This window comes from Mesorhizobium sp. WSM4808, assembly GCF_055811675.1.
The window spans coordinates 1-57671 of the sequence record NZ_JBVVQX010000004.1 but is presented as its reverse complement, the minus strand read 5'-3'; the positions used below and the strand labels follow the sequence as shown (position 1 = coordinate 57671).

At 63.5% G+C, this 57671-nt stretch carries 51 protein-coding genes and 1 tRNA gene (1 of these 52 running past the window's edge); 22 read left to right on the top strand and 30 right to left on the bottom strand.

The window, feature by feature from the left end; genetic code table 11:
- The 4 genes from AC0L2U_RS08010 to AC0L2U_RS07995 form a co-directional block, all read left to right on the top strand.
- Positions 1–407: the 3' portion of an SDR family NAD(P)-dependent oxidoreductase gene (locus AC0L2U_RS08010; protein WP_127328828.1), read on the top strand. Its footprint begins 346 nt before the window's first position; 407 of the gene's 753 nt are visible here — the last part of the coding sequence; its start codon lies beyond the left edge, outside the window; the stop codon is at positions 405–407.
- Between the two features lie 210 nt (positions 408–617).
- Complete coding sequence (locus AC0L2U_RS08005; protein WP_127266934.1) at positions 618–1967, top strand: glucoamylase family protein; 1350 nt, start codon at positions 618–620, stop codon at positions 1965–1967.
- Positions 1957–3489, top strand: coding sequence for a mercuric reductase (locus AC0L2U_RS08000; protein ID WP_473601719.1), 1533 nt, complete (start codon positions 1957–1959; stop codon positions 3487–3489). The genes AC0L2U_RS08005 and AC0L2U_RS08000 overlap by 11 nt, the downstream gene beginning before the upstream one ends.
- A gap of 326 nt (positions 3490–3815) precedes the next feature.
- Positions 3816–4886 (top strand): glycosyltransferase family 4 protein, encoded by a 1071-nt coding sequence (locus AC0L2U_RS07995; protein WP_473601718.1) that lies wholly within the window; start codon positions 3816–3818, stop codon positions 4884–4886.
- 97 nt (positions 4887–4983) lie between these two features.
- Here AC0L2U_RS07995 and AC0L2U_RS07990 read toward each other — a convergent pair whose 3' ends face one another.
- The 3 genes from AC0L2U_RS07990 to AC0L2U_RS07980 all read right to left on the bottom strand — a co-directional run bounded on the left by AC0L2U_RS07990 (position 4984) and on the right by AC0L2U_RS07980 (position 8303).
- Positions 4984–5961: a hypothetical protein gene (locus AC0L2U_RS07990; protein WP_127266937.1), complete on the bottom strand. Its 978-nt coding sequence runs from the start codon at positions 5959–5961 to the stop codon at positions 4984–4986.
- A 234-nt stretch (positions 5962–6195) separates the two neighbouring features.
- Positions 6196–6771, bottom strand: a complete 576-nt coding sequence (locus AC0L2U_RS07985) for a DUF1349 domain-containing protein (protein ID WP_473601717.1) — start codon at positions 6769–6771, stop codon at positions 6196–6198.
- Positions 6772–6863: 92 nt separating this feature from the next.
- Positions 6864–8303: an aldehyde dehydrogenase family protein gene (locus AC0L2U_RS07980; RefSeq protein WP_292336407.1), complete on the bottom strand. Its 1440-nt coding sequence runs from the start codon at positions 8301–8303 to the stop codon at positions 6864–6866.
- A 268-nt stretch (positions 8304–8571) separates the two neighbouring features.
- Here AC0L2U_RS07980 and AC0L2U_RS07975 point away from each other — a divergent pair, with 268 nt between their 5' ends.
- From AC0L2U_RS07975 to AC0L2U_RS07950, 6 genes are all read left to right on the top strand, one after another.
- Positions 8572–9231 (top strand): TetR/AcrR family transcriptional regulator, encoded by a 660-nt coding sequence (locus tag AC0L2U_RS07975; RefSeq protein WP_024501867.1) that lies wholly within the window; start codon positions 8572–8574, stop codon positions 9229–9231.
- A gap of 211 nt (positions 9232–9442) precedes the next feature.
- Positions 9443–11854 (top strand): GcvT family protein, encoded by a 2412-nt coding sequence (locus tag AC0L2U_RS07970; RefSeq protein ID WP_473601716.1) that lies wholly within the window; start codon positions 9443–9445, stop codon positions 11852–11854.
- 82 nt (positions 11855–11936) lie between these two features.
- Positions 11937–13190: a sarcosine oxidase subunit beta gene (locus AC0L2U_RS07965; protein WP_473601715.1), complete on the top strand. Its 1254-nt coding sequence runs from the start codon at positions 11937–11939 to the stop codon at positions 13188–13190.
- A gap of 20 nt (positions 13191–13210) precedes the next feature.
- Positions 13211–13477 (top strand): sarcosine oxidase subunit delta, encoded by a 267-nt coding sequence (locus AC0L2U_RS07960; RefSeq protein ID WP_292336410.1) that lies wholly within the window; start codon positions 13211–13213, stop codon positions 13475–13477.
- Positions 13474–16356, top strand: coding sequence for a sarcosine oxidase subunit alpha family protein (locus tag AC0L2U_RS07955; protein WP_473601713.1), 2883 nt, complete (start codon positions 13474–13476; stop codon positions 16354–16356). The genes AC0L2U_RS07960 and AC0L2U_RS07955 overlap by 4 nt, the downstream gene beginning before the upstream one ends.
- Positions 16349–16888, top strand: coding sequence for a hypothetical protein (locus tag AC0L2U_RS07950; RefSeq protein WP_473601711.1), 540 nt, complete (start codon positions 16349–16351; stop codon positions 16886–16888). The genes AC0L2U_RS07955 and AC0L2U_RS07950 overlap by 8 nt, the downstream gene beginning before the upstream one ends.
- Positions 16889–16899: 11 nt before the next feature.
- Here AC0L2U_RS07950 and AC0L2U_RS07945 read toward each other — a convergent pair whose 3' ends face one another.
- From AC0L2U_RS07945 to AC0L2U_RS07875, 15 genes are all read right to left on the bottom strand, one after another.
- On the bottom strand, positions 16900–17385 hold the full coding sequence (locus AC0L2U_RS07945; RefSeq protein ID WP_023811545.1) for a hypothetical protein: 486 nt from the start codon (positions 17383–17385) through the stop codon (positions 16900–16902).
- Positions 17386–17498: 113 nt separating this feature from the next.
- Positions 17499–18059, bottom strand: a complete 561-nt coding sequence (gene msuE / locus AC0L2U_RS07940; protein ID WP_473601710.1) for an FMN reductase — start codon at positions 18057–18059, stop codon at positions 17499–17501.
- A gap of 63 nt (positions 18060–18122) precedes the next feature.
- Positions 18123–19370 carry an SfnB family sulfur acquisition oxidoreductase gene (locus AC0L2U_RS07935; protein ID WP_127395876.1) on the bottom strand — a complete coding sequence of 416 codons (1248 nt, stop codon included), beginning with the start codon at positions 19368–19370 and terminating at the stop codon, positions 18123–18125.
- 24 nt (positions 19371–19394) lie between these two features.
- Complete coding sequence (locus AC0L2U_RS07930; RefSeq protein ID WP_473601709.1) at positions 19395–20201, bottom strand: ABC transporter ATP-binding protein; 807 nt, start codon at positions 20199–20201, stop codon at positions 19395–19397.
- An 81-nt stretch (positions 20202–20282) separates the two neighbouring features.
- Positions 20283–21620: an ABC transporter substrate-binding protein gene (locus AC0L2U_RS07925; RefSeq protein WP_127395875.1), complete on the bottom strand. Its 1338-nt coding sequence runs from the start codon at positions 21618–21620 to the stop codon at positions 20283–20285.
- A gap of 82 nt (positions 21621–21702) precedes the next feature.
- Positions 21703–22743 (bottom strand): branched-chain amino acid ABC transporter permease, encoded by a 1041-nt coding sequence (locus AC0L2U_RS07920; protein WP_127395874.1) that lies wholly within the window; start codon positions 22741–22743, stop codon positions 21703–21705.
- 3 nt (positions 22744–22746) lie between these two features.
- The gene (locus AC0L2U_RS07915) at positions 22747–23646 is read right to left on the bottom strand and encodes a branched-chain amino acid ABC transporter permease (protein WP_127395873.1); all 900 of its coding nucleotides are present in this window, start codon (positions 23644–23646) and stop codon (positions 22747–22749) included.
- A complete protein-coding gene (locus AC0L2U_RS07910) occupies positions 23643–24578 on the bottom strand; it encodes an ABC transporter ATP-binding protein (RefSeq protein ID WP_127395872.1) in 936 nt (311 codons plus the stop codon). The genes AC0L2U_RS07915 and AC0L2U_RS07910 overlap by 4 nt, the downstream gene beginning before the upstream one ends.
- 124 nt (positions 24579–24702) lie before the next feature.
- Positions 24703–25806 (bottom strand): dimethylsulfone monooxygenase SfnG, encoded by a 1104-nt coding sequence (gene sfnG, locus AC0L2U_RS07905; protein WP_128287597.1) that lies wholly within the window; start codon positions 25804–25806, stop codon positions 24703–24705.
- A 166-nt stretch (positions 25807–25972) separates the two neighbouring features.
- Positions 25973–27433, bottom strand: a complete 1461-nt coding sequence (locus tag AC0L2U_RS07900) for an FAD/NAD(P)-binding protein (RefSeq protein ID WP_292695602.1) — start codon at positions 27431–27433, stop codon at positions 25973–25975.
- A complete protein-coding gene (gene ssuD / locus AC0L2U_RS07895) occupies positions 27430–28602 on the bottom strand; it encodes an FMNH2-dependent alkanesulfonate monooxygenase (RefSeq protein ID WP_128287598.1) in 1173 nt (390 codons plus the stop codon). The genes AC0L2U_RS07900 and ssuD overlap by 4 nt, the downstream gene beginning before the upstream one ends.
- Positions 28603–28840: 238 nt before the next feature.
- Positions 28841–29779: a sugar ABC transporter substrate-binding protein gene (locus tag AC0L2U_RS07890; protein ID WP_127269514.1), complete on the bottom strand. Its 939-nt coding sequence runs from the start codon at positions 29777–29779 to the stop codon at positions 28841–28843.
- A 14-nt stretch (positions 29780–29793) separates the two neighbouring features.
- Positions 29794–30789, bottom strand: coding sequence for an ABC transporter permease (locus AC0L2U_RS07885; protein ID WP_128287599.1), 996 nt, complete (start codon positions 30787–30789; stop codon positions 29794–29796).
- Positions 30789–31787 carry an ABC transporter permease gene (locus AC0L2U_RS07880; RefSeq protein ID WP_245466373.1) on the bottom strand — a complete coding sequence of 333 codons (999 nt, stop codon included), beginning with the start codon at positions 31785–31787 and terminating at the stop codon, positions 30789–30791. The genes AC0L2U_RS07885 and AC0L2U_RS07880 overlap by 1 nt, the downstream gene beginning before the upstream one ends.
- Positions 31784–33286 (bottom strand): sugar ABC transporter ATP-binding protein, encoded by a 1503-nt coding sequence (locus AC0L2U_RS07875; protein ID WP_128287600.1) that lies wholly within the window; start codon positions 33284–33286, stop codon positions 31784–31786. Before AC0L2U_RS07875 ends, AC0L2U_RS07880 begins: the two co-directional genes overlap by 4 nt.
- 337 nt (positions 33287–33623) lie before the next feature.
- Here AC0L2U_RS07875 and AC0L2U_RS07870 point away from each other — a divergent pair, with 337 nt between their 5' ends.
- The 4 genes from AC0L2U_RS07870 to AC0L2U_RS07855 all read left to right on the top strand — a co-directional run bounded on the left by AC0L2U_RS07870 (position 33624) and on the right by AC0L2U_RS07855 (position 37210).
- On the top strand, positions 33624–34298 hold the full coding sequence (locus tag AC0L2U_RS07870) for a GntR family transcriptional regulator (protein WP_128287601.1): 675 nt from the start codon (positions 33624–33626) through the stop codon (positions 34296–34298).
- Positions 34299–34318: 20 nt separating this feature from the next.
- Positions 34319–34648, top strand: a complete 330-nt coding sequence (locus AC0L2U_RS07865; RefSeq protein ID WP_473601707.1) for an L-rhamnose mutarotase — start codon at positions 34319–34321, stop codon at positions 34646–34648.
- A 235-nt stretch (positions 34649–34883) separates the two neighbouring features.
- On the top strand, positions 34884–36395 hold the full coding sequence (locus AC0L2U_RS07860; protein ID WP_128363814.1) for a UxaA family hydrolase: 1512 nt from the start codon (positions 34884–34886) through the stop codon (positions 36393–36395).
- 68 nt (positions 36396–36463) lie between these two features.
- Positions 36464–37210: an SDR family NAD(P)-dependent oxidoreductase gene (locus AC0L2U_RS07855; protein WP_128363813.1), complete on the top strand. Its 747-nt coding sequence runs from the start codon at positions 36464–36466 to the stop codon at positions 37208–37210.
- 14 nt (positions 37211–37224) lie between these two features.
- On the opposite strand, the gene AC0L2U_RS07850 is transcribed toward AC0L2U_RS07855, so the two are convergent.
- The 6 genes from AC0L2U_RS07850 to AC0L2U_RS07825 all read right to left on the bottom strand — a co-directional run bounded on the left by AC0L2U_RS07850 (position 37225) and on the right by AC0L2U_RS07825 (position 44191).
- On the bottom strand, positions 37225–38130 hold the full coding sequence (locus tag AC0L2U_RS07850) for a dihydrodipicolinate synthase family protein (protein ID WP_473601706.1): 906 nt from the start codon (positions 38128–38130) through the stop codon (positions 37225–37227).
- Positions 38131–38141: 11 nt separating this feature from the next.
- Entirely contained in the window at positions 38142–39854 is a 1713-nt protein-coding gene (araD, locus tag AC0L2U_RS07845; protein WP_128363811.1) for an L-arabinonate dehydratase, read from the bottom strand.
- Between the two features lie 14 nt (positions 39855–39868).
- Positions 39869–40648, bottom strand: a complete 780-nt coding sequence (locus AC0L2U_RS07840; protein WP_127395339.1) for an SDR family oxidoreductase — start codon at positions 40646–40648, stop codon at positions 39869–39871.
- A gap of 15 nt (positions 40649–40663) precedes the next feature.
- Positions 40664–41614 carry an L-arabinose ABC transporter permease AraH gene (gene araH / locus AC0L2U_RS07835; RefSeq protein ID WP_027039818.1) on the bottom strand — a complete coding sequence of 317 codons (951 nt, stop codon included), beginning with the start codon at positions 41612–41614 and terminating at the stop codon, positions 40664–40666.
- 10 nt (positions 41615–41624) lie between these two features.
- Positions 41625–43136: an L-arabinose ABC transporter ATP-binding protein AraG gene (gene araG, locus AC0L2U_RS07830; RefSeq protein WP_127395338.1), complete on the bottom strand. Its 1512-nt coding sequence runs from the start codon at positions 43134–43136 to the stop codon at positions 41625–41627.
- Positions 43137–43201: 65 nt separating this feature from the next.
- Positions 43202–44191 (bottom strand): arabinose ABC transporter substrate-binding protein, encoded by a 990-nt coding sequence (locus tag AC0L2U_RS07825; RefSeq protein WP_027039820.1) that lies wholly within the window; start codon positions 44189–44191, stop codon positions 43202–43204.
- A 200-nt stretch (positions 44192–44391) separates the two neighbouring features.
- Between AC0L2U_RS07825 and AC0L2U_RS07820 the strand changes: the two genes are divergently transcribed.
- Together AC0L2U_RS07820 and dgoD are read left to right on the top strand one after the other, a co-directional pair.
- Complete coding sequence (locus AC0L2U_RS07820; RefSeq protein WP_473601705.1) at positions 44392–45138, top strand: FadR/GntR family transcriptional regulator; 747 nt, start codon at positions 44392–44394, stop codon at positions 45136–45138.
- 8 nt (positions 45139–45146) lie between these two features.
- Positions 45147–46295: a galactonate dehydratase gene (dgoD, locus tag AC0L2U_RS07815; RefSeq protein ID WP_127267760.1), complete on the top strand. Its 1149-nt coding sequence runs from the start codon at positions 45147–45149 to the stop codon at positions 46293–46295.
- A gap of 190 nt (positions 46296–46485) precedes the next feature.
- Here dgoD and AC0L2U_RS07810 read toward each other — a convergent pair.
- Both AC0L2U_RS07810 and AC0L2U_RS07805 read right to left on the bottom strand, forming a co-directional pair.
- Positions 46486–46561, bottom strand: a tRNA-Ala gene (locus AC0L2U_RS07810).
- A gap of 172 nt (positions 46562–46733) precedes the next feature.
- Positions 46734–47123: a TIGR02300 family protein gene (locus tag AC0L2U_RS07805; RefSeq protein WP_013528180.1), complete on the bottom strand. Its 390-nt coding sequence runs from the start codon at positions 47121–47123 to the stop codon at positions 46734–46736.
- Positions 47124–47329: 206 nt separating this feature from the next.
- Between AC0L2U_RS07805 and aroA the strand changes: the two genes are divergently transcribed.
- From aroA to rpsA, 4 genes are all read left to right on the top strand, one after another.
- A complete protein-coding gene (aroA, locus tag AC0L2U_RS07800; protein WP_127395335.1) occupies positions 47330–48688 on the top strand; it encodes a 3-phosphoshikimate 1-carboxyvinyltransferase in 1359 nt (452 codons plus the stop codon).
- A gap of 3 nt (positions 48689–48691) precedes the next feature.
- Positions 48692–48925 (top strand): hypothetical protein, encoded by a 234-nt coding sequence (locus AC0L2U_RS07795; protein ID WP_128364102.1) that lies wholly within the window; start codon positions 48692–48694, stop codon positions 48923–48925.
- An 88-nt stretch (positions 48926–49013) separates the two neighbouring features.
- The gene (cmk, locus tag AC0L2U_RS07790) at positions 49014–49664 is read left to right on the top strand and encodes a (d)CMP kinase (RefSeq protein WP_128364103.1); all 651 of its coding nucleotides are present in this window, start codon (positions 49014–49016) and stop codon (positions 49662–49664) included.
- A gap of 208 nt (positions 49665–49872) precedes the next feature.
- Complete coding sequence (gene rpsA, locus AC0L2U_RS07785; RefSeq protein ID WP_013528183.1) at positions 49873–51570, top strand: 30S ribosomal protein S1; 1698 nt, start codon at positions 49873–49875, stop codon at positions 51568–51570.
- Between the two features lie 104 nt (positions 51571–51674).
- Here rpsA and AC0L2U_RS07780 read toward each other — a convergent pair whose 3' ends face one another.
- From AC0L2U_RS07780 to AC0L2U_RS07765, 4 genes are all read right to left on the bottom strand, one after another.
- Positions 51675–52382 (bottom strand): SDR family NAD(P)-dependent oxidoreductase, encoded by a 708-nt coding sequence (locus AC0L2U_RS07780; RefSeq protein ID WP_236383291.1) that lies wholly within the window; start codon positions 52380–52382, stop codon positions 51675–51677.
- 185 nt (positions 52383–52567) lie between these two features.
- Positions 52568–54145 (bottom strand): 5-guanidino-2-oxopentanoate decarboxylase, encoded by a 1578-nt coding sequence (locus AC0L2U_RS07775; protein WP_292631151.1) that lies wholly within the window; start codon positions 54143–54145, stop codon positions 52568–52570.
- Positions 54142–54789, bottom strand: coding sequence for a TetR family transcriptional regulator C-terminal domain-containing protein (locus AC0L2U_RS07770; protein WP_236383290.1), 648 nt, complete (start codon positions 54787–54789; stop codon positions 54142–54144). Before AC0L2U_RS07770 ends, AC0L2U_RS07775 begins: the two co-directional genes overlap by 4 nt.
- Positions 54786–55658 carry a dimethylarginine dimethylaminohydrolase family protein gene (locus tag AC0L2U_RS07765; protein ID WP_473601704.1) on the bottom strand — a complete coding sequence of 291 codons (873 nt, stop codon included), beginning with the start codon at positions 55656–55658 and terminating at the stop codon, positions 54786–54788. Before AC0L2U_RS07765 ends, AC0L2U_RS07770 begins: the two co-directional genes overlap by 4 nt.
- Positions 55659–55871: 213 nt before the next feature.
- On the opposite strand from AC0L2U_RS07765, the gene AC0L2U_RS07760 reads away from it, so the two are divergent.
- Both AC0L2U_RS07760 and AC0L2U_RS07755 read left to right on the top strand, forming a co-directional pair.
- The gene (locus tag AC0L2U_RS07760) at positions 55872–56687 is read left to right on the top strand and encodes an ABC transporter ATP-binding protein (protein WP_473601703.1); all 816 of its coding nucleotides are present in this window, start codon (positions 55872–55874) and stop codon (positions 56685–56687) included.
- Between the two features lie 54 nt (positions 56688–56741).
- Positions 56742–57542, top strand: coding sequence for a transporter substrate-binding domain-containing protein (locus AC0L2U_RS07755; protein WP_023811511.1), 801 nt, complete (start codon positions 56742–56744; stop codon positions 57540–57542).
- The last annotated feature ends 129 nt before the right edge of the window (positions 57543–57671 follow it).

Sequence of the window (57671 nt, the reverse complement as noted above, 5' to 3'; positions counted from 1 at the left end):
ACATCAACGGCGTCTTCTACTGCAACAAGGCGCTCGTGCCGCACATGCTCGAGCGCAACTATGGCCGCATCGTCAACATCGCCTCGATCGCCGGCAAGGAAGGCAATCCCAACGCTTCGGCCTACAGCACCTCGAAGGCCGCGGTGATCGGCCTGACCAAGTCGCTCGGCAAGGAACTGGCCAAGACCAAGGTGACGGTCAATTGCGTCACACCGGCGGCCGTGCGCACCGCTATCTTCAAGCAGATGAGCCAGGAGCACATCGACTTCATGCTGTCCAAGATACCGATGGCGCGCTTCGGCGAGGTCGAAGAGGTGGCGGCGCTGATCTGCTGGATTGCCTCGGAAGAGTGTTCGTTCACGACCGCCGCCGTATTTGACGTTTCCGGCGGCCGCGCCACCTACTGAGGCAGGACGCATCTCAATTCCGCGTGACGACGCAACGAACGGGAGGGTAGGGGCGTATAGTCCCAGGCGTCGAATCGACGTTGACGCAACAAAGCTACGGGAAAGCTATGACGCGGCATGACAGTTCAGCATGCGTGATGACCTGCCGGTGCGGGGCAACTGGTTGGCGGTTGACGGACGCTGCAACCATCCGGCGGGAGCTTGTTTCCTTTGCTTAGAGCCGAGCCTGCCGCGCTGTCCGACGACGAGCTTCTGGACCGCTATCAGCGCGCCGCCTTCGACTATTTCCTCGAGAACGTGAACCCCGAAAACGGATTGGTCGCCGACACGTCGCGGCCGAATTCGCCGGCCAGCATCGCTGTCGTCGGCTTCGCGCTGTCCAGTTATCCGATCGGCGTCGAGCGCGGCTGGATGGCGCGCGATGCCGCCGCGAAGCTGACGCTGGCCGCTCTGCGCTTCTTCTCGGCCAGCCCGCAAGGCCATAGCGACGACGTCACCGGCCACAAGGGTTTCTACTACCATTTCCTCGATATGCGGACCGGCCTGCGCGTCTGGCGCTGCGAACTGTCGATGGTGGATACGGCGTTGCTGATATCGGGCATGCTGGTGGCGGGCGCCTATTTCTCCGGTGACGATGACGAGGAAGCAGAAATCCGCCAACTGGCCGAGGCGCTCTACCGGCGCGTCGATTGGCGGTGGGCACAAGGCTCAAGCCCGACCTTGCGACAAGGCTGGAAGCCGAAGAGCGGCTTTCTCCACTATGGCTGGGAGGGCTACAACGAAGCCACGATCCTCTACATCCTGTCGATGGCTTCGCCCGACAGCCCGACCTCGGACAACAGCTACGAGGGCTGGACGGCGACCTATCAGTGGGAAAACATCTACGGCTACGACGTGCTGTATGGCGGTCCGCTGTTCATGCACCAGTTCTCGCATGCCTGGATCGATTTCGCCGGCATCCGCGACGCCTTCATGCGCGAGAAGAACTCGGACTATTTCGAAAACAGCCGCCGCTCGACCTATCTGCACCGCGACTATGCACGCCACAACCCTTACGGCTATGGCGGCTACGACGAGAACCTTTGGGGTCTTTCGGCGGGCGACGGGCCAGGCGGTTTTCGCACCAGCGTGGAGCGACAGCGCCGGCGGTTTTCCGGCTATGCCGCGCGCGGCGCGCCGTTCGGGCCCGATGACGGGACGATCGCGCCTTGGTCCTATCCGGCATCACTGCCTTTCGCCCCGGAGATCTGCTTGGCGGCGTTGCGCCATCTCGGTGACCGCTACCCCGAGGTGATCGGTAATTTCCGACTGCCGAGCGGTTTCAACCCGACATTGGCGAACCGGCGTAAGTTCGGGAGGCACGGCTGGGTGTCGGAAGGCCACTATGGGCTGGATCAAGGCATCGTGGTGATGATGATCGAGAACCATCGGTCAGGGTTGATCTGGAGACTGATGCGGTCAAATCAACACATCCGCAACGGCCTGCGCAAGGCCGGGTTCAATGGCGGCTGGCTGTCTCAGCCAGCAAGCCCGGCGTCGGGTGGCGGCGATGTCGCGTGACCGGACCAGGGCTACCGCCTTTCCTGTCGATCACAACGACATCGAGCTGATCAAGGGCGCCCATCCGCCGCACTGGAAGAACCCGCAGCCGGACGATCCCTACAATATCGTGGTCATCGGTGCCGGGCCGGCTGGGCTGACCGCCGCCTACGAAGCGGCCGGCCTCGGCGCAAAGGTCGCGCTCATCGAGCGCAACCTGATCGGCGGAACTTGCGTCAATGTCGGTTGCATCCCGTCGAAGTCGATCATCCGCACCGCAAGGCTTTATGCCGACATGCGCGATGCCGAGAATTTCGGCGGCGACATGCCGGACCGTCTTCACGTCAACTTTCAGCGCGCCATGACGCGGATGCGGCAGATCCGGCAGCGGATCAGCCGCGCCGATGCCGCCGATAGCCTGATTTCCGAAGGCATCGACCTTTATTTCGGCGAAGCGCGGTTTTCCGGAAGGGACACTGTCACGGTCGCCGGACAAATCTTGCGTTTCAGAAAGGCGCTGATCGCGACAGGCGCGCGCCCGAGGCTGCCGACGATCCCGGGGCTTGCCGACGCCGGCTATCTCAGCAACGAGACCATGTTCGATCTCACGGAGTGCCCGAAGCGGCTTCTGGTCATCGGCGGCGGACCGCTCGGTTGCGAGGCGGCGCAGGCCTTCTGCCTGCTGGGCGCGAAGGTCATCCAGGCGCAGCGCGAACCGATGTTCCTGCCCGGTGAGGAACGCGATGCCGCCCAGATCCTTTCGGATGCGCTGGCGCGCGAAGGTGTCGAGGTTCGCCTCAACACCGAGGTGGTGGCGATACGAACGGAAGGCGGCAAGAAGCTCGCCGACCTGGTGTGCGACGACATCACGACGACGATTTCCGTCGATGAGATCATCACTGGCATCGGCCGATCGCCCAATGTCGACGGCCTCGACCTGGAAAACGCCGGGGTGGCCTACGATGCCGACGGTATCAAGGTGGACGACTGTCTCCGCACCACAAATCCGCGCATCTATGCGGCGGGCGATGTCTGCCTCGCCTACAAATTCACCCACACCGCCGAGGCGACAGCCCGCATGGTCGTGCGCAATGCCCTGTTTCGGGGACGCAGGAAACTGAGCGAACTGGTCATTCCGTGGTGCACCTATACCGATCCGGAGATCGCCCATGTCGGCCTCTATCCGGCGGAGGCGCGCCAGAACGGCATCCCGGTCAAGACCTATACAGTGCTGATGCACGACGTCGCCCGTGCGGTCATGGACGGCGAGGAAGAGGGTTTTGTCAAAATCCACGTCAGGGAGGGCTCCGACCGCATCCTGGGCGCCACGGTCGTCGCCAGTCATGCCGGCGAGATGATCAATGCGGTGTCGCTGGCGATCAAATCGGGCATCGGATTGCGTGCGTTGGCCGACGTCATCCATCCATTCCCGACGCAGGCGCAAGGCATCAAGATGGCCGGCGACGCCTATCGGCGGACAAGGCTCACCTCATCGTGGAAGCATCTGGCGGGCCGCTGGTTGGCGTGGTCAAGGCGATGGTGACAGCAGCCTGCCGCAACTGGTGCATCTGACAATCAGCGACGATGCGGCGCTTGACGAAAGCCTCGTTCGGCTGAACAAGTCGAAGCCGATTGTTATGGTTTGGGGCCGTCGCGCATGCCGTCTGGAATGAAGCCTACGGCGCAAAGCCCAGAGTGCCCGCTTTGAAACCCGCGGGCGCACAACCGCTCGACGCTGTCTCCGCGGCGAAAGCCGGGCGACGTGTGCTGGTTGTGTCCCACGATCCAGCCTTTCCGCCGATCTCCGGCGCGGATCTGCGGAACTACCGCAATGCTGAGTCTGCTGCGCAATTCGGCCCGGTCTGCCTGGTGTCTGTGCTGCCGCAGGCGACGGAAACAACCGATCCGTCGATCCGCACCGAAGCCTTGTCGATCAAGGGAGAGGCCCGCTCCGCCTCGATCGGGTGGTGGCGTATAAGGGCGGAGCGTCGCATCTCGCGCGTCGCCTTGACGCGGCTGGAGACACTGGTTCGGGACTTCCGCCCGGACACGGTGGTGATCGAGGGTATCGGCCTGTTCAAGCTGCTGCGGCCTTTGCGGGCACTGACGAAACAGCTCATCCTCGACATGCACAATGTCGAGTCCGACCTGGCGGGACAGCTGCGGCACGTCGATGCGAAGCGGGCTGCGGTGGCGACGATCAGCGAGGGCCTTGGCATCAGGCGTCTCGAGAGAAAGGCGCTTGCCCTTGTCGACAGGGTCTGGGTCTGCTCGAGCCAGGATCGAGAGCGGCTGATGGCGCTTTCCCGGCATAAGCTGCCGATCGATGTCGTTCCAAACGGAATTCCGCACGCCGGGCACAGCCCCGAAACGCTGCCCGCCGAGCCCGTATCCGACGAAAGCTTTCCGGTGATCCTGTTCGTCGGCCATCTCGGATATCCGCCAAACGTCGATGCCGTCCACAGATTAGCCGGCTCCATACTTCCGCGCATCCGACTGGCCTTGCCGACCGCGACACTGATTCTCGCCGGGCGCAACCCGACAACGGCCGTGCAAGCGCTGGCAGGATTGCCTGGCGTGGAGCTCGTCGAAGACCCCGGAGACATGGCGCCGCTTCTGTCGAGAGCGCATCTCACCATCATCCCGCTTGCGGCAGGCGGCGGCACCCGCATCAAGATTCTGGAGGCGATGGCGTGGGGCGTGCCGGTGATCGCCACGCCTCTGGCTGCCGAGGGCCTGGACCTGGTCGACGGGGAGGAACTGCTGCTGTCGGATACCGATGAAGGACTTGCCGAGACGGCTGTCGGACTTTGCCTGGACGCGGACCGCAGGGCACGGCAGCGCATCTGCGCGCATCAAGCGGTTTGGGCAAGGTTCGGCCCAGAAGCCATCCGCAATGCCGTCCGCGGCGGGCTGGGGCTGGACGAGGCTGGCACATGATCCCTCCCTCCACCAGATATGGAGGAGCGACGTCGCTCCACATCGCTTGCAGGAGCTCCGCTTCGCACCGCGTCCAACCGGAATTTCGTGGCCTGCCCTATCGGGATGCGTGCTGAAGCTCTTGCCGAATGGGGCCGAGATAGGTTTGCGGATGCAAACGTCGCCAAACATGGTCCCGGTCGGTCAGATGCGCGACCTGCTCTATCCAGCGTCTCGGCGCATCGGGGTCCCTCACCTCATGCCAGTCGTCGACGATAATGACAGGCAGGCCCTGGTAGAGCGGGTCGAGCGGCGAGGTCCTGGTGACGACGATGCAGCCGAGATAAAACAGCTCCCATGTCCTATGGCAGTCCAAGCCATTGCCTTCGGTGGACAGCACAAGCGGGTATTGCGAGTACAGTTGCCAGATCGAGCGTTGCGAGACGCGTTTCGTCAGGAAATCGACGTGCGGACATCCGCCCAGGGCATCAAGCAGTTCCCGGCGCTGCCTCGAGCCATTGCTGATGCTGAAATCAGAGAACAGCCTGGGCGGACGGCGGTCCACATGATCCTGCCGGGCGCGTATGATTTCCAGTTGCTTCACAAGCCCTGCCGGCGTGGCAAGAGACCTAGGCGTGTGAAGATCGAGCCCGATCGGGAAAGGCTTCACCCTGGGGTGAGTGCCATCACAATTCTGGCTGTACCAGGAGACCAGGAAAGGGTTGGCGAGAAGCTGGTCGACGGTGTCCTTCGCCAGATCCGACGGCACCGAAGCATCCCCATCGGTCGTCAGCAGCGTGAATGGTGCCGTAATCGTCGGCAGCACGATCCTGACAAACGTGTCGAGGTCGCAGGTTTGCGCATCCCTGGACAAGGTGCTCAGGCGCAGCCAGACGATGCCATGCGCGCCGCTGTAATGTTGGCGGAAAAATGCCTCGCTCTGCGTAGATGCAGTTGGCGCGTTGCGATACCAGCGCGGCCCGGCGAAATCGCAGAAATGCCCGATGCCCTGCGACCACAGTACGGGCGGAACGCCAAGAAACCTTAGCGCCCTGGAGTAGACGGCTCTTTTGACAGCCCTTCGAAACCTGCCCATCGGCAACTCCTAGCGCGGATGCCAATAGCGTTGCAACGTCCTGCCTTGCACCGCCTTGAGCCGAACCAGGGGCCAAAAATTTCGAACCGTCTGGCGGCATCGCAACTGGCTGACGATCTCGCCGGCTGCAGTGCCGCGGCCAACCCCCCGGCTCGGCCGGAGGCACACGGCGGTCTACAGACTTGGTTGTGGCAAAGGTCGAAGTGCTTGCGGTTCAGCGCAAGACCGCAGGTCTCAATCGTGCAATTCCCGCGATATCGGCGGACCGAGGGAGAAATCCGAGAACGTTACCTCAAAGCCTTCGCGTTGCGGCGAACAGCACATCATGCCGATATCGACCGTCTTCGAGGTCGGGAAATAGGCAAGCCGCACAGGCTTCCACTGGCTCTCGGAAGCGTCGAGGTACTGGACGCGGATCGCCTCGGCGTGACGGGTCAACCGGATCCTGACGCCGTTCGGATCGGCATGAATGGCGACCAGCGACCAGTCTGACGTGTCGTTGGTGACGACGACGGAGAAATAGGCAAGGCCGTCGGTGTACTCGATACCGGCCTTGATCCAGTGCGTTTCGCTGAGCCGGACCATCAGCCCGGCCTGATCATAGAGGACCTCGTAGTCGCCCTTGACCGTGACTTCGGCGCTGAAATCGCCCTCGACAGGCCGGTGCAGGAAGTGGCCGTTGTCGCGCCAGAAACCGTAGAAGGTCTCGCGCCAGAAATCGGTCTCCTTGCCGGTGCGCACACGAACGCTATCGCCCTCGATGGCGTGGTGCGGCGGCGGGTTAAGCCAGGTCAGATCTTGCACTGTCATCCTTTCGCGCCGCTCCAATCCAGATGTGCATGGCGGTGTTGCCGGCATGGTCGGCAGTGACCGATCAGTCAGGCTGATCGGTCGACGGCCGATCAGCCTGCGAACGTATAGGCCGTCTTCACCGTGGTGTAGAACTCCGCCGCATAGTGGCCCTGCTCGCGCGGCCCATAGCTCGAGCCCTTGCGGCCGCCGAAGGGAACATGGAAATCGACACCCGCCGTCGGCAGGTTGACCATCACCATTCCGGCCTCCGAATTGCGCTTGAAGTGCGTGGCATGCTTGAGGCTCGAGGTGCAGATGCCGGAGGTCAAGCCGAAGGGCGTGTCGTTGGCGACGGAAAGCGCCTCGTCATAGTCCTTGACGCGAATGACGCTGGCGACAGGTCCGAAAATCTCCTCGCGCGAACTGCGCATGGCATTGGTGGCCTCGGTGAGCAATGCCGGCTGCAGGTAGAAGCCTGGCGTCTTGCGGTCGAGCCGCTCGCCGCCGAAGGCGAGCGTGGCACCTTCCCTGACGCCGATGGCGATATAGTCCTCGTCCTGCTTCAGCTGCGTCGCGTCGACGACAGGACCGATCTGGGTCTGCGCGTCGAGCGCATCGCCGATGACCAGTTTGCTCATGCGGTCCTTGAGGGCATCGACGAAACGGTCGTGAATGCCGTCCGCCACAATCAGCCTGGATGACGCGGTGCAGCGCTGGCCGGTCGAGAAGAAGGCGCCATTGAGTGCGCAATCGACGGCGATCGCAAGATCGGCATCGTCGAGCACGACCAGAGGGTTCTTGCCGCCCATTTCAAGCTGGAACTTGCGCATGTGTTCGATGCTTGCCGCGGCAACGCGCTTGCCGGTACCGACCGAGCCGGTGAAGCTGATGGCGTTGACGTCGGGACTGTCGAGCATCGCCTGACCGACGACCGAACCCTTGCCCATGACGAGATTGAGCACGCCCTTTGGCAGGCCGGCGCGATGCAGGATGTCGACAATGGTCCAGGCGCTCTCGGGAACCAGCTCCGCCGGCTTGAAGACGACGGTGTTGCCGTGGGTTAATGCCGGAGCGATCTTCCAGGCCGGAATGGCGATCGGAAAATTCCACGGCGTGATGATGCCGACCACGCCGACCGCCTCGCGCGTCATCTCGACGCCGACGCCCGGTCGCACGCTCGGCACGACCTCTCCGGTCAAACGCAACGTTTCGCCGGCAAAGAAATCGAATATCTGGGCGGCGCGAATGGTCTCGCCGATGCCTTCTGCCAGCGTCTTGCCTTCCTCACGCGCGAGATTGCGGCCAATCTCGTCCTTGCGCGCCAGAATCTCGTCGGAGGCCTTTTTCAACACCGCGTGACGCGCCAGCGGACCGGAGCGGGACCAAGCCGGGAACGCTGCCTTGGCCGCGGCGATCGCCTGCTGGGCCTGTTCGACACCCGCCGAGGCATAGTCGCCGACGATGTCGCCGGTATCCGAGGGGTTGATGTTGCGCGAACCGGCCTCGCCGACCCATTCGCCATCGATGAGGTTCTTTCGAAACAGCGTCATATCGTGTGTTCCTGCTTGTTGGCCGTGCGGGCATCTGTCTGAACTGGTATTTGCCAGACAATTGCCTCGCGGGAAAGCAAACAGTGAACCAGCAGCCGCGACAAAAATCCCCCGGCCTGCGCCGCGCGGATGGCGGGCGACGGCAACGCCCATCGAGCCTCGATGCAGCCGACAGGCCCGATGCATCGTTCGGCTTGGCCCGATTTACTCTGTACACATATGTCCATAGCCTTGATTTGCCTGAGACAGCGTGTCATGCGTCGTGTCGATGGCAGCTCTCGAAACGACGATTCAGCGCGCCGGCGCCACCGGCAACATCAAGGCCACTCGCGAAGACTGGCTGAAACTTGCTCTTGAAACGTTGATCTCCGACGGTGTCGAACGCGTCCGCGTGCTGACGCTTGGACAGAAGCTCGATGTGTCGCGTTCCAGCTTCTACTGGTATTTCAAGAGCCGGCAGGATCTGCTCGACCAGCTGCTGGATTACTGGCGGCAGACCAACACCAAATTCATCGTCGAACGGGCCAGGCGGCCTTCCGCGACCGTCATTCGCGGGGTGATGAGCATTTTCGAATGCTGGGTAGACGAAAGGCTGTTCGATCCGCAGCTGGATTTCGCGATCAGGGCCTGGGCCCGCCGCTCGCCCGCCATCAGGCGCGCGCTCGACGAGGCCGACGAGGAGCGTGTCAACGCCATCCGCGACATGTTCATGCGTCATGGCTACGACGAGGAGGATGCCTTCGTGCGGGCTCGCGTGCTGTACTTCATGCAGATCGGCTATTACTCGCTTGAGCTCAACGAGCCGATGAGCAGCCGCCTGCCTCACGTCGCCGGTTATCTGCGCAGCTTCACCGGCCAGGAGCCCCCGGCGGAGGATGTCGAGGACTTTTCGCGCTATGTCGAGAAGACGCTTTCGCGCAACCGATAGTACGGCCCGCCCGGCCGCCGCGGCTGACGATTTCGCTTAGCGCATCGCCCCAATAGCAAGCACGTTTGCTGCCGATGCAGCAGAGGAGCCCCCTCTGCTGCATCGGCGCAGAGCGGAGTCATGGGCCGCTCATTCTATCGCCTTTCCAAGCTCTAGACACATATGTACAATACCAGTAGGGTACGCCACTGACTGGGTGGAGTGCGACAGGATGAAATCCCAATACAGGGCGATCGTCATCGGCGGCGGCGTGGTTGGAGCCTCGGTGCTCTATCACCTGGCGAAGTTCGGCTGGAACGACGTCGCGCTGATCGAACGCGAGGTACTGACAGCGGGATCGAGCTGGCATGCGGCCGGCGGGTTCCATGCGCTGAACGCCGATCCCAACATCGCCGCCCTGCAGGCCTACACGATCGACCTGCTCTCCGAAGTCGAGAAGGAATCGGGCCAGAGCATCGGCATGCACATGACCGGCGGCATCTCGGTCGCCTCGGCGCCGGAGCGCTGGGAATGGTTGAAGGCCTCTTACCGTATCTTCCAGACCATGGGCATCGACGATGTCCACCTCGTCGGTGTCGATGAGATCAAGCAGCGCTGCCCGATCCTCAACACCGACGGCATGCTGGGTGGGCTTTATGCCGCGCGCGAAGGCCATATCGATCCTTCGGGCGTCGTGCATGCGTATGCAAAGGCCGCCAGGTTGCGCGGCGCCGACATCATCGAGCACAACCGGGTGCTGGCACTCAACCGCCGTGCCGATGGCAACTGGGATGTGGTCACCGAGAAGGGCACGGTCATCGCCGAGCACGTCGTCAATGCCGGCGGTCTGTGGGCCAAGCAGGTCGGCCGGATGGCCGGCATCGACATGCCGGTGTCGCCGATGGAGCACCATTATCTCGTCACCGAGGCGCTGCCCGAAATCCAGGCGCTGGACAAGGAATTGCCGCTGATCGTCGACCTCGAAGGCTTCACCTACATGCGCCAGGAGCAGAAGGGCCTTCTGCTGGGTATCTATGAGGTCAACCACAAGCACTGGAACATGGACGGGGCGCCCTGGGACTACGGCATCGAATTGATCCAGGAAGACACCGACCGCATCGCCGACGAACTGGCGCTCGGCTTCAGCCGTTACCCCTGCCTGGAGACAGCCGGCATCAAACGCTGGGTGAACGGCGCCTTCACCTTCTCGCCGGACGGCAATCCGCTGGTCGGCCCGGTGCGCGGCGTGCCCAATTACTGGGTGGCGTGCGGCGTCATGGCGGGTTTCCTGCAAGGCGGCGGCGTCGGCAAGTCGCTGGCCGAATGGATGATCCATGGCGAGCCGGAAGCCGATGTCTACGGCATGGACATCGCCCGCTATGGCGACTTCGCCTCCAACCGCGAATACATCAGGCAGACCACCGGGCAGTTCTATTCGCGCCGTTTCGTCATGAGCTATCCCAACGAGCAACTGCCTGCGGGACGGGCCTTGAAGACGACCGGCGCGCATGACGCCATGGACGCCGCCGGGGCGCGCTGGGGCAATTCCTGGGGCATGGAAGTGCCGCTCTATTTCGCGCCGCAAGGTTTCGTCGAGACACCGACGCTGAAGCGCTCCAACGCCTTCGACATTGTCGCACAGGAATGCCGCAAGGTGCGCGAAGGTGTCGGCCTGCTCGATATATCAGCCTTCTCGCGCTACGAGATCACCGGCCCGCAGGCCGAGGCTTGGCTCGACCGGCTGCTTGCTTGCGCGCTGCCCAAGCCGGGACGCGCCAAGCTCGCGCCGATGCTGGGTGAAAACGGCAAACTCAAGGGCGATCTCACCGTCTTCAACTGGGGCGATGGCTCCTGGTGGATCATGGGATCCTACTATCTGCGCCAGTGGCATATGCGCTGGTTCGAGCAACATATGAGCGATGGCGTCACCGTTCGCGACATCTCGGACGCCGTCGTTGGTTTCTCGCTCGCCGGTCCCAATGCGCGAAGGTTGCTTGAGCGCCTCACACATCAGGACGTTTCGCACGAGGCCTTTGGCTTTCTCGCCTGCAGGACGCTCGATGTCGGACTGGTTCGCGCCAAGGTCGGGCGACTGTCGGTCATCGGCGAACTCGGCTACGAGATCCATTGCCAGGCCAATGAACACGCGGGGCTGCGCCGTGCGCTGCTGTCGGCAGGCAAGGATCTTGATGTGACCGAATATGGCTTCGGCGCGGTCAATTCGCTGCGGCTCGAAAAGAGCTTTGGCATCTGGTCACGCGAGTTCACGCAGGACTATACGCCTGATGAGACCGGCATGGACCGCTGGGTCGCCTTCGACAAGGGCGATTTCATCGGCCGCGAGGCGGCCCTGAAGGAACGGCAAGTCGAATCCCGGCGCACGCTGGTGACGCTCGAAATCGACGCGGCGGATGCCGATGCCAGCGGCTACGAACCCATCTGGAACAAAGGCAGGCTCGCCGGCTTCGTCACTTCGGGCGGCTACGGTCACACGGTCGGCAAGAGCCTCGCCATGGCGCTGGTCGAGCGCGAAGCGGCCGATATCGATACGCCGTTGACAACCCACATCGTCGGCGTCGAAAGAGATGCGCGCGTCATCGCTTCGTCGCCATATGATCCACTGGGCAAGGCGATGCGGGCATGACCGATCGAACCGATGACGTCGGTGCGAAAGACCATTCGATGATCCACATTTCTTTCCGAACATCAGGCCTGTCCGGCACGTCATGACCACACGCTATTCCGCCCTGTCGCTGTTCAAGGAGGGCCTGGCTGGCCAGACCGGCTGGCAACCGGCCTGGCGATCGCCCGAGCCGAAGCCGTCCTACGACGCCATCGTCATCGGCGGCGGCGGCCATGGGCTGGCGACGGCCTATTACCTGGCAAAGAATCACAACATCACCAGGGTGGCCGTGCTGGAAAAAGGCTGGATCGGCGGCGGCAACACAGGGCGCAACACCACTGTGGTACGCTCCAACTACTATTATCCCGAAAGTGTCGAACTCTACGGGCTGGCGCACCAGCTCTATGAGGGATTGTCGAAAGACCTGAACTACAACGTCATGCTGTCGCAGCGCGGCATGGTCAATCTGTGCCACTCGACTGCCGAGATGGAGATCGGGGCGCGCACCGTCAACGCCATGCAGATCAACGGCATCGATGCGGAGTTGTTTTCACCTGACGATGTGCGCCGGGTAGCGCCGATCTATAATTTCTCAGCCAATGCACGCTTCCCGGTGTTCGGCGGCATCTGGCAAGGCAGGGCCGGCACGGCGCGCCATGACGCCGTCGCCTGGGGCTATGCGCGGGCGGCGAGCCGGCTCGGCGTCGACATCATCCAGAACTGCGAGATCACCGATTTCATCATCGAGGGCGGCCGCTGTCGCGGCGTCCAGACTTCGCGTGGCGCGATCCGAGCCGAGCGCATCGGCATGGCGGTAGCCGGGCATTCTTCGGTGCTAGCGGCCAAGGCCGGCTTCCGGCTGCCGATCAATTCCTATGCGCTGCAGGCCTGCGTGTCCGAGCCGGTCAAGCCGATCCTCGACACGGTGGTGCTGTCGCCCGGCTGCGGCGTCTATGTCAGCCAGTCGGACAAGGGCGAGATCGTCATCGGCGGCGGCCTCGACCGCATTCCTTCCTATGCGCAGCGCGGCAATCTGCCGACGCTGGAGGGGGTGATCGCCGGCCTTTTGGAGATGTTCCCGATCTTCGGCCAGCTCAAGCTGATGCGGCAATGGGCTGGGATCGTCGATGTCGTGCCGGATTCCTCGCCGATCATCGGCGAATCGCCGCTGCCCGGCCTGTTCCTCAATTGCGGCTGGGGCACGGGCGGCTTCAAGGCCATTCCCGCAGGCGGCACGCTGCTGGCAAACCTGCTGGCATCAGGCAAGCACAACGACATCAGCCGCCCGTTCGACCTCGATCGCTTCGCCAGCGGGCGGTTGATCGACGAAGCGGCCGGCTCCGGCATCGCGCACTGAGACAAAGACCAGAGGCAATCATGCAACTCTTTCCTTGCCCGTTCTGCGGCCCGCGTGACGAGACCGAGTTCCACTATGGCGGCGATGCAGGCAACATCAGGCCGGATGGCGCCGACGTGCCGATCGATCGCTGGGCAAACTACCTCTATCTGCGCACCAACCCGAAAGGTACGGCGCGCGAGATCTGGGTTCACATGAACTGCGGCGAGTTTTTCATCATGGAACGCGACACCGTCACGCACAAGGTGCTGTCCTCGGCCGCTCTCGGCGGGGAGCATGCCGCGTGACCGCCTCACGTCTTGCCACCGGCGGCAGCGCCATCGACCGCTCGCGCCCGATCCGCTTCAGCTTCGACGGAACCATCGTGCAGGGCTTTGCCGGCGACACCATCGCCGCGGCGCTGCTGGCGGGTGACGTCGCGGTCGTCGGCCGCAGCTTCAAATACCACCGGCCGCGCGGCATATGGGGCGCCGGCGTCGAGGAGCCCAACGCGCTAGTCGACATCGGCGGCTCGCGGGCGACGCCCAACACGCGCGCCACGACCGAGCCGGCGCGCGACGGACTGGTGGCGAAAAGCGTCAACGCCACGCCCAGCGCACTGGCCGACCGCAACGCCTTCCTGGACCGTTTTGCGCGCTTCATCCCGGCCGCGTTCTACTACAAGACCTTCATGTGGCCGGACTGGCACAGGTTCGAGCCGCGCATCCGTGCCATGGCGGGGCTGGGCACGGTCGATGCTGACTGGACCTCGCCCGGCATGGCCGACCAGATCAACCATCATTGCGACGTGCTGGTGGTGGGCGCGGGACCGGCAGGGCTGGCGGCGGCAAGACTGGCGGCCGGCGCTGGTCTGACCGTCACACTGGTCGACGACCAGCAGAGCCCCGGCGGATCGCTTGGCTATCGTGCCGGTGAGATCGATGGCAAGCCGGCGGCCGTATGGGTCAAGGAGACGATTGCCGAGCTTGCCGCTGGCGGTCACCTCATCCTGCCTTCGACCACCGCCTTAGGCATTTACGACCACAATCTGGTCGGGCTGAACCAGCGTCATTTCGACGGCCGGCCGGATACGCTGTGGCGGGTCAGGCCGCGCCAGATCGTGCTGGCGACCGGCGCCATCGAACGGCCGCTGCCTTTCGCCAACAACGATCTGCCGGGCATCATGTCGGCGGATGCGGCGTTCGCCTATCTGAGGCGCCACGCTGTGCTGGTCGGCCGCCGCATCATCGTCGCCACCAACAATGACAGCGCCTATGAGGTGGCGGGGGCGCTTGCCGAGGCCGGCGCCGAAGTCAGGCTTGTCGACATCCGGCGCAACGGCACGCCTGCCGCGCCGGCCAATGCCCGGTTGATCAAAGGGCGTTCTCTCGCATCCGCCAGCGGCAAGCTGCGCGTCGACGGCGTGACGCTCGACGACGGCACGAGGTTCGATGCCGATTGCGTCCTGGTCTCCGGCGGGTGGACGCCGACCATCCATCTCTTCGGCCAGGCCAAGGGCAAGCTCGCCTGGAGCGATGCGCGCGCCGCCTTCCTGCCAGGCGATCCGGTCGACGGCATCGCCGTGATCGGCGCCGCAGCCGGCGCGGTCTCCTTGTCGGAGGTGTTTGCTGGCGCCGGCCCCGCCTTTGCACCCCTCGGCCAGACGAAGGCTCCCCTACCGCGCAGCACCGGACCGGAGGCGACGGGAGGCATTCTCCCGGCATGGCCGATTCCGGGCTCGAAAGGCCGTATCTGGATCGATTACCAGAACGACGTGACGGTGAAGGACGTCGAACTGGCAGCGCGCGAAAACTTCGTCTCGGTCGAACATCTGAAGCGCTACACCACGCTCGGCATGGCGACCGACCAGGGCAAGACCTCCAACCTGCCCGGGCTGGCGCTGATGGCCGGGATCACCGGCCGCACGGTGCCGGAGGTCGGCACCACCACCTATCGGCCGCCATTCACGCCGGTGCCGCTGGCAAGCTTTGCCGGTGCGCGCGTCGGCGAATTGATGGCGCCGGTGCGCCGGCTGCCCCTAGAGAATGTGCACCGCGCCAATGGCGCTGTCTTCCAGGAATATGGCGGCTGGCTGCGCCCGGCCCACTATGGCGGCTACGCGGACGCGGAGCGTTCGATCGCGGACGAGGCGCTACGCGCCCGTCAGTCGGTCGCGCTGTTCGACGGCTCGACGCTCGGCAAGATCGAGGTGATCGGACCGCAGGCGGCCGCGTTCGTCGATTTCCTCTATTACAACACCATGTCGACGCTGAAGCCCGGCCGCTGCCGCTACGGCTTCATGCTGTCGGAGAACGGCGTGGTCTTCGACGACGGCGTTCTGGTGCGGCTGGGCGAGCATCGCTTTGTCGTCTCGTGCTCGTCCTCGCATGTCGCTGCCGTTCACGCCCGGCTGGAGGAATGGCGACAGGACCGCTTCGGACGCGGCGCCGTCTACATCCACAACGCCACATCGGACATGGCGACGCTGACCGTCTCGGGGCCAAACTCCCGAAAACTGCTCGAAGCGCTTGGCCTCGGTCTTTCGCTCGGCGATGCCGACCTGCCGCATATGGCGATCGCTCATGGAAGCTATGCAGGCGACGACGTCCGCATTGCCCGCGTCAGCTTCACCGGCGACAGGAGCTATGAGATTTCGATCCGGGCCGATCGCGCCGAGCCGTTATGGGCGCATCTGCGCAAGGCGGGCCAGGCGTTCGACGCCGTCGTCATCGGCCTGGAGGCGCTGATGATCCTGCGCGCCGAGAAAGGCTTTATCGTCATTGGCAAGGACACTGACGGCACCACCCTGCCGCATGATCTCGGCGTCGACGGCCCGCGCGTCAAGCGCCAGACCGAGTTCGTCGGCCGCCGCTCGCTGTTCACCGAAGAGGCCTCGCGTGACAACCGCATGCAGCTTGTCGGATTGGCGGTGCCGCAAGGCGAAGCGCCGCTGCCTACCGGAGCGCATGGCATCAAACGGAGCGACGGCAGATTGCGCAGCCAAGGCTTTGTCACCTCGAGCTACCACAGCCCGACGCTCGGCCGCCCGGTTGCGCTTGGCCTGATCGAGCGCGGTGCGACGCGGCATGGCGAGACGATAGACATCCAGCATCTCGGCAAGATCAGCAAGGCGACGATTACCGCCCCTTGCGCCTTCGACCCGGCAGGAGACCGGCTGCATGCGTGATCTCGCGGAAAAATGGTCCATTACTCCGGACTGGCAGAGCGCAGTCATCGCCACGCCGGGTCTTGCGATACGAGCCGTCCTCGACCTCAACCAGTTGATGGTCAGCGGCGACCTCGACGCGTGGACACGGGCTTCCAGCATCGGCGGGACTGGCGTGGGTGCCTTTGGTATCGCACAGGGCGACCGCTACGCGGCGCGGCTGGCGCGCGACCGGCTGCTTGTCGTGTCGAAGAGCCCGCTTGCCATCGCCATGGGCTGGCACGCGGAAGGGTTCGCTGTGACGGCGATCAGCGCTGGGTTGCAAATATTCGAGGTCGAGGGCATGGCGCTCGACGCTTTCATCGCGCGTGGAACGACGCTCGATCCCGCGAAGCCAAGTGCCAGTGCAGCACTTTCCTTCGCCGGCATCAGCGCCGTCGTCTATCGTCTTGACGGCAAGCTGCGCATCCATGTCGACCGTGGCCTTGCCACTTATCTCTGGACATGGATGGAAACGGCCGCCGGCAACATCGCGACCGGATCAGCCGACTAACCGGCGACACGTCAGAGCGTGAACGACCAAAACAGGCAGGCCAGCGTCGCGGCGGCAAAGACCACGAAGAACAGGCTGCGCAGCAGCACATTGCGGCGCAGCTCGTTCATGACGAAGTGACAACCGACGATCGCCGCGGCAAACAGGAACCGCCAGTTCAGCAGCGCCCACACGGCGCTGCCCTGCCCGAACGCCCATCTGGCGACCAGACAGCCGACGATGGTCGCAAACAGCGCGATCACGGTCCAGAAAAGGGCGTCGGCGGCATGGGTCAGGACGATGCCGGCCGCCCTGATCGGCAGGATCATCATCAGCATCGCGCTGAAGAAATAGACAGCGGCAATCGGGATGAACACGCCGGCGTCGGCAATGCCGTCAAGGCGCCTGACGCCGATCGCGCCATAGGGATAGCCGTGCCTGGCCACAGCCAGGCTCAACGCCATGAGCAAGGCGGTCAGCACGGCGACCAGTGCGAAGGATGTGAGGGCTTTGCTCATGACGTTCCTGTCCCAGACGAATCAGACAGGAACGTTTTTAGCGGGCGGTCGTAAATTGCGGGTAAGCGAGGGCGCTGCCCTCGCCTGTTTCGATCGCAATCTGGTGACAAAGCCTATTCGGCGGCGATCCTGCCGGCCGAGCGGTTGGCCAGCACGAAGCCGACCTCGTCAACCGCCTGCGCCGCACGCTTCAGGATCGCCTCGGAGCGCAGTACGCCGTCGGTGAAATCCTTGTCGGTGGCGTAGACGGCTGTCGGCAGGGCAAAGGCCTCGAAGAAGCCGAACAGCGGCCGCAGCTGATGTTCGACGATCAGCGCATGGCGCTCGCCACCTCCGGTCGCGGTCAACACGATGGGCTTTCCCCGCAATGCCGCCGGATCGATCAGGTCGAAGAAGTGCTTGAAAAGGCCGGTATAGCTGCCCTTGTAGGTCGGCGAGCCCACGACAAGCACGTCGGCGGCGAGGATTTGTTCCAGGATCGCGCGCGCCTGGCCGTCGAGATCGCGGGTCCATTTCGCCGTTCCCAGCGACGGACCGAGGTCCTCGATATCATAGGTGCTCGCCGACAGGCCGTGGCTGGCGGCGATGTCCATGGTGACCAGGTCGACGAAGGCGCGCGTCTTTGACGGCCTGGTGATGTTGCCGGAAAAGCCGACGACTGTTGGATTTGACATGGCAGTGGGCCTCTTGGATGGTCGAAGGTTTGACGTGGCAGGCCGCCCGCCCGCCGGTGGGAATCAGCTCCAGGCGTGCAGCGGCGGATTTTCGCCGTTGAGGAAATATTTGCCGAGGATGGAATATTTCCAGCGCACCGGATCGTGCAGCGTGTGCGTGCGCGCGTTGCGCCAATGCCGGTCGAGATTGTATTCGGCCAGCGTCGAGCGGGTTCCCGCAAGTTCGAACAGCCTGTTGGTTGCGGCAATGGCGATCTCGGTCGACAGGATTTTTGCCTCGGCGGTGACGATCTGGGCATGCGCGACGGTCTCGGCGGTCGGATCGATCACTGCCCGGTCGATCGCATGACCGGCCTTTTCGAGCAGCGCCTGCGCCGCGTGCAGGCGCAGCGTCAGGTCGCCGATGGCCTGAATGGTGTAGGGATCGTCCCAGGCATTGTCGACGCCGCTGTCGATCCAGGCGCGGCTTTTGGTCCTGACGAAATCGACGGTCTCGTCGATCGCCGCCTGGGCGATGCCGGTGTCGACCGCCACCTGGATGATCTGGAAGATGGCGCCGTCGGCGGTCGGCCTGTCGTAGCCCTTGTAGCCGGGTACCAGATGGGTCTTCGGCACCTTGACGTTGTCGATGATAACGGTGCCGGACAGCGTCGTGCGCTGGCCGAAGCTCGACCAGTCGTCGATGACCGTCAGCCCGGGTGCGGCACGGTCGGCGATCGCATACCAGGCGCGGCCCTCGTCATCGAGCGCCACGATCGGCACGAGATGGGCAAGCAGCGCGCCGGACGAATAGAATTTGCGGCCGTTGACAACCACATGATCGCCGGCATCGGTGAAGCGGGTCTCAAAATCGGCGGCGCGCTTGGAGCCGAACTCGGAAAAGGCGTTGCCGAACCGCGTGCCTTTCAACGCTTCGGCAAACAGCAGCTTCTGCTGGTCCGCGTCGGACACGGTGCGAATGGCGGCGACAACACCGAGATGGTTCTGCGCAACCTGGCCGATCGAGGAATCCGCCGCCGAGATGATCTCGATTACCTTCGCCAACGTCGCATAGGACACCTCCGGCCCACCGAATGCCTTGGGTACATTGATCGACCACAGGCCGCTTTGCGAAAAGGCATCGAGTTCGGCGACCGGCCAGATCCGCTCGCGGTCGCGCTGGGAGGAGTCCTTGACGAATTCGGCGGCGAGTGCGTGGGCAATCGCAATCGCCTCGGCATCATCCTTGATGATGTGCGCTGGGGCGGTCGGCCTTGCGACTGGCGGCACGGCGGCGGAAGCCTTGTCGGTTTTGACGGTCGAAACGGTCATTTCACTGCTCCTTGGGATTTTGGCTCAGGCAACGGCGTGGAGATGGGCGGGCCTGGTGGCGGGTGACACCTGTTGCCCGGGGGTTGATTGACCGAGATAGAAGGCCCTGATGTCCTCGCGCTGGCGAAGCTCGGCGGCTGCTCCGGCGAGAACGGAAACGCCGTTCTCCAGCACCGTGGCATGGTCGGCATATCGCAGCGCCACCGCCGAGTTCTGCTCGGCGACCAGGATGGATAGGCCGGTCTCGCGGTTGAGTTTTCTCAAGCTCTGGAAGATGTCCTGGACGATGATTGGTGCGAGCCCCATCGACGGTTCGTCGAGAACCAGCAAACGCGGTCGCGACATCAGCGCCCGGCCGATGGCGGTCATCTGCTGTTCACCGCCGGAGGTCAGGCCGGACAATGTCCGGCGCTTCTCCCTGAGGCGCGGGAAATAGCCGTAGATCCGCTCGAGGTCTTGATTGATCTCGGCGCGGCTCCCGCTGCGGCCGATGCCGCCGGCGATCAGATTCTCCTCGACGGTGAGGCTTTTGAAGCAGTGGCGACCTTCCAGCACCTGAACCAGCCCGGCGCGCACCAGGTCACCCGGTTTGCGGCGCGAGACATCGGACCCTTCATAGCGGATGGTGCCGGCATTGACCTGCCCGCGTTCGGCCGGCAGCAGATTGGAGACGGCCTTCAGCGTCGTGGTCTTGCCGGCGCCATTGGCACCGAGCAATGCCAGTATCTGGCCGCGCCTGAGCTCGAAGCTGACGCCATGCAGCGCCGTGACGGCGTGGTTGTAGGTGGCATGGACCGCGTCCATGGCAAGAATGACGTCATCGTTCGGCATAGGCTGTTCTTTCACGGTTCGGAAACCGAAAGAGGCCGGGGCGCCACGGAAACTTGGTCCGCGACGCCCGGCACTGACTGATCAGTTGGTGGTCACAGCATTGGCATCGTCGGCGGTGCGCAGCTTGATGCCCTTCTCGGCGGCGTAGGCCTCGGCGGACTTCTCGATGATCGGCCGCAGCAACGCCCAGTCCGGCGCGATCCAGTCGGAGACGACGTTCCACTTCTTGCCGTCCCACTGCTGGAAGGTCACGTAGCCTTCGCCTTCATGGTTGTCCCAGCTGACATTGATCGAATGGAACAGGTCCTTGGCGCCAAGCGCCTCGACCTTGGCCGGATCGAGCTTGAGATGCTCGAAGCCCCAGCGGACCTCGTCGCCGGTCAGCGTGCGGTGGCCGAACTTCTCCTGCGCAACCCGGATCGCCTCGACATTGAGGATGCCGTTGACGATGCCGAGATTGTGGTAGACCGAGCCGATGCGCGCCTTGTCTTCAAGGTTACCCTTGCCGGCGCCATAGACCGTCTTCACGATCTCCTGCACCACCGGGTAGGAGTTGCCGGAAGCCTGCGTGGTGATGGCGGTGTAGCCCTTGGCGGCGTCGCCGGCGGGGATCACGTCCTCTTCGGAATTCGACCAGACATTGCCGACGATATGGTCGACGGGGAAGCCGACCTTGACCGCCGTCTTCAGCGCCACCGGGTTCATCACGCCCCAGCCGCGCAGGACGACGAAATCCGGCTTGGCGCGACGGATGGTCAGCCACTGCGACTGCTGCTCGTTGCCGGGATGCGGCACCTCGATCTGCTGCACGGTGAAGCCGTATTTCTGCGCCAGCAATTCATAGATCGGGATGGTTTCCTTGCCGTAGGGCGACCCATGATAGAGCACGACGATCTTCTTGCCCTTGAGCTTGTCGATGCCGCCTTCCTTGGAGGCGATGTAGTTCACGATGCCCGAGGTTTCGCTGTAAGGATTGAGTAGCAGCGGGAACACGTACGGGAAGACACGCCCGTCGGTGGAGTCGGTGCGGCCGTGGTTGACCGTGATCAGCGGCACCTTGTCGGCGGTGATGCGGTCGATCATGGCATAGGCGATGCCGACCGAGAGCGGGTTCCAAGCCGCGGCACCGGCATGGCTCTTCTGCCGCTCATAGCATTCGACGCCGCGCTCGACCTCATACTGGGTCTCGCATTCGTCCCAGGTCAGCTTGACGCCGTTGACGCCGCCGTCGCGGATGTTGATGAGGTTGAGATAGTCGATGAAGCCGCCGAAGAAGCCGGTGCCGCCGGCCGCGTAAGGCCCGACGCGATAGCTCTGCAGCGGAAAATATTGCTCGTCGGCGTGCGCGGCCGGTAAGGCCACCGACACGATCATCGCCGCGGACAGCGCCGCCGCCTTGATTGTGCTGAGGAAAGTCATGGTCGAGATACTCCCGGTATGGGCCGTCTTGGGTTCGGCCCCTTGTTCATTTTCGGATTGGATTCATTTTCAATGCATCAGCTCAAGTCGACTGCCAGGCGAACAGGAGCCGTCTTCGGAACCTGTCCCACAGCGCCACCAGCCCGTCGGGTTCAAGGATCAGAAACAGGATGATGAGCGCGCCCAGCACGATGCGCTGGCTCATGTCGAGCACGCCCGAGTCGAAGAGATCGCCAAGCAGAAAGCCGCCGAGGCGCGACAGAGCGAGTGGAAAGACCACGATGAGGGCGGCGCCGAAAAACGCGCCGCGGATCGAAGCCAGACCACCGATGATGATGATGAACAGGATCTGGAACGACCGGTCGAGATCGAAGCCGTCCGGCTCGACGGTCCTGAGATAGGCGAAGGCCCAGATGACGCCGGCAACCCCAATGATGAAGGACGAGATGGCGAAGGCCAGAAGCTTGGTCTTCAGGACCGGAATGCCGATGATGCGGGCGGCGGTTTCATTGTCGCGGATGGCGATGAAGTTGCGCCCGGTCTGCGACGAGACCAGCCTATAGGCAAGGAAGGTCAGCACAGTGACGATGGTCAGCGCGAACAGATAGCGGCCGATGGCGCCGTCGAGCGCGAAACCTGAAATCGACAGTCTCGGCGCGTCGATGACGCCGGACGCCGAGTTGTTGGAAAACCAGCTGAACTTGGTCAACGCCCATTGCACGAAGAACTGCGCGGCAAGGGTCGAAACCGCGAGATAAAAACCCTTCAGGCGCAGGCTCGGCAGGCCGAAAACGACGCCTATCGCGGCCGCCACTATGCCGGCCAGGAAGATGCTGCCGGCCAGCGGCAGGCCTTCGACACGCAGGTTGAAATTATAGGCGGCAAAGGCGCCGGCCGCCATGAAAGCAGCACTGCCAAGCGACACCTGGCCGGCATAGCCGGTCAGGATGTTCAAGCCCACGCCGGCGAGGCTGAGCGCCAGGAAAGGCAGCAGGATGGCCTCGAACAGATAGCTTGAGCCGATCAGCGGCACGACGCCGTAAGCGAAAGCGAGCAAAAGCACGGGCACGACCCATTTCGGCAGCGCCGGCGCGGCGGCGAAATCGCTTGTTATCGCGGTCATCGTTCAGATCCTCTCGACGAGCTTCTGACCGAACAGGCCGGAAGGGCGGATCAGCAGGAAGACGAGCGCGACGACATAGGCAAACCAGCTCTCTATGCCGCCGCCGAAATAGTCGCCGATATAGACTTCGGCGAGCTTCTCGCTGGCGCCGATCAAGAGGCCGCCGACGATGGCGCCGAGGATGGAATCGAAACCGCCGAGCACCAGCACCGGCAGCGCCTTGAGCACCACCAGCGACAGCGAGAACTGCACGCCCAGGCGTGCGCCCCACAGCAGTCCGGCCACCAGCGCGACGAGGCCGGCGGCGGCCCATACAGTGGCCCAGATCAGGGGTAGCCTGAGGCCGACCGCGAGTGCCGCGAACTGATCGTCGGCGACTGCGCGGAAGGAGAGGCCGATGCGGGTGTAGCGGAAGAACAGCGACAGCAAGAGGACCATGCCGGAAGCAACCACGGCCGCGAAAATATCGAACTGGCTGATCAGCACGCCGCCGATTTCCAGCGGCACATCCTCGATGCCGAGATCGAGGCCGTGGACCTGCGTGCCCCAGATCAGCTGGGCAGCGCCTTCGATGATGTAGGACAGGCCAAGCGTCGCCATGAACAGGGTGATCGGCGGCTTGTTGGTCAGTGGCCTGAGCACCGTGCGCTCGATGGCGATGCCGATCGCCACCATGATGGCGAAGGTGACCACCAGCGCCAGCGCGAAGGGAATGCCGCGCTCGGAAAGGCTGACGAAGGTGAGTGCCGCAAACAGCAGCATCGCGCCTTGCGCGAAATTGAGCACGCCCGAGGTCTTGTAGATGAGCACGAAGCCGATCGCGACAAGCGAATACATGACGCCTGAGAGCAGGCCTCCGACGAGCACTTCGATGAAGAACTGGTAGTCGAAACCGGCGATCATATGCCTGCCCCGTCTTCATTGTCCGAGGCGACGCCGAGATAGGCATCGATGACGCGCTGGTCGTTCCTGACTTCATCGGGCGTGGCGTCGGCGATCTTGCGGCCGTAGTCGAGGACGGCGATTCGATCGGACAGACCCATGACGACGCCGACATCGTGCTCGATCAACACCACGGTGGTGGCGAAACGATCGCGCGCGGCACGGACGAAAGCCGCCATCTCGCTCTTTTCGCTCGCTGTCATGCCGGCCATCGGCTCGTCGAGCAAAAGCAGGCGCGGCGCGGCCACCAGAGCGCGGGCCAATTCGACACGCTTCTGCAGCCCATAAGGCAAGGTGCCGACAAGACGGTCGCGAATGGCGGTGAGATGGAGGAATTCGAGGACCTGTTCGGCACGGCTGCGTGAATCGCGCTGCTCGCCACGCGAGCGGCCGATGCCGAGCACCTGGCCGGCAAAGTTGGATTGAACCTTGTAGGCAAGGCCAGAGGCGACATTGTCGAGGACGCTGAGGCCCTTGAACAGTGCAAGGTTCTGGAAGGTTCTGGCGACGCCGAGATGGGCCAGCCGCTGCGTCGGGACCTGGGCATAGAAGGTACCGTCGAGCTGGACATGACCGCGATCCGGCCTGTAGACGCCGCTGATGACGTTGATCAGCGAGCTCTTGCCGGCGCCGTTAGGGCCGATGATGGCGCGGATCTCGCCTGGTAGAACCGACAGGTCGATATCGGCCAGTGCCACGACGCCGCCAAAGGACAGGCTGATGCCCTGAAGCGAAAGCAATGCTGAGGCAGCGCCGGCAACGGCCCCTGCCGGCTTGGCGACATCTTCGAACGACTGCTCCGGCCGTGGGCTTGACGGCAGGCCGCGCGCAAAGACCTCCGGTGCATAGGCGGAAGCCTCCATCACTCCGAGCGTATAAGTGGGCAGAGGCATTCCAATTGTCCTCGATTGCTTCAGCACGCGCGCAAATCCTCATTGCTGCTCGATGGCTCGAGCGCGCCGGGTAGCTTCCATGCGTGTGCTGGCCGGAATCTCTCCGGCCAACCTGTGCGGGTGACTATTCCGCCGCCAGCGACGCCGCTGCCTCGGCGTCTTCCAATTCGCGAACGAGCGGGATGACATGCTTGCCGAAATACTCGACCTCTTCCTGGAAGTGCAGGAAACCGAGCAGGATGAGATCCGCACCCGCGCGCTTCAGGTCGACGACGCGTTGAGCAACCTGCCTGGGAGTGCCGATCAGGTTGGAGCGGAAGCCGTCATTGTACTGGACCAGGTCGTCGAAGGACGATTTCGCCCAATTGCCCTCACCTTCCGGCGAGGCCTTACCGGCGTTCTTGACCTCATGGCCGAAAGCATTGACCGCGTCGGGATTGGCCTTGGCGATGATTTCGGCGAGCACTGCCCTCGCCTCGTCCTCGGTCTCGCGAACGACGGCGAAAGCGTTGACGCCGACCTTCACGGAATGGTTGTTGGCCTTCGCCTTGGCCCTGAGGTCGTCGACCTGCTTGGCGATTTCGGCCGGCGTGTTGCCGTTGGTGAAGTACCAGTCCGAAACCCGTGATGCCATGTCGCGTGCGGCGCGCGACGAGCCACCCTGGAAGATTTCGGGCAGCGGCTGCGGCGGCTTCGGCTTCAGCGAATATTGGTTGAAGCGGTAGAAATCACCACGGAAGGTGAAGCTGTCTTCAGTCCATATTCCGCGCAGCGCACGAATGAATTCTTCCGAGCGGCGGTAGCGCTCGTCATGGTCGAGCCAATGCTCGCCAATGGCGTGGAACTCGCCGCGGAACCAGCCGGAGACAAGATTGATCGCGACGCGGCCGTTGGTCAGGTAGCTGATGGTGGCGATCTGCTTGGCCGCCAGCGCCGGGTTCCATGGCCCGGGCAGGATCGCGGCGATGACCTTGAGCGTGGTGGTCGCCGCCAGCAGATCATGGCTGAACGCCACCGATTCATGCTGTTCGTCGGCGCCGTAGCCAGCGGTGAAACGGATCTGGCTGAGCGCGTAGTCGAAGCCGGACCTCTCGGCGATCTGCGCCAGCTTGCGGTTATACTCGGCCGAATGGTTGGTGCGCTGCTCGATGTTGGAGATCACCAGGCCGCCCGAAACATTCGGCACCCAGTAGGCAAACTTGATCGCGTCGGTCTCTGCGTGTGCCATGAAATGTCTCCCATTCAGGCCGTGTCATTGATCGATCCGGCCGCAACCGGACTTCGCCGATATTTATTATGTTTATAGAATATATATACAAAGAAGGATTTTCCGTTTTTGGGGCTCTCTTGGGACGGAAATACCAATTTTCGCTGCCGAACCCGGCCTGCAGATGTCAGCCCGCAAGAGGGCCATGCGCGGCATGGGCGCCGATCGCCTGCGCTGACGGTAGCGTAACCAGCAGCTTGGCAATTTCCCCCGCCACCGCCTGGGCATGGCGTGCAACTTCCGGCAGACCCATGAGCTCGCCGAAAGTGCCTCGTGCCAGCGGGCCGGCGACCAGGAGTGTCGCAACCGCCTCACCGTCCGAGCCGATTGCGCGGCTGTCGAGACTTGTCTCGATGCCAAGTCCATATTGGTCCGTCCTGATCAAGCCGGCTTCCGCCAGCGAGCTTAGCGCCGGGTTCAGCTGTAATGCCTGCCCATGAGCCGGACCCGTAGTGTTGATGACGGCATCGAAGCGCGTCGTCTCGATCCGTGTCTGCCCGCGTCGTTGGAAGCTGACAGCCAGGCTGCCGTCCTCATCGTTCGACGCGACAAGCCTGGCGGCAATGGTGTCGAATGTGCCGGCCGCATGACGCCGGTCGAGCACCGCCGCCACCTGCGGAGCGATCCTGAAGCGATGCACGTCCCAGAACACGCGCAGCCGGCGGACCAGCCTTGCCCGCTCCGGCGGGGCAAGTGCGGCCCACAGCACCGGCCCCTGCAGGCGCAGTTGGTCGAAGACCGCCTGCCAGTTGACATTGGCCGCTCTCGCAGCTGTCAGCGTCGCGCGAATGGCCCTGAGCAGGCCGAGCGCCGTCGTGGCCGGCGCGGATGCAAAATCGCCAAAAGGCTCGCCCCTGACATCGGGGTGTCCGCGCGAGCGTAAGCCGCGGCGCGACAGCGCGAGGATGCGGCCGCGATGGCCACGACGGTCGAGTTCGGTGACCATGTCGGCAGAGGTCAGCCCGGAGCCGACGATCAGCACCGACGCCTCCGGACCAATCGCGGCAAGCGCCGCTGGTGCATACGGGTCGGCGATGAAACCCGGTGCTTCCGTCAGATGGATCAGCGCGGCTGGAATCGCGGGCTGTGGGTGCGTCGCTGCCAGGACGACGATATCGGCAGCGACCAACCCACTGGACGTATGCACGGTCCAGCCCGCGCCACTGGCATCGCGCGTCACGCGTATGGCGGAACCTTGAACATGATGAACAAGGCCGGAACCGAGATACGGCGCCAGATGCTCGGCGACATAGCGGCCGAACACGCGCCGGCGCGGAAAAGCGTCGCCGTTCTTCCAGATGGCATCCGGGTCGTGTTCGAGTTCTCCGCTGCCAGTCAACCAGCGTGCAAAATGCTGCGGGTCGTCGGGAGCCATGCTCATCCTGACTGCGGGGACATTGACCCGGTGCGACGGTTCCTCGCTGGAATAGGCAAGGCCGCCGCCGAGCGCTGGTCGCGGCTCGATGACGGAAATCGACAGGCGCTCCGATTGAGGTGCTCGCGCCAGGTGCCACGCCACCGCCGCGCCGGAAAAGCCGCCGCCAATAATGGCGACGCGCAACCGCGAGGACGCAGGAAGCAAGTTCACGAGGCGCTGGCGAGCGACTTCGGCCGGTGGTCGCCGGCGATGGTTTCGCCGAACGGACCGGTGTTGACGGAAGAGCCGGCTGCCTTGACCAGATGGTCGGTCGGCAGTTTCGGCAGCACCAGCTCACCGAAGCGATAGGCTTCTTCGAGATGCGGATAGCCGGAAAGGATAAAGGTATCGATGCCGAGGCGCCGGTACTCGTCGATGCGCTCGGCGATCGTGTCGGGATCGCCGACAAGTGCGGTCCCTGCGCCGCCGCGCACCAGGCCGACGCCGGCCCACAGATTGGGCGCGATCTCGAGCTTAGCGCGATTGCCGCCATGCAGTGCGCTCATCCGCGCCTGGCCGACCGAATCCATGCGGGCAAAGACTTTTTGAGCCGAGGCGATCGTCGCGTCGTCGAGCCGGCTGATCAGCCTGTCGGCAGCGGCCCAGGCCTCCTCGGTGGTTTCGCGCGCGATGACATGCAGCCTAATGCCGAAGGAGAGCTTGCGGCCGGCCTTCTGCGCCAGTTCACGCATGCCGTCCAGCTTGCGCTCGACATCGGCTGGCGGCTCTCCCCAGGTCAAATATTTGTCGATCTCCTGCGCCGCCACCACGGACCCAGCGTCGGACGAGCCGCCGAAGTAGAGCGGGGGATAGGGTGTCTGCACCGGCGGAAACAGCAGCCTTCCATCCTCGATGCGGAAATGCTTGCCCTCATGTTCGACCGTCTCGCCGCTCAGCACCCGCTTGTAGATCCGAAGGAATTCCTGCGTCACCTCGTAGCGCTCGGCATGCGACAGGAAAATGCCGTCGCCCTTGTTCTCCAGCGGATCGCCGCCGGTGACGACGTTGATCAGCAGGCGGCCATTGGAGATGCGATCCAGCGTCGCAGTCATGCGCGCGGTCAGCGTTGGCGACTGCAAACCGGGCCGCACGGCGACAAGGAAACGCAAGCGTTCGGTCATCGGCACAAGAGCCGATGCGATCACCCAGGAATCCTCGCACGAGCGGCCGGTCGGCAACAGCACGCCGTAGTAGCCGAGCGTGTCGGCCGCCTTCGCCACTTGCGTCAGATACGGCAGATCGACCGATCTGCCGCCCTCGGCCGTGCCAAGATAACGGCTGTCGCCATGCGTCGGCAGAAACCAGAGCACCTTGATGCGGTCCGGCACGACCCGGCTCATGGCCTCTGTCCCGCTGCCTGACGAAGGCGGCCGGGTATGCCTGCTTTGGTGAGTAGCTGATGCGAAAGAGTGGGCATGGCGTGGTCCTGTCCGGGTGGAAACCAGATCGCCAGTGCAGATTGCTTATTCCACAAACTCTGTAGAGTTAGTTTATTCCAATTCTGCCGCCGCTATTAGAATTTCTCTCTCTGGCAAGAAAAGGAGGCCGGCCCGAATACACCGGGCCGGCCTCCTCGTATCAGAACGCTGGTTCGACCGCGTTGACGTTGTCCTTGGTGACGACGGTCAGCGGGATGGGCAGCCGGTCCTTGACCTGCTTGCCGTCGATGATCTCGGCCATCGTGTTGATTGCCAGGCGGCCATCCTCGACGGGCGACTGGACGATGGTCGAGTACATTTCATTGGTGCGGATCGATTCGAACGCATCCTTCTGGCCATTGATGCCGACGATCGGCGGTGCGGCCTTGGAGGGGTTGGCCTCCTTCCAGGCATCGATGAAGCCGCGGGCCATCGTGTCGTCATTGGCGTAGACGCCGCTGATCTGGTCGCCGAAGCGTGTGATCAGATCGCGGCTGACCACCAGCGCCTTTTGCTGGTCGAAGTCGGCGTTGACCGTGTCGAGCACCTTGATGTCTGCATTGGTTTCCTTGAGACGGTCGGTGAAGCCGCTGACGCGTCCGATCGTGGTGCCGTTGCCGGCCTGGCCGGCGATGATGACGACGGAGCCCTTGCCGCCGAGCGCCTTGCTCAGCGAGTCCGCCGCCAGCTTGCCTTCCTCGTAGACGTCAGGCCCGGTGAACGACTTGATGAACGGCTTGGCATCGTCGCTCATCGGTGAATTGATGAGGATCGCCGGAATGTTCGCCTGCTGCGCGCGCGCCAGCCCCGGTATGTATGCCTGCGGGTCGAGCGGCCACAGGATGATGCCGTCGACCTTGCGCGCAACGCAGGTGTTGAGCTGCTCGGTGCCTTTCTGGACATCAAAATCCTGGCTGAGGCTCAGGATCTCGATGCCGAGTTCCGCGGCGCGCGCCTGAAGCGCCTTGTTGGCCGGCGTCGCGTAGGCATGCGAATCCGCTGCCGTCACGTAGCAGACCGTCTTGGCGCTGGCCCAGCCCGTCGATGCCAGCACAGCCGCCACGGCGGCGACGTGAAGCATGCTTTTCTTGCCAATCATGTGTTTCCTCCCAATCATGTGGTTCCTCCTTGAGTGATTGGATTGTCGCGAACGAGCGCCGGGCGCGTGCCCGGAGCCCTCCCCTTGGTGGTAACGGCCCGATCGAGCACGACGAGCAGGATCAGGATAAGCCCGGACACGACCTGCTGGACGTATGCGGGAACGGACTGGAACTCCATCGCGATGGTCAGCGAGCCGATCGTCAGCACGCCGCCGAGCGTGCCGAGCGCGGATCCCCTGCCGCCTTCGAGACGAGTTCCGCCGACAACGACCGCGGCAATGACGGCGACCGTCAGTTCCGAGCCGAAGACGGGCGAGCCGGTGTTGGTGACGAGGCTCTGGAGAACCCCCGCCAGGCCGGCAAGCGTGCCGGCAAAGACAAAGCCGAGAAAGACGATACGGTCCGAGGCGATACCGCTTTCCTTGGCAGCCGCCGGGTTGGATCCCACCGCAAAGACGTTGCGCCCGGGTATGGTGCGCGTCAGCCAGAAATGCAGCAGCACGATCAGGGCGATGAACAGCGCGCTGCGGAGGGTGAAGACATCGAGATAGATCTTGGCCAGCGCCAGGGAGAGCATGATGTCGGTTCCGGTCACCGGCTGGCTGTTGGTGATCCAGTGCGCGAGCGAGCGGAAGATGAGCATCGTCGCGAGCGTCAGCACGAGCGAATTCACCTTCAGGCCGACGACCAGCATGCCGTTGACGGCGCCTGCCAAGGTACCGACCAGGATGCCGACGATCGCCGCAGGGAGAATGCCGATCTCTCGCTGCAGGATGACCGATACGATGCCGGCCAGGGCAAACACCGCGCCACCGGAGAGGTCGATCTGGCCCGATATCAAAAGCACCGTCAGGCCGATCGCGATCAGGCCGATTGTCGCCGCCCGGTCGAGGCCGAGGCCGAGGGTCGATGCCGAGAGGTAGCCGGGGACCACCAGCGCGGAAATGACAAGCGTCAGGCCGAGAATGACGACGACGCGATACTGCGAGACAAGCGAAAGAAAACGCATCACGCCACGCCCCGCTTGCGCAGCGCCGCATCCATGCCAACGGCGCCGACGATCAGGATGCCGAGCACGAAACCCTGGATCGGCGTGCGCACACCGTCGAGCACCATGACGTTGGTCAACAGTTGCACGAAGATGAGGCCGGCGATGGCCCGTGGCACCGATCCGAAGCCACCGACGATCGACACGCCGCCGACCACCACCGCCGTGATGGCACTGAATTCGTAGCCGCCGCCGATGAGCGGCCGCGCGCTCTGCAGCGTCAGCCCGAGCAGGCCGCCGCTGATGCCGGAAGCGAGTGCTGTGATCACGAAGGCGCCAGCCTTCACGGCCTGCACCGGAACCGCACTTGCCTCGGCGGCGCTGTAATTGCCGCCGGTGGCAAGCGTCCATCTGCCCCAGAAGGAGCGGGACAGCACGAAATGGCCGACAAGAGCAATGACCAGGAAGATCAGCACCACGACTGGAATGCCGAACAGCCGGCCCTTGGCGAACTCGGCGGAAGCGGGATTGCTGCCATAGACGATGACGCCGCCGACTGCCGCCTGGACGATGCCCAGTCCGATCGTGCCGATGCCGAGCGTGGCGATGATGGGGTTGATGCCGACATAGCCGACCAGGACCCCGTTGAGCAGGCCTATGAGGCCCGCGAGACCAACCGCCAGCACGAAGGCCGGCAGCGGCCCGATCATCGGCTGCAGCCCGAGCGACAGGATGGCGCCGCAGGCGATGGTGGCCGGCACCGAGAGGTCGGCCAGGCCGCCGACCACGAGCACGAAGGTCATGCCGACGACGACGATGCCGACGATGGACATCGAGGTCAGGACGTTGAGCAAATTGCCTGATGTGAAGAAGGCGGGGCTGACGAAGGAGCCGTAGAGCATCACGGCGAGGATGGCGAAGGCCAGCCCCGCCTTCGACAGGACACCGACAAGCCTGCTGCCGCGCGTGAAGCGGTCGTTGCGGTTCACACCGCCGATCTCCATGGCCGCTTCGGTCACGCCATCTCCTCCCCCGTGGCCAGCGCCATGATGCGTTCCTCGCTCAATTCGCTGCGCAGGAGCGGCTCGGAGGCATAGCCATCGCGCATCACCACCACGCGGTCGCAGACGCCGAGGATTTCGGGCAGCTCCGACGAGATCATCACGACTGCCATGCCGCCGGCGACGAGTTGGCCGATGATGTGGTGGATCTCGGCCTTGGCGCCGACGTCGACGCCCCGCGTCGGCTCGTCGAGGATCAAGGCCGAAGGTTTGGCGGCAAGCCATTTGGCGATGACCGCCTTCTGCTGGTTACCGCCCGACAGCAGGTTGATGCGCCGTTCGCCGTCGGGCGGTGAAATTGAAAACTGCTTGACCGAGTCCGCGGCAAGCGCGTGATCGGCGCTGCGGCTGATGCGTCCGAAACGGCTCAGGCGGCGCAATATGGGCAGGCTAATGTTTTCCCGGATCGACATTCCAGGCACGACGCCGTCGCCCTTGCGATCTTCGGGAACATAGGCAATGCCTGCCCTGACCGCCTGGGATGGCGAGTTGATCGAGACCTTGCGTCCGTTGACGCTGACCGAGCCCTCGACAAGCCGCGACAGGCCGAAGATTGCGCGGGCAACCTCGGTGCGGCCAGCACCCACCAGCCCGGTCAAGCCCAGTATCTCGCCGGCGCGTACATCGAAGCTGACATCGCGGAAGCGCGTGCCGTCGCTGATGCGTTCGACCCGCAGCACCGACTTGCCGATCTCGGCCGGGCTTTTCGGGAAGACATTGCTGACTTCGCGACCGACCATCAGCCTGATCATGTGAGCGGCATTTATGCCTTCGATCGGCCGCGTCTCGATCATTGAGCCGTCGCGCAGCACAGTCACCTCGTCGGCAATTTCGAGCACCTCCTTCAGTCGGTGGCTGATATAGATGATGGCGATTCCGTCATCGCGCATCTTGCGCAAGATCCGGAACAACGCCGCCGTCTCATGCTCGCTGAGGCTGGATGTCGGTTCGTCCAGGACGATGATCCTGGGCTGCGCCGCGTAGGCCTTGGCGATCTCGACGAGCTGCTGCTGGCTGATCGACAGGTTGCCGAGCCGTTCACGCGGGTTGATGGCCGCTCCGAGCTCATCGAGGACGGCGGCTGCAGACCGGATCATCTCGCTCTTGCGCAGAAAGGTCCACTTGCCCGGCATGCGGCCGAGATAGACGTTTTCGGCGACGCTCAGGTCGGGGACCAGATTGATTTCCTGATGCACCATGCGGATGCCCAGCGCCTGGGCATCGGCGGGCCGGCGCATGCGCACTTCGGCGCCGCCGACCCTGATTGCGCCGCTGGTGGGTGCGTAGGACCCGTTGAGCACTTTCATGAGCGTTGATTTGCCGGCGCCGTTCTCACCCACGACCGCATGAACGGTGCCGAATTTCACGGCGAAATTGACGTTGGACAGAGCCTTCACGCCCGGGAACGTCTTGCTGATGCCTCGCATGTCCAAGGCGCAATCGGCGGCGACAGTCATATCTGGCTAGGTTCCTCCTGGCGGCCGGCCGATCGTCCTCGGTATCGGCCATCGATATGTTAGTATAATAGTCGCTTCAACACAGCTCGACCTCTCTTCTAACTGGCTTGAACGTCCGGGCTTTTGAACACGCGACTCAGTCCAGGCTCTCGGTTGCGGATTGAATTTCTCACCTCGGATGATGACTATTGCACTAATATAACAGTTCTGGCAAGCTGGATTCCGGCGGTCGCTATGGACATCGTGTCACCGACACCCGCCGCTTCCATTGGATGCGTTCCAATTGACATTCTAGTATTATCTGGCCATTCCTGGTGAACGAAGACACGGATTTGCAATGGACCTGGATCCTTCGACGCTCAATCGGGCTCTTCCGCTCCGCGATCAGATCTACCACAAGATCCGCAACCTGATCGTCGTCGGGCAGTTGAAGCCGGGAGAGGTTATCAACGAAGTCGCCATCGCAGAGGCCCTGGGGGTGTCTCGCACGCCCGTTCGCGAAGCGGTCAAGCGCATCAGCGACGAGGGCCTGGTCAAGATCCTGGCACAGACCGGCACCTATGTTGCTCCGATCAGCCGGGCCGACCTGGAAGAAGCCTATGTCATCCGGCGGGCCCTGGAGATGGAGAGCGCCCGACGCGCGGCCGCCAAGTTCACAGCGGCAGCCAGCGAATTGCTGGAAGACAACATGGCGGCGCACCGGCTTGCCATATCCCGCGGCAGATATGCCACCGCGATACAGCTCGACGACGTCTTCCACCGCACCATAGCCGAGATTTGCGGCCTGCCGATGATCTGGAGAGCCGTCGACATCTCGAAGGCACAGATGGATCGCGGACGCTATCTCGCCATCCCAAGACCGGGTTATGGCGAACAGACGATCGAGCAGCACGAGGCCATTTTCGACGCGCTGAAGCGCCACGACGCCGAGGGGGCGGCAAGGGCCATGGAACATCATCTCGAGACGTCGTTCCGCAACACGCTCGAAGTCGCCGCCGACCTTCTCGACTGAAGCCCCTGCGAGCCACCGGCATGCAAAGAATGGGACTATGTATCGGCGTGAAAGCCGAGGCGATCGCGGACTACAAGCGCGTCCACGCCGCCGTCTGGCCCGAAGTGCTCGACGTCATCAGCCGCGCCAACATCCGCAACTATTCGATCTTCCTGCGCGAACCGGAGAACCTTCTGTTCGCCTGCTGGGAGTATCACGGCTGCGACTTCGCCAGGGATGCGGCGCGGATGAGCGAGGCGCCGGCGATGCGCAAATGGTGGGAGCTGTGCGACCCCATGCAGACGCCACTGCCGACGCGCGCCGACGGCGAATGGTGGGCGGTGATGGAAGAGGTCTTCCATCTCGACTGACCGTGTCTCGGCCGGGCGGCGATCCGTTGTTTCATCCAGCCGTTTGCCGCCCTCAAACTGCGCCGCAAGGCGCACTCATCGCACGCCACTCACCTGACCGATCCGCCGCAACGCCCTGCAGTCCAGGCCTTTCTCAACCGCACCTTGACCACTGACATTCTATTATATTAGTATTCCAAATCACTTTTGCCTCTCGACGCTTCTTGTCGGGGAGAGCTTTTTCAGAGTTTGGGTCATGGCACGGTTCATCAAGCTGTCGGATACCGACAACATTCTTCTGGCGGTCGATCCGTTGAAGATCGGGGACAAAGCCGGGGACGTGGCAGCGAAGGCGCGCATACCGCGCGGGCATAAGATGGCCCTGCGCGACATCGGCTCGGACGACCCGATCGTGAAATACGGCCAGACCATTGGCTTTGCGCGGGAACCCATCGTCGCCGGCGACTGGGTTCACGAGCACAATGTGTATCTGCGCAATTTCGAACGCGACTACGTCTTCGGCACAAATGCCAGGCAAACCGAGATCGTTGCCGAGGCCGAGCGGGCCACCTTCATGGGTTATCGCCGGCCGAGCGGCAAGGTCGGCACGCGTAACTTCATCGCCGTCCTGACGTCGGTGAATTGCTCTGCCAGCGTCGCCCGGTTCATCACCGACGAGGTCAACCGGTCTGGCATCCTGCGCGACTATCCCAATATCGACGGCATCATCGCACTCGTCCACGGCACTGGCTGCGGCATCGACACCAAGGGTCCCGCTTACGACCTGCTGAAGCGCACGCAATGGGGCTTTGCCACGAACCCCAATGTCGGCGGCGTGCTGATGGTCGGGCTCGGCTGCGAAGCGTTCCAGATTCCGCGCTGGATGCAGTCGTACAACATCGAGGAGAGCACGATTTTCCGCACGATAACGATCCAGGAAACCGGCGGCACGCGAAAGACAGTCGAGGCCGGCGTCAAGGCGATCGTCGACATGCTGCCTACGGTGAACGCTGCCGAAAGGACGCCGCAACCAGCCTCCGAACTGGTGCTAGCACTGCAATGCGGCGGATCGGACGGCTATTCCGGCATCAGCGCCAATCCGGCACTGGGTGCTGCGGTGGACCTGCTTGTCGGGCAAGGCGGCACGGCCGTGCTCTCGGAGACGCCCGAAATCTATGGCGCCGAACATCTTCTCGCCTTGCGCGCCGAGAGCCGCGCGGTGGGTGAAAAGCTGATCGAGCGCATCCGCTGGTGGGAGGATCATACCGCCAGGCACGACATGGAGATGAACAACAACCCTTCGCCCGGCAATAAGCTGGGTGGGCTGACGACCATCCTGGAGAAATCGCTCGGCGCCTCCGCCAAGGGCGGCACCACCAATCTGCGCGCAGTGCTGGAATATGCCGAGCCGATCAACGAGCGCGGCCTCGTCTTCATGGATACGCCTGGCTACGATCCGGTCTCGGCCACCGGGCAGGTCGCCGGCGGCGCCAACATATTGTGCTTCACCACCGGCCGCGGTTCGGCCTTCGGCTGCAAGCCGACGCCCTCGATCAAGCTTGCCTCCAACACCTTTATCTTCGAGCAGATGCGCGAGGACATGGACATTAATTGCGGAGACATACTGGACGGCGTCTCGCTGGCCGAGAAGGGCGAGGAAATCTTCGCCGAGATCCTGCGCGTCGCATCCGGCGGGCGCACCAGGTCGGAAGCGCTCGGCTATGGCGACAACGAGTTCGTGCCATGGAGCCTTGGCGCAACCATGTAGCGATATCGCCCGCCTGCGCAGGCCGGCCTTTATCCCGGAAGTAGCTCAAACGGAAAGAACCGCTCGACATGAACAGGATCGATCTTGACGGCCAGCACGCTGTGGTCACCGGCGGCGCCCAGGGCCTCGGCTTTGCGATGGCCAGACGTTTCGTCGCCTCCGGCGCGACGGTAACCTTGTGGGATCTCGATGAGGCCCGCCTCGAAACCGCCAAGAAGGAACTCGGCAACGCCGCCACGACGGAGATCGTGGACGTCGCCGATTGGGCGTCGGTGGACGCGGCGCGCGCCAGGACCGAAGAGCTGGCCGGCAAGATTTCCATTCTGGTCAATTCCGCCGGAATTGCCGGCCCGGCCGCCCCGCTCGACGTCTACGACATCGAGACGTGGAAGAAGGTCATCGATGTCAATGTGAACGGCACGTTCTACGTCAACCGCGCCGTGGTTCCGGGAATGAAGGAGCGCAATTACGGGCGCATCGTCAACATAGCCTCGGTGGCCGGCAAGGAGGGAAACCCGAACGCATCAGCCTATTCGGCCTCGAAGGCGGCGGTCATCGGCTTGACCAAGTCGCTCGGCAAGGAGCTGGCGCAGTACGACATCGCGGTGAACTGCATCTCGCCGGCCACGGCGCAGACGCGCATCCTCGAACAACTGACGCCGGAGCATATCGAATATATGCGCTCGCGCATTCCGCGCGGCCGCCTGCTGGAGGTCGACGAAGCCGCGGCGATGGTCGCCTGGCTCGTCTCCAAGGAGAACAGCTTTACAACCGCCTCCACGTTCGACCTGTCGGGTGGACGGACGACCTACTGAAAGGCAGTTGCCGTTCAGCCAGGCAACCGACCCAGACCAATCGCAAAGCGCTCCACCATTGCGAGGCCAGGCTCGCCTGGCCGCATCGCCGGAGCCCGGTCATGTACCGGGATGCCGGCGCGGGCGCCGAACAGCCGCTTGCCGTAACAGACCAAGCTCTCGATGCCTTGCATGACGAAGACGGCAGCCGGCAATATTCTTGCATATTCAGCCTCGGCCGTGACTTCGTCTCCGGCGCGGAACGCATGATAGGCGCGCACGGCATAGTCGGCGCAATCCGGCGCCAGGATCATGCCGCGGCAACCGATGCGGAAATTGTCGATCAGTTCCAGGCCGCCGCGTCCGTTGAAAACCGGTATCCGGCCTTCGGTGCGCTCGATCAGCCCGGCGATGTCGGTGACCGGACCTTCGCCCTTGATCAGCCTTATGTTGGGATGAAGCGTGACGAGTTCGCGGATTTCGTCCGATGAAAGGCCGCGCCCGAAAAAGGCCGGCGCGTTCTGGATCGCCACCGGCAGGTCGGTCGCCTCGGCGACGCGGCCGAAGAACTTGATGTATTCCGGCGCACCATAGGATCCGGCTGGCGGCGGCTGCAGGATCACCCAATCCGCTCCGACGCTTTCGGCATGGCGAACCTGCGCCACCTGCTCAGCCACAGAAGAACCGAAGATGGTGAAGGCGAGCGGCACTTTTCCGGCGGTGTCTTCCGCCGTCCAGTCCATGATCGTCCGACGCTCGGCCTCGGTCAGCTTGGCGACTTCCGTTGCCAGGCCGAGCGCCGCCATGCCGTGCACGCCGGTCGCCAGGCAGATCTCGACCTGCCGACGCATCGCCGCGCGGTCCAGCTGTTCGTTCACGTCAAAGAGCGCGTAGAGAATGGCGTTAATGCCGTGGAAATCGTCAGGCCGGAAATCAGGCATGCTGGTCGGCCTCAATGGCTTTCGCGTGGAATGGCATGGCCACGGCATCCGAGGAGAAAATCGAGGTCGGCGCCGCGATCCGCCTGCAGGACATGGTCGACGTAGAGACCCTGATAGCCGCCGCGCATAGCCGGCTGCGGCGGAGCCCAGGATGTCCGCCGCTTTGCGAGCTCCTGTTCTGACACGTCGAGATGCAGCTTCCTCGCTTCGACATCGAGCTCGATGAAGTCGCCGCTCCTGACCAGCGCCAGCGGGCCGCCGATAGCGGCTTCGGGTGCGGCATGCAGAACGACAGTGCCGAAGGCGGTACCGGACATGCGGGCGTCGGAGATGCGGATCATATCGCGGACGCCTTGCTTCAGCAGCTTCCGAGGCAGCGCCATGTTGCCGACTTCGGCCATGCCAGGATAGCCTTTCGGCCCGCAATTCTTCAGCACCATGATCGACGCATCGTCGATGTCCAGCAAGGGATCGTCGACGCGCGCCTTGTAGTCGTCGATGTCCTCGAAGACGACGGCGCGGCCGCGATGCTTCATCAGCGCTGGCGAGGCGGCGGACGGCTTGATGATCGCACCGTCGGGCGCCAGATTGCCGCGCAGCACCGCAATGCCGCCCTGCGGCGTGAGCGCTTTGTCGCGCGGGCGGATCACCTCCGGATTGTAGTTTTGGGCATCACTGATGTTGTCGCGCACGGTCTTGCCGCTGACGGTCAGCGCGTCGAGATCGAGCAGATCGGCCATCTCCTTCATGACGGCCGGAATGCCACCGGCGTAGCAGAAATCCTCCATCAGAAAGCGGCCGGATGGCATCAGGTCGAGGATGGTCGGCACGTCGCGGCCATATCGATCCCAATCGTCCAGCGTCAACTCGGTGCCGACACGGCCGGCGAGGGCCAGGAGATGCACGACCGCATTGGTCGAGCCGCCGATGGCGCCATTGACGCGGATGGCGTTGGCGAAGGCCGCCTTCTTGAGGATGACCGACGGGCGCAAATCCTCATTGACCATCTCGACGATGCGCCGTCCGGTCATGCGGGCGATGCGGCTGCGGCGCGCATCGACAGCCGGATAGGCGGCGTTGCCGGGTAGCGCCAGGCCGAGCGCTTCGACCATCGAGGCCATCGTCGAGGCCGTGCCCATGGTCATGCAGTGGCCGGGCGAGCGCGACATGGCGCTCTCGGCATCGGCGAAATCCTGCTCGCTCATCACTCCAGCGCGAACGTCTTCCGAAAACTTCCACACATCGGTGCCGGAACCGATCTCCCGGCCCTGGAAGCGGCCATTGAGCATCGGACCGCCTGAGATGACGATCGACGGCAGGTCGCAGGAAGCCGCGCCCATGACCAGCGACGGCGTGGTCTTGTCGCAGCCGGCCATCAGCACAACGCCATCCATGGGATTGCCGCGGATTGCCTCCTCGACATCCATCGAGGCGAGGTTGCGAAACAGCATCGCCGTCGGCCGCAGATTGGACTCGCCGCAAGAGAAGACCGGGAATTCGAGCGGCAGGCCGCCGGCTTCCAGCACGCCCGCCTTGATATGCTCGATCAGGCCGCGGAAATGCACGTGGCAAGGCGTGAATTCGGAGAATGTGTTGCAGATGCCGATCACCGGGCGGCCGTCGAAAGCATCATCGGGCAGGCCGTTGTTCTTCATCCAGCTGCGGTGGATGAAGGCATCCTTGCCCAGCCCGCCGAACCACTGCTGCGATCGTCTCTTGGTCATGGTCTTTCCGGCGTTCAGGCGGGATGCTGGAGCTGGCTCAGTCCACCGTCGACGACGAGCGTGGCCGCGTTCATGAACGGGCACTCGTCGGAAATCATGAACACCGCGGCAAGCGCGATCTCGTGCGCCGTGGCGATGCGGCCGCCGGGGTGCAGTGCCATGGTGTTGGCGCGTGCTGTGGCCGGGTCGGCAAAGCTGTTCCAGTAATCGATCGCCTTCTGCGTCTCGACATAGCCCGGCGCCAGCGCGTTCACGCGCACGCCTTGCGCCGCATATTCGAGTGCCAGCGATTTGGTCAGGCCGAGCAGCGCGTGCTTGGCGATCGGATAGGGGAAGGTATGCGGGATGATGGTGAAGCTGTGCGTCGAGGCGATGTTGAGGATGGCGCCGCCGCCGCTCGCGATCATGCCCGGCAGCACCGCCTTGCTGCAGTTCCAGGCTCCCTTGACGTTGACGTCGAAGTTGCGGTTCCACTCTTCCTCGGTCGCCTCGAGAGGCGTCGAGAACACATTGACCCCGGCATTGTTGATCAGCGCGTTGATCGGGCCGATCTCGGCAGCCGCTTGGCTGACGGCAGCCGCAATCCCGGTGCTGTCGCTTATGTCGGCCGCAACATGTCCGACATGGCCTTGCGGTGCGGCAAGGCCGGCGACTGCCTTGTCCAGCAGTGCGGCATCGCGGTCGACCAGGAACAGTTTTGCGCCTTCGGCCAAACAGGCTTCGGCGATGGCAAGCCCGATGCCTTGCGCTGCACCCGTCAGGAAGATGCGTTTGCCGGAAAGGCGCTCAGCCATTTTTGTTCCTCCAGCCTATCGCCGACCCAGTGCCGATGAGCGCAGATTGTCGAGCAGCACGGCTAGCAGCAAAATAACGCCGCGCACGATGTACTGGTAGAAGGCCGGGATGTTGAGCAGGTTCATGGCGTTTTCGGCGATTCCCATGATCAGCACGCCGACGATGACGCCCGACATGGTGGCGCGGCCGCCGGCGAGCGAAACGCCGCCGAGCACGCAGGCCGAAATGACCGAGAGTTCCAGCCCGACCGCCGCGTTGGGCTGGCCCGAGGTGATGCGCGACGCCAGCAGGATGCCGGCGATACCGCAGACGACGCCTTGCAGCGCAAAAATCCAGATGCGCGTCCGGTCGACATTGACGCCGGCAAGCCGCGAGGCCTCCGGATTGCCGCCGATGGCCAGCGTGTTCTTGCCGAAGACGGTCCGGTTGAGGACGAAGCCGAAGATGCAAAACAGGATGGCAAGCACCCAGACCGGCGTCGGTATGCCGAGCAGTTTCGAGAGCGCCAGCTGATAGAAATCCGGGCTGTTGATGCCGACGGCGCGGCCGTCGGACGCGATCAGCGCAAAGCCGCGCACGATCTGCATGGTGGCCAGCGTCGTGATCAGCGCGTTGATGCGAAATTTGGCGATGACAACGCCGTTGATGAAGCCGACGAAAGCGCCGCAGGCGATTGCCGCCAGCAGGCCAAGCAGGATCGAGCCGGTGTAATTCGAGGCCATCACAGCGACCATGCCGGCAAAGGCGACGATCGAACCGACCGACAGGTCGAAGTCGCGCGCGGCGAGGCAGAACATCATGGTGCAGGCGACGATACCGACGGTGACCACCGACTGCAGCAGGCCGAGCATGTTGCGGTCCGTAAGGAAGTTCGGCACCAGAGCCGACACCAGCGCGAAGGCGACGACAAAGATGACGACGAGGCCCTGTTCGCCGAGCAGGATTTTTTTCAACTGGTCGGTCATGCCAAAGTCCTCAGGATGCGATCGCGTCGGGGGTTTTCTGATCGGGCAGAGCGGCGGCCAGGATCGCCCTTTCGGCGAACTGGTCGCGGGTGAGTTCAGCGCTGACGCGGCCACCGCACATCACCAGAATACGGTCGCAGATGCCCATCACCTCCGGCAGTTCGGACGAGACCACGACGATCGCCATGCCGTCCTGCGCAAGCTGGTAGAGCAGTTCGTAGATTTCCGATTTGGCACCGACATCGATGCCGCGCGTCGGCTCGTCGACAATGAGCACCCGCACGCCCTGTTCGGACAGCCAGCGGCCGAGGATGACCTTCTGCTGGTTGCCGCCGGAGAGGTTGATGATGTCCTGCTTGCGCGACGGCGTGCGCACCTTCAGCTTCTTGATAAAGGTCTCGGCCGTGGCGATCTCGCTGGCGCGGTTGAGCACGCCGAAGCGTGTGTGATGGCGCCGCGACGAGATGTTGATGTTCTCCTCGACCGAGCGCCCCTGGATGATGCCGTCATGCTTGCGATCCTCCGAGCACAGCACGATGCCGGCCCGGATCGTGCCACGCGGATCGGTGGCGCGAACCAGCTTGCCGTCGACGGTGATGGTGCCGCCCGAACGCGGATCGGCGCCATAGACCAACCGCATCAGCTCCGAGCGCCCGGCGCCGATCAGGCCGAAGAAGCCGACGATCTCGCCTGCCCTTGCCTCGAAACTGGCCGGTGTCTGCAGTTTGGGGCCGCTGAGAGCGTCGACCTTCAGGCGGACATCGCCTGTTTTTCGTGCGCGAAAACCCCAGATATCCGAAATCTCGCGGCCGACCATCTCCGCGACGACCTGATCGCGGGTGACGCCTTTCAGCGACGCGTGGTGCGCCGCGAGCTTGCCGTCGCGCAGCACGGTCAAGCTGTCGCAGAGCCGGAACACCTCGTCGAGCCTGTGCGAGACGTAGATGATGACCTTGCCCTCGCTGCGCAGGCGATTGATCAGGGCAAACAGGATTTCGCTTTCGCGCGAGGACAGTGACGAGGTCGGTTCGTCCAGCGCAATAACGCGTGCGTCGAGCATGACCGCCTTGGCGATCTCGACCATCTGGCGTTCGCCGATCGACAGCGTCTTGACCTTGCGGCGCATGTCGATGTCGATACCGGCCGATTTCAGCTTGGCGCCGACGTCGTCCAGCATCCGGCGGCCGGCGATGATGCCGGCGTTGGCGGGGAAACGACCTAGGCTGAGGTTTTCGGCAACGGTGAGTTCAGGAACGAGTTGCAGTTCCTGATGAATGACAATGACGCCATTGTCGAAGGCATCCCGGGTCGAGGTATAGGCCTGAACCCTGCCGTCAATGCGGATCTCACCCTGATCGGCATGCTGGTCGCCGGAGAGGATCTTGATCAGGGTGGATTTGCCGGCGCCGTTCTCGCCCATCAGGCCATGCACGGCGCCTTTGTCGACGCCGAACGAGACGTCCGACAGCGCCTTGACGCCCGGATAGGTCTTGGTGATGTGCGAGAAGTCGAGAAAGGACACGAGCCGATCCTTTTGAGCCATGACAAACAGGCGGCGGGATGAGCCGCCTGTTTGTACAGGGAGGATTATTCGATGCCGAGGCCCTGGCGGACCTTCTGGTAGTCGTCGCGCTTGGCGAGTGCACCCGAAGTCAGGATCAGCTTCTCCGGTTCCTTGTTGTTGGCAACCCAGTCATACATGTTGAGCGCCGTCTCGTAGCCATGACGCTTCGGCGAGATGATCACGGTGCCGACGAAGCCGGTGGCGGTCGGCTTCTTGAACTCGTTGATCGCGGAATCCGCGCCGCCAATGCCAACGCCGATCACGCTGTCAGCGGGGATGCCGACGCTTTCGGAAGCACGCACTGCGCCGAGCACCGCCTCGTCGTTGAGACCGAAGGAGACCCACTTCTTGATGTCGGCATGCGCGTTGAGTACGACAGTCGCCGCATTGAGGGCAGCTTCCGTGTCGGTCTTGGCCTGGGGGGCGTCAAAAATGTTCTCGGCCTTGAAGCCGTTTGCCTTCAGCACCGAGATGGCACCTTCGACGCGGTCGACCGCGGTCGGCAGCTGGTCGTAGGAGACGCGGATGGCGCCGACCTCGTCGGCCTTCCAGCCGCGTGCCTTCATTTCGTCGACGATCGCCTGGCCGACGGCTTCGCCGATCTTGGTGGCCGAAATGCCCATATGCGGCACGTCTTCCAGCGCCTTGCCGTCGGCGCCGACCAGACGGTCGTCGACAGTCATCAGCTTGAGATTGTTGGCGGCGGCCTTGGCGACGATGCCGGGGCCAAGCTTCACGTCCGGTGTGCAGACGATGAAGCCCTGAGCGCCCTGGGCGCCGAGATTGTCGATCGCCGACATCAGCTTCTCACCGTCCTCGGCGCCGATCTTGACCAGGGTAAAGCCCTTCTCCTTGGCGGCCTGGTCGGCGAACTTCCATTCATCCTGGAACCACGGCTCCTCGGGCTGTTTGACGATGAAACCGATTTTGGTGTCCTGAGCATATGCAGCGATGGTCGTGACGGACAGCACGGCAAGCGCGCCCGCGACGAGCGCGGTCTTCAAAAGTCGCATGATTACCTCCCAGCGATAGACCGGGCGCTCAGCCCGGATGCCGGAGTCTCTAATCGCTTTTATCATACTCGTCAATTGATCTGGTATGATAATTAATGTACATGCTCTGACCAGCGATCGCTGGCGCAATCGATCCGCATCCGTTAAGGGCGGACCGGTTGTGCGAAACCAGCGGTTCGCCGCCTTGGAGGAGGGCTGAGGTGACCGAGATTCTGAAAAAAGCCCCGGGAGATACGACCACTCGCCGCCCGCGCGTGATGCCGGATGTGACCAAGGCGATAGCCTCTGACATCTTCTCCGGGCGCTACCCGGCCGGCTCCTCCTTGCCGACCGAAAACGAGCTCGGCGTCGAGTATGGCGTCAGCCGCACCGTGATCCGCGAAGCCCTGAAGGTGCTGGCCGCCAAAGGGCTGGTGCTGTCGCGGCCACGCATCGGCACGATCGTCTGCAACGAGGACGACTGGAACATCATCGACCCGCAGGTGCTCGCCTGGCACGCGCCGCACGCGCTGGACGACAAGCTCTTCGATGCCATCCTCGAAACGCGCCGCGCCATCGAACCGCTGGTCGCAGAACTCGCCGCCACCCGCGCGACGCTGCAGGAAATCGCCGATCTCGAAGCGGCATGGCGAGGCATGGCCGGCGCCGGCGAGGACCTCGCCGCCTTCTCGCGCAGCGACATCGCTTTCCACCAGATCGTCTATGCCGCGAGCCACAACCCGATCTTTCGCCAGATCGGCAATCTCATCGACACCGGGCTGAAATTCTCGCTCGAGGCGACGGCGGTGATTTCGCTCGACCGGCGCATGGAGGCCGTGGCGGCGCACCAGGAGGTGGTCGAGGCGCTGCGCATGCGCGACGCCGAGGCGGCGCGTGGGGCCGCAAACAAGATCCTCGACCTTGCGGCGCGCGACCTCGTCAGCGCCAAGAAACTCAAGAGCAACTGAGACTGCGCATGAAAATCATCTCGCTCACCACCTACATCGTTCCGCCGCGCTGGCTGTTCCTGAAAATCGAGACCGATGCCGGCGTCACCGGCTGGGGCGAGCCGGTCGTCGAGGGCCGGGCACTGACCGTCGAGGCAGCGGTCAAGGAGCTTGGCGATTACCTCATCGGCAAGGATCCCCGCCTGATCGAGGACCACTGGACGGTGATGCACCGCGGCGGCTTCTACCGTGGCGGGCCGATCCTGATGAGCGCCATTGCGGGCATCGACCAGGCACTGTGGGATATCAAGGGCAAGGCGCTCGGCGTGCCTGTGCATGAATTGCTCGGCGGCAAGCTGCGCGACACGATCAAGGTCTATTCCTGGATCGGCGGGGACCGGCCGGCAGAAGTCGCGGCGGGTGCCCGGGAAATGGTTGCGCGCGGTTTCCTGGCGTTGAAGATGAACGGTACCGAGGAGTTGCAGATCGTCGACAGCCACGACAAGATCGATGCCGCTGTCGAACGCGTCGCCATGGTGCGCGAGGCGGTCGGACCCAACATCGGCATCGCCGTCGATTTTCATGGGCGCGTCCACCGGCCGATGGCGCGTGCCCTGGTCAAAGAACTGGAGCCTTACAGGCTGATGTTCATCGAGGAGCCGGTGCTCAGCGAAAACCGCGAGGCGCTGAAGGAGATCGCCGCGCTTGGCTCGACGCCGATTGCGCTCGGTGAGCGGCTCTACAGCCGCTGGGACTTCAAGTCGGTGTTCGAGGAAGGTGTCGTCGATATCATCCAGCCAGACCTGTCGCATGCCGGCGGCATCACCGAATGCCGCAAGATCGCGGCGATGGCGGAAGCCTATGACGTGGCGGTGGCGCCGCATTGCCCTCTCGGGCCGATCGCGCTTGCTGCGTGCCTGCAGCTCGACGCGGTCAGCTACAACTGCTTCATCCAGGAGCAGAGCCTCGGCATCCACTACAATGCCGCCAACGACCTGCTCGACTATGCCGCCAACAAGGATGTCTTCCGCTACGAGGATGGTTATGTCGCCATTCCCGACGGACCGGGCCTGGGTGTCGAGATCGACGAGGACTATGTCAAGGAACGCGCCAAGGAAGGCCACCGCTGGCGCAATCCGGTCTGGCGCCACAAGGACGGCTCCTTCGCCGAGTGGTGATCGGGCTGCCTTTCAGTCTCTAAGCGCTCCATGAACAATGAGGACTTTGTCCGGCGAGCGATCGCTCTCGAGAAATGGCTCGTTCGTTCCGTTGATGGAGGCGCTTTCAGCGGCGTTGCCTGAACTGGCCATCAAGCGCGATGGCCGCAGTGCGGCACATTCATCGGCTGCGAATTGCAGAGGGACTGTTTGGTGGAGCCAATCGGGATCGAACCGACGACCTCTTGAATGCCATTCAAGCGCTCTCCCAACTGAGCTATGGCCCCACTTCCGGCAGTCAACCGGCGCCGTTTCCGGCGAAGAGATCCGGCGCGGGTTGGAGACCGCGCCGTTAGTGCAGGCGGCTTCTAACCCCGCCCTTCTCAGATATCAAGCCTTCGAGAGCCGCTTTTTCTTCACAGGCCTCGAAAGCCCGCAAACGCCCGCTTTCAAGGCCGATCAGACCTCGTCGTCGTCGTCGCCGACGCCGATCATGTCGGCGACATCGTCGTCTTCTTCCTCTTCGTCGGCAAGGAAGGTGTCATCTTCGTCGTCGCCGAGATCGACGTCGTCCTCGTCGTCGCCAAGATCCGGCAGGTCGTCGCCCTTGACGTCCTCATCAGCCTCTTCGAGCGAGACGACCTCAACGCCTTCTTCTTCCTCGGCGTCCACTTCCTTCTCGGCCACTTCCTCTTCCTCCTCGAGAGCGGCAATTTTGCCTTCCTCGAAATAGGAACGCGGATAGGTCTTGCCAGTGTATGGCGAGACGATCGGGTCCTTGTTCAGGTCGTAGAATTTTCGGCCCGTCTCCGGGTCGATACGTTTTGTGCCAAGTTCGGTTTTTGCCACGGCAAGCCTCGTCAATAAAAGAGTGGTCCCCTTAACCACAGTTTGCAGCGCTGTCAAAGCGAAAAGCCGGCGTCACAAAACCATGCATTGAAAGGCCTCGCGTCAGTGACGACCATGGGGGATGACCATTTCGGCCCGCCGTGATACGAGACCGCCGCAACAAATGAAAAGCGCCGGCCTGCCGGCATTCCGTCCAGGGAAATTCCATGTCTCACGCCGCCGCCCCCAAGCCGGCCACCGCCCGCCAATCCCCAGCCCTTTCCGGCATCGCGCGCGTGCCGGGCGACAAGTCGATCTCGCACCGTTCCTTCATGTTCGGCGGCCTCGCCTCCGGGGAGACTCGCATCACCGGCCTGCTCGAAGGCGAGGACGTGATGCGCACGGGTGCGGCCATGAAGGCAATGGGCGCACATATCGAGAAGAACGGCGACGAGTGGGTGATCCGCGGCACCGGCAACGGCGCACTGCTGCAGCCGGAAGGCCCGCTCGACTTCGGCAATGCCGGCACCGGCTCGCGGCTGACCATGGGCCTTGTCGGCACCTATGACATGGAGACGACCTTCATCGGCGACGCCTCGCTGTCGGGCCGGCCGATGGGCCGCGTGCTGGAACCCTTGCGCCAGATGGGCGTGCAGGTGCTGAAGGCGACGCCAGGCGACCGCATGCCGATCACGCTGCATGGACCGAAGCACGCCGCCCCGATCACCTACCGCGTGCCGATGGCCTCGGCGCAGGTGAAATCGGCGGTGCTGCTGGCCGGGCTGAACACGCCGGGCATCACCACGGTGATCGAGCCTGTCATGACGCGCGACCACACCGAAAAGATGCTGAAGGGTTTTGGCGCCAATCTGTCGGTCGAGACCGACGAGCGCGGCGTGCGCCACATCTTCATCGAAGGCCAGGGCAGACTGACCGGCCAGACGATCGCCGTGCCGGGCGACCCATCCTCGGCCGGCTTCCCGCTGGTGGCGGCACTGATTGTGCCGGGTTCGGACATCACAATAGAAAACGTGCTGATGAACCCGACCCGCACCGGCCTGCTTTTGACGCTGCAGGAGATGGGCGGCAAGATCGATATCCTCAACCCGCGCAACGCCGGCGGCGAAGACGTCGCCGATCTGCGCGTGCGTTACTCCGAACTGAAAGGCGTCATCGTGCCGCCCGAGCGGGCGCCGTCCATGATCGATGAGTACCCTGTGCTCGCGGTCGCTGCCAGCTTTGCCGAGGGGGAAACGCTTATGCAAGGGCTGGAAGAGCTGCGGGTGAAAGAGTCCGACCGGCTGTCGGCCGTCGCCAACGGGCTGAAGCTCAACGGCGTCGACTGCACTGAGGGCGAGGCTTCGCTCGCCGTGCGCGGCAAACCGAGCGGCAAGGGCCTTGGCGGCCATCCCAACGGCCAGGGCACCACCGTGCAGACTCACCTCGACCACCGCATCGCCATGAGCTTTCTGGTGATGGGGCTGGCGACGGAAAAGCCGGTGACCATCGACGATCAGGCGATGATCGCGACGAGTTTTCCGGAATTCATGGGGCTGATGAAGGCGCTGGGCGCGGAGATTGGATAGCAAATGTTGCACGACTGGCCAATCCTAGGAGCTTGCCTAGGAGCGGCGTTGGTCCCTTATCTAATTGAGCGTTTTGTTTTCAAAAACCGCGTAGGCATTTTTGCCTTTCTTTTTTGGATTTTGTTACTTCAATTTCTGATGATGTATCTGTCGGTTTACGCAGCCACCCTCCTGGAAAACAACAAATGGGTTTTCCTTGCGGTGCTGATCAAAGGTTCGGTGCAATGGCTTTTGTAACAATTGGCGTCGTACCGTTTATAGCGCTGCCGCTGTCGGTTCTGATTGCCGCGGCGGTGTTGGCATTTCGATTTTTCAGACCAGCCAAATGAGCTCGACCTTCACCATCGCCATCGACGGCCCCGCCGGCGCCGGCAAAGGCACCCTCGCCCGGCGGTTGGCCGACCACTACCGGCTGAACCTGCTCGACACCGGTCTTACCTATCGCGCCGTCGCCTATGCGCTCATCCAGCACGCGCTGCCGCTCGACAATGTCTCGGCGGCTGAAACCGCTGCCCGCCAGGTCGATCTGGCAAGGCTCGACCGGACGGTCTTGTCGGCGCATGCGGTCGGCGAGGCCGCCTCGAAGGTCGCGGTGTACCCGACGGTGCGGCGCATCCTCGTCGAAAAGCAGCGCGACTTCGCCAAGACGCCGCCCGGGGCCGTGCTCGACGGCCGCGACATCGGCACCGTGGTGTGCCCCGACGCCGACATCAAACTCTATGTGACGGCCAGCGCCGAGGTGCGGGCACAGCGCCGGCTGGCCGAGATCGAGAGCATCGGCGGGACCGCTGATTTCACCGAGATCCTCGCCGATATCGTGCGCCGCGACGAGCGCGACATGGGTCGAGCGGACTCACCGTTGAAGCCGGCGGCCGACGCGCACTTGCTTGATACCAGCGAAATGGCTATAGAAGCCGCGTTTCTTGCAGCCATGGCGATCATAGACGACGTGCTGGCCAAGAGAGACAAGGCCTGATCCGGGTTTTCCCTCGTATTTCCGTTGTCGGAGGCGAAGAAAATACCCATATCGGGCACGAACCAGCCTGCCAGCATTCTTCATGCGCCGGAATTGCCGCTTAAAAAGCGGCCCAGGGTTTTTGTAGCCCGGAACGCCGGCAGGCCAACGCAACGCTAACCCACGGCGCCCGTCCCGCTTCTAGATGCGGGGCACTCCAGGAGAAACAATGTCAGCTGCAAATCCCACTCGCGATGATTTCGCGAGCCTGCTCGAAGAATCATTTACCACAGGCCATTCCGGCGAAGGTCAGGTCGTCAAGGGTACGATCACCGCGATCGAAAAGGACATGGCCATCATCGACGTCGGCCTCAAGGTCGAAGGCCGCGTGCCGCTGAAGGAATTCGGCGTCAAGGGCAAGGACACCACCCTCAAGGTCGGTGACACCGTCGAAGTCTATGTCGAGCGCATCGAAAACGCGCTTGGCGAAGCGATGCTTTCCCGCGAGAAGGCCCGCCGCGAAGAGAGCTGGGTTCGTCTCGAAGAGAAGTTCACCAAGGGTGAGCGCGTCGAAGGCGTCATCTTCAACCAGGTCAAGGGCGGCTTCACTGTCGATCTCGACGGCGCCGTGGCCTTCCTGCCGCGCAGCCAGGTCGATATCCGCCCGATCCGCGACGTCTCCCCGCTGATGCACAACCCCCAGCCCTTCGAGATCCTCAAGATGGATCGTCGCCGCGGCAACATCGTGGTGTCGCGCCGTACCGTGCTCGAAGAGAGCCGCGCCGAACAGCGTTCGGAAATCGTGCAGAACCTCGAAGAAGGCCAGGTTGTCGAAGGCGTCGTCAAGAACATCACCGACTATGGTGCGTTCGTCGACCTCGGCGGCATCGACGGCCTGCTGCATGTCACCGACATGGCATGGCGCCGCGTCAACCATCCGACCGAAATCCTCAACATCGGTCAGACGGTCAAGGTGCAGATCATCCGCATCAACCAGGAAACCCACCGCATCTCGCTCGGCATGAAGCAGCTCGAGAGTGATCCGTGGTCCGAGATCGGCACCAAGTTCCCGATCGGCAAGAAGATCAAGGGTACCGTCACCAACATCACCGACTACGGCGCATTCGTCGAGCTGGAGCCGGGCATCGAGGGTCTCATCCACGTTTCGGAAATGTCGTGGACGAAGAAGAACGTGCATCCCGGCAAGATCCTGTCGACGACCCAAGAAGTCGACGTGGTGGTGCTCGAGGTCGATCCGGCCAAGCGCCGCATCTCGCTCGGCCTCAAGCAGACGCTCGAGAATCCGTGGCAGGCTTTCGCCTCGAGCCATCCGGTCGGCAGCCAGGTCGAGGGCGAGGTCAAGAACAAGACCGAGTTCGGCCTGTTCATCGGCCTCGAAGGCGACGTGGACGGCATGGTGCACCTTTCCGACCTCGACTGGACCCGTCCGGGCGAGCAGGTCATCGAAGAGTACAATCGCGGCGACATGGTCAAGGCGCAGGTGCTCGACGTCGACATCGACAAGGAGCGCATCTCGCTCGGCATCAAGCAGTTGGCCAAGGATACGGTCGGCGAAGCGGCGACTTCAGGCGAACTGCGCAAGAACGCGGTCGTCACCTGCGAAGTCATCGGCGTCAAGGATGGCGGTCTGGAAGTGCGGCTGGTCGACAGCGGCATCGAGACCTTCATCAAGCGCTCCGATCTGAGCCGTGACCGCGACGAGCAGCGCCCCGAGCGCTTCACCGTCGGCCAGAAGGTCGATGCCCGCGTCATCGCCTTCGACAAGAAGACCCGCAAGCTGCAGGTCTCGATCAAGGCGCTGGAAATCGCCGAAGAGAAGGAAGCGGTCGCTCAGTACGGCTCGACCGACTCCGGCGCTTCGCTGGGCGACATCCTGGGTGCCGCGCTGAAGAAGCAGGGCAGCTAAGCTTCGGCTGTCTGCCGCGCCTCGCGCGCGGCCTCAACAAAAACCCCGCCGGAGCGATCCGGCGGGGTTTTTCTTTGACTTGACCGACGTGAAGGGTTGGAAGGTTACGCCCTGCCGTAAAGCGGCACCAACGTGCCGCTCATCGCCTGATTGGCCGGCGAGGCAAGATAGGCGATGGCCTCGGCGGCGGCTTCGAGGCTGACCCATCTGGTGACATCGGCATCCGGCATGTCGGCACGGTTTGCCGGCGTATCGAGCGTCGACGGCGCCACGGCATTGACCAGGATGCCCCTGTGCTTCAGCTCTTCGGCCATCGCCACCGTCATCGCGGCAACCGCCGCCTTGCTGGCGGCGTAAGCGACCATACCAGCGCCGCGCCGCGGATCGAGCCCGGCGCGCGCCGTGACGTTGACGATGCGGCCCGCCGTGTCCGACGACAGCATTGAGCGGATCGCGGCGCGGCAGCACAGGAAGGCGGTGCGTGCATTGGTGTCCATCATCTCGGCAAAGGACGCCGACTCGATCTTTTCCACCGGTGCGGCGGTGAAGCCGCCGGCCAGGTGGATTGAGCCCCACAGGCCTGGAACCTGACTGTAGAACGCCTCGACCTTGGCGGGGTCCGAGAGATCGACATTGTGCACCAACTGGACACGGTCATGCGCGGCGAAGGGAAAATGCGCTGGTGCGGCGGCATGGGCATTGGGCACATGGCAGATCGCGCCGTCACTCAGCAGTTTGCCGACAACCGCACCGCCGAGCGCACCGGTCCCACCGGTCACGACGATATGCTTGCCTTCAAGTGTTTCCGTCATCTTGGACGCTCCTGTCATTTTTTTATCGTTAGGTCGTTTCTGTGCCGCCGACGCGAAGCGTCGCGCCTTTTGCCCCGTCACTCAATTGACATCTCGACATGGCAGTTGTCGCGTCTTTGCATGCGTCCGCCCACCGGCCGGCCGCGGTTCAGGGCCGCGAGACGGGAAATACGTAGCACCGTCCTTCAGTCAACCGTGATTTCGATGACGCGCGGCAGTCCGGTGGCCCGGGCGCGCTTCAACGCGTCCGCGAGAGCGTCGATGTCGGCAAGCCGTTCGGCGCCGATGCCATAGGCCTCGGCCAGCTTGCAGAAATCCGGCGGCGCCGGCGATACACCGACCGGCTCGACACCGACATCGAGCATCGAGGTTTCGATCTCGCGGTAGCCTCTGTTATTCCAGACGATGAAGATGACCGGCGCCCGCGCATCGAGCGCGGCGCCCAACTCCGGCAACGTGAACTGGAAGCCGCCGTCGCCGGTCAGGCAGACAACCGGCGCATCGGGTATCGCAAAGGCCGCGCCAATCGCCGCCGGGGGGCCATAGCCGAGCGCACCGAAGCCGGTGGCGGCATTGAACCAGCCGCCTGGGCGGTCGTGGTCGTAATAGAGGTTGGCCGCATAGATCGGCTGCGTCGAATCGCCGACGATGAGCGCGCCCGGCAAGGCGTCGCGGATCATCTCGACGGCGCGCACCTGTGCCTGCAGTGTTGGATTGAGTTCGGCAAAGGCTGCTTCCCGGGCGGCGGCGGCGCGTGTCGGCCCACCTTCGCTTGCCGGGATATGGCCCGTCTGCAGAAGCAGCGCTTCGAGCGCCTCGGCGCAATCGGCCTGGATCGAAACATTTGCCGGGCGGCGGGCAAGCTGGTCGGCGCCGATATCGATGCGGATCAGATTGGCGGGCAGGACAAAGCCGCCATCGCTATAGCCGTCATAGTCAGTCGGGCCGAATTCGGTGCCGGCGGCAATGACCAGGTCGGCATCGGCCATCAGCGCCCGCACTGTCTTCAGGCTGGGACTGGCCGGCACGCAAAGCGGATGACCATGCAGCAGGCCGCGCGCATTGGTGGTCTGGACGACCGGCGCTCCCAGCCGCTCGGCCAGACGCCGCAGTGGCGCTTCGGCGCGTTTGGCGCCGCCGCCGACCAGGATCAGCGGGCGGCGCGCGGCACCGATGAGTTTGGCCGCGCTGGCAATTGCGGCACCTTCCGGCGCGGGTGGGGTCACATTGCTCAGCATGGCAGCGATGCCATCCGCCGACTTGACCATGACGTCGGTCGGGATCTCGATATGCACCGGGCCGGGCCGCGCCGATGAAAACAGGGCAAAGGCCTGCGCCAGGGCACCGGGCAATTCGCCGGCCTCGGTAACGCGCTGCGAAAACAGCGCCACCTTCTCCATCATGCCGCGCTGGTCCGGCAATTCATGCAGATGGCCCAGCCCCTTGCCCAGCGTCGGCGTGGCGTTGACGCCTGATATGACCAGCATCGGTACCGAATCGGCGCGTGCCTGCCCCATGGCGGTGATGGTGTTGGTGAGCCCCGGTCCGGTGATGACAAAGGCGACGCCCGGCTTGCCGCTGGCGCGCGCATAGCCATCGGCCATGAAGCCGGCGCCCTGTTCGTGACGCGGCGTGACGTGGCGGATATTCGAGCGCGCCAGCCCGCGGTAGAGCTCGACCGTGTGGACGCCCGGAATCCCGAACACCGTGTCGACGCCATGCGCTTCAAGCAGCGAGATGAGGGCTTCGCCGAGTGTCGTCATTGGTTTTCCTCCCCGTCCGGCGCGAGGCCTAGTTCGGCCTCGACAGTCTTGATGCCGATCGCCGCCAATTCGCCGGCCGAGAACATCTCGCCGGCCAGGCAGCCTTCGATCCAGAGTCCGTCGATGATCGCATTAATCGCGATGGCATGGTGGCGCAATTGGCTTGCGTCCGGATTGCGCCGTTCGGCGGCGAGCACCTCAGCCACAACCGCCTCCACCTCATTGCGAAAACCAAGGTAGCCTTCGCGGTGGGCGTGGGCCAAGGTCGGATCCGCTCTGGCGCGGCCGATGAAGGTTGCCCAGAGCGAAAACACCCGCGCATCGATGATCGGCGCATTGAGGTTGGCGGTGACGAAAGCCGCAAGGCGCTGGCGAGGCGAGGCATTCTCCATGACCAAAGCCGCTTTCGCCTGCTCGGTCATGCGGCCCATCAGCGCTGCATAGGCTTCCTGCAGCAATTCTTCCTTGCCGGGAAAATAGTGCCGGATCAGCCCAGCGGTGACGCCGGCACGCAATGCGATGGTGCGCAAGGTGGCGCCCTGCAGGCCATGTTCCGCCACGCTGTCCAGAGTGGCCTCGATCAGATCCTGCCGCCGCCGCTCCTCGCCCTCGCGACGGAACCTGCGGCGGGATGGCATATTCATTGGCGCAGGATCGGTCGCGTCAGGCATGTCGGCCCGCCCTCGCAGGCGATGCAGAGCGCATCCGCCTCGAAGATTTCGACCGTGCAGCCGGCGGCTTCCATCGCGGCTTTGGTCTTTGGAAAGCCTGCAACGGCAATGACCTTGTGTGGGCTGGTCGGCAGCACGTTCAGGCTAAGGCCGTTGGAAGCCGCGAACTCTTCGGCGTCGCCTTCGACCAGCCGGATGTTACGCGCCTTCAGCATCTGATAGAACGGGGCCGGCAAAAGCGGTGAATAGACCAGTGCGAGGTCGTCGGCCAGCGGGCTGATCACCGACATCAGATGCAGGCACGCCTCTTCGCCTTGCCACAGCGGCAGATCAAAGCCGTAGACGGAAACGCCCAGCGGCGTCAGCAGGTTGGAAACCTGCTGGATGCCTTCCTGGTTGGAGCGGACACCGCGCCCGATCACCAGCGTGCGGGCATCGACCCATACACAATCACCGCCTTCGACCTGGCCAGGAACCTCGACGCGGCCCAGGATTGGAATACCCAGCCTTCGGTAGGTTTCCTCATGCAGCGAGGGCTCCCTGGCGCGCAACGGCTTGCCCATGGACAGGATTAGCGCGCCGCGATCGGTCATCAGCGACGGGTCGTGCGTGAACACCGAATCCGAAAGTCCATCCGCCGTGTCCTCGATCCATTCGATTTCGGCACCGGAAGCCGCCACCAGTTCAGCAAGGAGCGCGTGCTGCGATGCCGCTTTCGCCGGATTGAAACCCGGGCCATAGTGCCAAGCAGCCCTGTCGGCATTGCGCATGGCGTTGGCCGCCGACCGCATCAGCACGCGGCGCAGCGGCGCCGCCATGGACTGTGATCCGAAAGCGCTCATCGAAGTCCTTTTTCGCTGAAAAAAATCGAGAAAATTTCATGGAAGGCTATTTATACACTTGCACAACAAGCTCGCAAGTGCCGTAATAAGCAGGATTGACGGGCTCGCGCCGTTGGGTCCATGCTGAAGTCTGGAGCGGGGCAGTACAGCGTATATGTTGATTAGCCGGATAGACGTTCGACGAACCGCCACCGATCCTATAGAGGTCACCCAGTGAGCGTGGTGGAAGCTGCCACAGTCCAATCCGGCAAGGCGCAGGACGGCGCCGCCGAAGCCATCCACGTCGAAAACCTGCACAAGAAGTTCGGTGAGCTGCATGTGCTGAAGGGCGTCTCGCTGTCGGCACGCGACGGCGAGGTCATCGCCATCATCGGCGGCTCGGGCTCCGGCAAATCCACCCTGCTGCGCTGCATCAACTGCTTGGAAAATCCGACCAGCGGCATCATTCGCGTCAATGGCGAGGAGATCAAGCTCAAGGCCGACAGCCACGGCCACACCATTCCGGCCGACCGCAAGCAGATCGAGCGCATCCGCTCCAAGCTCGGCATGGTGTTCCAGAACTTCAACCTTTGGAGCCACATGACGCTGATCGAAAACGTCATCGAGGTTCCCGTACATGTGCTTGGCGTCAAGCGCGATGTGGCGATCGGCGAGGCCGAGAAACTGCTCGCCCGTGTCGGTCTGGCCGAAAAGCGCGACGTCTATCCGGCCTATCTGTCGGGCGGCCAGCAGCAGCGCGCGGCGATCGCCCGTGCGCTGGCCATCAATCCGCGCGTCATGCTGTTCGACGAGCCCACCTCCGCACTCGATCCCGAGTTGGTCGGTGAGGTGTTGAAGGTGATCGGCGACCTGGCGCGCGAAGGCCGCACCATGGTGCTGGTCACCCATGAGATGAAGTTCGCCCGCGAGGTCGCGACGCATGTCGTCTATCTCTACAATGGATTGGTCGAGGAAGAAGGCCCGCCCGAGCAGATCTTCGGCGCGCCCAGATCCGAAAGGCTGAAGCAGTTCATCCGCAACATCGGCTAGGACAGGCCGGGACGGAAGAAAACCGGGAACCAACAACAAACTGGGAGTCATGAAATGAAGACCGTTCTGAAGACATTTGCCGCAGCGCTGCTGCTCGGCGTCGCAGCCATGGGCGTGGCCAAGGCCGATCCGGTCAAGATCGGCGTCGCCGCCGAGCCTTATCCGCCCTTCACCTCGCCCGATGCTTCGGGCAAGTGGGTTGGCTGGGAGATCGACTTCATCGATGCCGTCTGCGCCGAGGAGAAGCTCGATTGCGTCATTACTCCGGTCGCCTGGGACGGCATCATCCCGGCACTGACGACCAAGAAGATCGACCTCATCGTCTCCTCGATGTCGATCACCGCCGAGCGCGCGAAGACGATCGATTTCTCGGACAAGTACTATAACACGCCGACCGCGATCATCGGCCCCAAGGACCAGAAATTCGGCTCCGCCCCGGACGACCTCAAGGGTAAGATCGTCGGCGTGCAGGTTTCGACGGTGCACGCTGTCTACGCCAAGAAACATTTTGGCAGCACAGCCTCCGAGATCAAGGAATACCAGACCCAGGACGAAGCCAACAACGATCTTGCCGCCGGCCGCCTCGATGCGGTTCAGGCCGATTCCATCGCGCTTGGCGAGTTCCTGAAATCCGACCAGGGCAAGGCCTGCTGCGACCTGAAGGGCATGGTCGCTCCCGATGACGAAGTGCTCGGACCGGGCGTCGGCGCCGGCGTGCGCAAGGAAGACACCGAACTGAAGGGCAAGATCAACGCCGGCATCAAGGCGATCCGCGCCAACGGCAAATATGACGAGATCTCGAAGAAATACTTCGATTTCGACATTTACGGCGGCGGCGGCGCGCAGTCGAACTGACGATCCTCGCATGAGCCGTGGGGGGGGGGGGGGGGGGGGGGGGGGGGGGCGCGGGCCGGGGGGGGGGGGGGGGGGGGGGGGGGGGGGGGGGGGGGGGGGGGGGGGGGGGGGGGGGGGGGGGGGGGGGGG

What these genes read in the sequence shown, in the direction of transcription:
- AC0L2U_RS08000 (WP_473601719.1), top strand. Translation starts at nt 1,957, where the DNA reads ATGTCGCGTGACCGGACCAGGGCTACCGCCTTTCCTGTCGATCACAAC.
- AC0L2U_RS07990 (WP_127266937.1), bottom strand. Translation starts at nt 5,961, where the DNA reads ATGGGCAGGTTTCGAAGGGCTGTCAAAAGAGCCGTCTACTCCAGGGCG.
- AC0L2U_RS07985 (WP_473601717.1), bottom strand. Translation starts at nt 6,771, where the DNA reads ATGACAGTGCAAGATCTGACCTGGCTTAACCCGCCGCCGCACCACGCC.
- AC0L2U_RS07980 (WP_292336407.1), bottom strand. Translation starts at nt 8,303, where the DNA reads ATGACGCTGTTTCGAAAGAACCTCATCGATGGCGAATGGGTCGGCGAG.
- AC0L2U_RS07975 (WP_024501867.1), top strand. Translation starts at nt 8,572, where the DNA reads ATGGCAGCTCTCGAAACGACGATTCAGCGCGCCGGCGCCACCGGCAAC.
- AC0L2U_RS07970 (WP_473601716.1), top strand. Translation starts at nt 9,443, where the DNA reads ATGAAATCCCAATACAGGGCGATCGTCATCGGCGGCGGCGTGGTTGGA.
- AC0L2U_RS07965 (WP_473601715.1), top strand. Translation starts at nt 11,937, where the DNA reads ATGACCACACGCTATTCCGCCCTGTCGCTGTTCAAGGAGGGCCTGGCT.
- AC0L2U_RS07960 (WP_292336410.1), top strand. Translation starts at nt 13,211, where the DNA reads ATGCAACTCTTTCCTTGCCCGTTCTGCGGCCCGCGTGACGAGACCGAG.
- AC0L2U_RS07950 (WP_473601711.1), top strand. Translation starts at nt 16,349, where the DNA reads ATGCGTGATCTCGCGGAAAAATGGTCCATTACTCCGGACTGGCAGAGC.
- AC0L2U_RS07945 (WP_023811545.1), bottom strand. Translation starts at nt 17,385, where the DNA reads ATGAGCAAAGCCCTCACATCCTTCGCACTGGTCGCCGTGCTGACCGCC.
- msuE (WP_473601710.1), bottom strand. Translation starts at nt 18,059, where the DNA reads ATGTCAAATCCAACAGTCGTCGGCTTTTCCGGCAACATCACCAGGCCG.
- AC0L2U_RS07935 (WP_127395876.1), bottom strand. Translation starts at nt 19,370, where the DNA reads ATGACCGTTTCGACCGTCAAAACCGACAAGGCTTCCGCCGCCGTGCCG.
- AC0L2U_RS07930 (WP_473601709.1), bottom strand. Translation starts at nt 20,201, where the DNA reads ATGCCGAACGATGACGTCATTCTTGCCATGGACGCGGTCCATGCCACC.
- AC0L2U_RS07925 (WP_127395875.1), bottom strand. Translation starts at nt 21,620, where the DNA reads ATGACTTTCCTCAGCACAATCAAGGCGGCGGCGCTGTCCGCGGCGATG.
- AC0L2U_RS07920 (WP_127395874.1), bottom strand. Translation starts at nt 22,743, where the DNA reads ATGACCGCGATAACAAGCGATTTCGCCGCCGCGCCGGCGCTGCCGAAA.
- AC0L2U_RS07915 (WP_127395873.1), bottom strand. Translation starts at nt 23,646, where the DNA reads ATGATCGCCGGTTTCGACTACCAGTTCTTCATCGAAGTGCTCGTCGGA.
- AC0L2U_RS07910 (WP_127395872.1), bottom strand. Translation starts at nt 24,578, where the DNA reads ATGCCTCTGCCCACTTATACGCTCGGAGTGATGGAGGCTTCCGCCTAT.
- sfnG (WP_128287597.1), bottom strand. Translation starts at nt 25,806, where the DNA reads ATGGCACACGCAGAGACCGACGCGATCAAGTTTGCCTACTGGGTGCCG.
- ssuD (WP_128287598.1), bottom strand. Translation starts at nt 28,602, where the DNA reads ATGAGCCGGGTCGTGCCGGACCGCATCAAGGTGCTCTGGTTTCTGCCG.
- AC0L2U_RS07890 (WP_127269514.1), bottom strand. Translation starts at nt 29,779, where the DNA reads ATGATTGGCAAGAAAAGCATGCTTCACGTCGCCGCCGTGGCGGCTGTG.
- AC0L2U_RS07885 (WP_128287599.1), bottom strand. Translation starts at nt 30,789, where the DNA reads ATGCGTTTTCTTTCGCTTGTCTCGCAGTATCGCGTCGTCGTCATTCTC.
- AC0L2U_RS07875 (WP_128287600.1), bottom strand. Translation starts at nt 33,286, where the DNA reads ATGACTGTCGCCGCCGATTGCGCCTTGGACATGCGAGGCATCAGCAAG.
- AC0L2U_RS07870 (WP_128287601.1), top strand. Translation starts at nt 33,624, where the DNA reads ATGGACCTGGATCCTTCGACGCTCAATCGGGCTCTTCCGCTCCGCGAT.
- AC0L2U_RS07865 (WP_473601707.1), top strand. Translation starts at nt 34,319, where the DNA reads ATGCAAAGAATGGGACTATGTATCGGCGTGAAAGCCGAGGCGATCGCG.
- AC0L2U_RS07860 (WP_128363814.1), top strand. Translation starts at nt 34,884, where the DNA reads ATGGCACGGTTCATCAAGCTGTCGGATACCGACAACATTCTTCTGGCG.
- AC0L2U_RS07855 (WP_128363813.1), top strand. Translation starts at nt 36,464, where the DNA reads ATGAACAGGATCGATCTTGACGGCCAGCACGCTGTGGTCACCGGCGGC.
- AC0L2U_RS07850 (WP_473601706.1), bottom strand. Translation starts at nt 38,130, where the DNA reads ATGCCTGATTTCCGGCCTGACGATTTCCACGGCATTAACGCCATTCTC.
- araD (WP_128363811.1), bottom strand. Translation starts at nt 39,854, where the DNA reads ATGACCAAGAGACGATCGCAGCAGTGGTTCGGCGGGCTGGGCAAGGAT.
- AC0L2U_RS07840 (WP_127395339.1), bottom strand. Translation starts at nt 40,648, where the DNA reads ATGGCTGAGCGCCTTTCCGGCAAACGCATCTTCCTGACGGGTGCAGCG.
- araH (WP_027039818.1), bottom strand. Translation starts at nt 41,614, where the DNA reads ATGACCGACCAGTTGAAAAAAATCCTGCTCGGCGAACAGGGCCTCGTC.
- AC0L2U_RS07825 (WP_027039820.1), bottom strand. Translation starts at nt 44,191, where the DNA reads ATGCGACTTTTGAAGACCGCGCTCGTCGCGGGCGCGCTTGCCGTGCTG.
- dgoD (WP_127267760.1), top strand. Translation starts at nt 45,147, where the DNA reads ATGAAAATCATCTCGCTCACCACCTACATCGTTCCGCCGCGCTGGCTG.
- aroA (WP_127395335.1), top strand. Translation starts at nt 47,330, where the DNA reads ATGTCTCACGCCGCCGCCCCCAAGCCGGCCACCGCCCGCCAATCCCCA.
- AC0L2U_RS07795 (WP_128364102.1), top strand. Translation starts at nt 48,692, where the DNA reads ATGTTGCACGACTGGCCAATCCTAGGAGCTTGCCTAGGAGCGGCGTTG.
- cmk (WP_128364103.1), top strand. Translation starts at nt 49,014, where the DNA reads ATGAGCTCGACCTTCACCATCGCCATCGACGGCCCCGCCGGCGCCGGC.
- rpsA (WP_013528183.1), top strand. Translation starts at nt 49,873, where the DNA reads ATGTCAGCTGCAAATCCCACTCGCGATGATTTCGCGAGCCTGCTCGAA.
- AC0L2U_RS07780 (WP_236383291.1), bottom strand. Translation starts at nt 52,382, where the DNA reads ATGACGGAAACACTTGAAGGCAAGCATATCGTCGTGACCGGTGGGACC.
- AC0L2U_RS07775 (WP_292631151.1), bottom strand. Translation starts at nt 54,145, where the DNA reads ATGACGACACTCGGCGAAGCCCTCATCTCGCTGCTTGAAGCGCATGGC.
- AC0L2U_RS07770 (WP_236383290.1), bottom strand. Translation starts at nt 54,789, where the DNA reads ATGAATATGCCATCCCGCCGCAGGTTCCGTCGCGAGGGCGAGGAGCGG.
- AC0L2U_RS07765 (WP_473601704.1), bottom strand. Translation starts at nt 55,658, where the DNA reads ATGAGCGCTTTCGGATCACAGTCCATGGCGGCGCCGCTGCGCCGCGTG.
- AC0L2U_RS07755 (WP_023811511.1), top strand. Translation starts at nt 56,742, where the DNA reads ATGAAGACCGTTCTGAAGACATTTGCCGCAGCGCTGCTGCTCGGCGTC.